This window comes from Guyparkeria sp. SCN-R1, from assembly GCF_003932495.1.
Taxonomy (GTDB): Bacteria; Pseudomonadota; Gammaproteobacteria; order Halothiobacillales; family Halothiobacillaceae; genus Guyparkeria.
Genome location: NZ_QZMT01000001.1, coordinates 115,344 through 173,014, shown reverse-complemented (window position 1 = coordinate 173,014; position 57,671 = coordinate 115,344). Strand labels below are relative to the sequence as shown.

Below are 57,671 nucleotides of genomic sequence, written 5' to 3'. Positions count from 1 at the left end.
ATAACGCGGCGAGTGGGTCAGCTTCGATTCGCTGGGCACCGGGCCATGGCCGAACATCCGGGCCAGACGCGCCTCACGCTGGGCGCTGGGCGCGAAGTCGAGTGATTTCTGTACCCGGTCGACCAGCTCGGGGTGATTGCAGACCAGCGCCATGTCCACCCCGGCGGCGAGGCACTGGGCCACGCGCTCCTCGATATCGCCCACGGCCGAGGCGGCCGCCATGGTCAGATCATCGCTGAACACCGCGCCCTCGTAGCCCCACTGCCCGCGCAGGATCTCGCGCACCCAGACCGGCGAGAACCCGGCCGGCCGAGCATCCACCTCCGGGTAGACCACGTGCGAGACCATCAGGCCGGGAATCAGCCGCTCGGCCATCGCCCGGAACGGACGCAGATCGGTCTTCTCGATGCTCGCCATAGAACGCGGGTCGACCGGGTGGGCGATGTGCGAATCGGCCGCCACCGCCCCATGCCCGGGGTAGTGCTTGCCTACGGCCGCCATGCCGGCATCCTGCATCCCGCCGGTCCAGGCGATCGCTAGCGCGATCACCGACTCGGGGCGTTCGTCGAAGGCCCGGTCACCGATTACCCCGCTGATGCCGCGGTCCAGGTCGAGGACCGGGGCGAAGCTCAGGTCCACCCCGACCTCGCGCAGCTGCACCGCCATCAACCAGCCCAGCGACCGGGCCGCCTCGAGGCCGGCCTGACGATCCTCGTCGAACAGATCACCCAGACGCCCCATTGCCGGCAAGGCAACAAAGCCATCACCCTTGAAACGCTGTACGCGCCCGCCTTCCTGGTCGACGGCAATCAGCAGGTGCGGCCGTCGCAGGGCGCGGATCTCGGCGATCAGTTCGGCAAGCGGCGCCCATCCCTCGAAATGACGGGCGAACAGGATCACCCCGCCCGTGGATGGATGTTGCAAACGACGCCGGTCTGCCGGAGTGATCTCCGGGCCGGCCAGATCGATCATCAGGGGGCCTAGTGCCGTCATACCGGTTTCCTTCCCTTGAACGGGTCAGTGTTCGTCCTGGTCGCGGACCTTGCGCAGGCGCCGGCTGCGACCATTGTTGCCCAGTAAGGCCCTCTCGGCGAGCGCGCCGAGGTAGACGTACAGACCCAGGGCGACCAGCAAGGCCGCGGCGGCGAAGACCATCAGGGTGGCGACCACCCCCTCGTCGGAATAGCCCATGGAGACCTTGAACATGGTCAACAGGCCTTCGATCAGGATCGCGACCAAGATGGCGGCGACAAAACGCGTCATCGTTCGTCTCACGGTACTGTGGCGATGGACATCCTTCTCCATCAGCACCTCTTCCTCGAACACCGTCTTGGCCAGATCGAAGATCGCCATTGCCAGTGTCAGGACAACGATCACCTCGAATGGCTTGAGTTGCAATTCGGAGGCCCAGCCGGGCTCCATCAGCGCATTAACGAGTTCACTCATGCTGCTGTAGAAGAGCACGCCGGCCACCAGCATCATCGCGGCCGCGAACAGACCGTACAGTGCCCGGAAGACGGGTTCGATGCGCCGGCGGAGGGTGTCGCCGAGCAGGAAGCTGATCATCGCCTCAAGGTCGACATCGATGACCAGATACCCCACCCGGCCCTGGTGTTCGATCTGCAGGGTCGCCGAGACGCACAGATCCCGCGAGGCCGAGGAGAGATAGGGCTCGGTCAGGTGGACATACTCCCCTTCCTCGAAGAACTTGAAGTACGGCCGCTGGCTTCGGTCGGTACCCTTGCCTCGCCCCATCGCCCGGTTGATATAGCCGGTCTCGTCAGCACCGTACTCGGCGACCTGCACCCCCTCCTCGTCCAGTAGGTAGACCAGGTCGACGAATGGATAGAGATCGATCAGCTTCTCGGTTACCGAATGCAGGGCCGCCTGGTCGGTGAGCAGACGCGGCTCGCCGATGCCGGTAATGATCGATTCGATCAGTTCGCGAATCGAGCGCGATTGCTCATGGTAGCGATCGATAGTGCTGATGTAGTTGGCCGAATGCATGATGTCCTTGGCTGGCAAAGAGAATGGGGTTGGGCGACGACCCAGGCGGGCAGTTTAACCCGAGCGGGCCGACCAAGTGAGGGACGGTCTGTCAGGAATTCGGCGCCTCTCCGCCTGCTCTGAACACGCACGGACTCCTTGGGCCGGCGTGGCATCGACTGGGTTCAGCCCTTCGTCGGCAAAAAAGAGGCGCCCGGGAGGGGCGCCCAGCAAGGAGGAGTCTAAGAGCACCAAACGGGGCACACCGGAACCGATGAAGGACGGCGTGTCGTGTTGGCAACCCACTAACAGCGAGAAGCATGCCAGCCGTTTGTGACACCCGGATGGCAGGGGGATAGCCGCATCGTGACGCGGTTTTCGGCCACCCGGCGGTCAGAGCATGGCGCAATACCAACAGCCCTACTGGCAAGCCATTGCCCCTTCGTGGTGCGACGGCCATTGCGACGCCCCAGCGTGGATCGCTGCTTAGCCGAGCTTGTTGGCGAAAAACTCGAGCGTCTTCGCCAGCGAATCGCGGTCAGCGGCCTTGTCGTAGGAAAGCGGCAGACCGAATTTCTCGGCCTTCTCGTCGGCGCCTGGGTTGGTGAAGGCATGACTGACCCCGGGGTAGCGGGTGACCTGCACCTCCGCACCGGCTTCCCGCATCGCCTGGGCGACACGCTCGACCTCCTGCGGCTCGGCCATCGGGTCGTCCTCACCGGTAAATATCCAGATGGGCGTGTCGATCGTCCCGGCGATCGGCGCCAGCCCGCTGATGCCGGCGTGGAACGTCGCCAGCGCGTCGTGATGAACTCCCTGGCGGGCCATGCTCAGGCCGACCGCGCCACCGAAGCAATAGCCGATCGCCGCGAGTCGTTGGGCATCGACGGCGTCATGGCGCTTGATCGCCTCGATCGCGAGCCGATAACGGGTTTTCAACCCCTCGAAATCCGCCAAGGCCTGATTCATCAGCTCGGTGGCCTCGCCCGCGTCTTCGGTGACGCGGCCCTCGCCGTAGAGGTCGATGGCGAAACCGACATAGCCGGCCTCGGCCATGTCACGGGTCCGCTTTTCCATGTAGGCGGTCCGCCCCCAGAACTCCGGCACCACCAAGACGACCGGCCGGGGGCCGGCGGCATTGGCATCGTAGGCGACCAGGCCCTTCATGGTCAGTTCATCCGAGCGGTACTCGAGCTCCTCGGTCTTGATTTCTGCGGCCATGAATCATCTCCTTGGGAACGTTGGTATCGGCACGATCGAGCCGACGCCTCGCCCCCGGGAGAGCCTGGGCAAGGCGTCGGCACAACAGGAAAGAGTCTTAGCAGCCGCCCGCAGCAAATGCAGGATCAGCCGACTGCCTCGGCGGCCGGCTCGGCTGGCCGGGCTGCCTTGGCGGCACGGGCGCGGCGTGCCGAGCGTTGGTCGATGGCCTGCTTGAAGGCCACCAGCAGCCCCAGGCCGATGAACGCCCCCGGGGGCATCAGCGCCAGCAGGAAGGTCATCTGCTCGGGGAGAACCCGCACGCCCCAGTCGATGGCGATCGGACCGAACAGCTGATCGGCACCATCAAGCAGGGTGCCGAAACCGATCAGTTCGCGCATCGCACCCAGCACCACCAGCACCAGGCCGAACCCCATCCCCATCATCAGGCCGTCGAACAGCGACACCCCGAAGCCGTGGCGCGAGGCAAAGCCCTCGGCCCGAGCGATGATGATGCAGTTGGTCACGATCAGCGGGATGAAGATGCCGAGCGTGTTGTAGAGCTCGTGAAAATGGGCGTTCATGGTCAACTCGATAATGGTGACCACCGAGGCAATCACCATCACGTAGACCGGCAGGCGCACCTCGGCTCGGACCCAGTCGCGGATCAGGGACACCACGCCATTCGAAACCAACAAGGTCACCAGCGTGGCGATCGCTAGCCCCAGCGCGTTGACCGTGGTGTTGGAAATCGCGAGCAACGGGCACAGGCCCAGCACCTGCACCAGCGCGGGGTTATTCTTCCACAGCCCGTCGAGGGCCAGTTCGGACAGGCGCGGGTCACTCATGCTCGTCTTCCTCGGCCGTTGTCGTCGGGGGCTGGTCGAACAGCAAATGGTGATGGCGGTCGACGTACTCCAGCACGTCCTTGACCGCCCCCACCACGGCGCGGGGCGAGACCGTCGCGCCGGTGAACTGGTCGAAAATACCGCCATCCTTCTTCACCGCCCAGTCGTCGGCCGGTGGATCACCCAGCCGACGCCCGGAAAAGCCCTGTATCCAGTCGGTCTTGTCGGCCTTGATCTTGTCACCCAGCCCCGGGGTCTCTCTCTGCTCGAGCACGCGCACGCCGGTGAGCTCGCCTTCGGCCGTGACGCCCACCAACAGCCGGATGTCACCACTGTAACCACGATGGGTAACCACCGGGATGGCCACGGCCACGACCTCGTCGTCCTGACGGGCGCGAAAACCCAGCTGGCCGGCGTTCATGGCCCGCTCGCGCGCCTCGACGGAGAGCGTCTCCAACCTCACCTCCCCCGCGTTCGCGTCGATTACCGGTGCTCCCAGCTCAAGAGCCTCGGGATCGGGCAACAGAAAGTCGTCCTCGGCCGGGTTGTTGTCGTGCACCTGCCCCTGCAACACCGCCATGATCTGGCCCAGCAGCACGGCCTGACGATTGAGCTCGATCTGGTCGGCGGTCTTCTGTTGGGTATAAGCGACAAAACCCACGCCCAGACCGAAGAACACGGCCAGCACCACCGAGGTGATCACCACGCGACGCAGTTCCAGGTTGATCACGTCAGCGACCCTCCGTGTCGACGTCGAGACGGGCCTTGCGACCGAAGACCGGCGGCTGGGTATAATAGTCGATCAGGGGCACAGCCAGATTCATCAGCAGAATGGCGAAGGCCACCCCGTCCGGGTAGTTGCCGAAACTGCGAATCAGCACGGCCAGCACGCCGATACCGAAACCGAACACCAACCGCCCGCGCGGGGTGGTCGAGGCGGTGACCGGGTCGGTGGCGACGAACAGCGCCCCGAAGATCACCCCACCGGTGACCAGGTGGAACAGCGGGTCGGCAAAACGCTCCGGATCGATCCCCCACAGCAACGAGGCGGTCAGCAGCACCCCGACCGCCATCGCGACCGGAATGTGCCAGCGGATCGCGCCGCGGTAGAGCATCCAGGCGCCGCCGGCGAGAAAGGCGAGATTCAGCCACAGCGACCAGGCACCGTCCTGCCAGATCGACGCCCCGGTGATGTCGCCGCCCTGCGTGACCACCATGCGCCACTGGTCCAGCGGGGTCGCCTGACTCAGCGCATCGAACGCGGTGGCGCCCGGCAGCACGCCGAGGAAGGTCCACTGGGCCGCCTCGGTCAGCGTCAGACTCGCCACGCCGCCCTCGACCGGCGCGCCCCAGCGCGTCATCGCCTCGGGGAAGGAAACCAGCAGCACGACGTAACCGACCATCGCCGGGTTGAACAGGTTGTAGCCGATGCCGCCGTAGAGCTGCTTGGCGACCACCACGGCAAAGACCGCGCCCACCACCGGCAACCACCAGGGGGCAAGGTTGGGCAGGCACAACGCGAGTATCCAGCCGGTGATCAACACCGAGCGGTCGGTCAGCGCCGGGCGAAATGGGCGGGCGCGCAGCCACAGCATCAGGGCCTCGGCCAGCCAGGCTGCTCCCACCGCCAGGGCCACGTTGAACAGCACGCCCCAGCCCAGCAGCCAGACCGCCGCGACCGTGCCGGGCACCAGGGCCCAGAGCACCACGGTCATCATGTCGGCCACGTTCGAGGGGGCCTCGACGTGCGGCGAGGTCTGGACCGGAAACTTCATGACGACCCTCCCGGTCGTTCGGTGGACTCATCCGACGGACATTCGGCTCCATCCGGCTCGTCCGTGGCACGCTCGCCTTGCTGCACCCGCGCCTTGCGCTCCTTGGCCCGGGCGCGGGCCGCCTCGATGCTCATCGAGGCCGCGGATTTGCCGTCGTCGGTCGAGGCCGTTGATGCCGCCCCGCTATTACCCTTGGCCTTTGCCGGGACACCACCCTCGTCGGCATCCTGTTTGGCCGCCGCCTTCTCCTGGGCGGCCTTGATCGCGGCCCGCTTTTTCGCCAGCGCGGCCTCCCGTTCGGCCTTTTGGCGCTCGATGCGCTCGTTGTGGAACTCGAAACGCCGGCGGGCATGCTCGGCCTTGGCGCGCTCGCGCTCTGCCGACCAGATCTCGGTCTTGGCGTGGCGGAAGTACTGCACCAGCGGGATGTGCGACGGGCAGACCGCCGAGCAGACACCGCATTCGATGCAATCGAACAGGTGGTAATCGTGGCTGCGCTCGAACTGCCGGGCGCGCGCATACCAGTAGAGTTGTTGGGGCAGCAGATCCGCCGGACAGGCTTCGGAACAGCGCGAGCAGCGGATGCAGGGCTGCGGCGGTGGTGTCGGGTCGCGATCGACCGGGCGCATGGCGAGCAGGCAGTTGGTTGCCTTGACCACCGGCACGGCGTCCTCGTGCAGGGCAAAGCCCATCATTGGCCCGCCCATCAGCAATCGATCGACACCCTCGGTGTAGCCGCCGGCCGCCTCGATCACCTCCGCCATCGGCGTGCCGACGCGCACCCGCAAATTGCGAGGCTCGACCACACCGCCGCCGGCGACGGTGACGACCCGCTCGGTCAGTGCGCGGCCTTCGACCACCGCATGCCAGCTGTTGGCCACGGTGCCGACGTTGAGGCACAGCAATTGGTAATCGGTGACGTGCCGATTGCGTGGCACCTCGATGCCAGTGAGCGTGCGGATCAGCTGCTTCTCGCCGCCGGCCGGGTAGATGCTCGGCACCACCTTGATCTCCAGGCGTCGCTCGTCTTCCTCGTCCGCCAGCCGGTCGATCACCGCCTGCAGGGCCTCGATCGCTTGTGGCTTGTTGTCCTCGACACCGATCAGGCAGCGCGAGGCACCAACGGCATGCAGCATCATCTGCGCGCCGCGCAGGATGGGCTCGGGCGACTCCTGCATCAATCGGTCATCGCAGGAAATGAAGGGTTCGCATTCCGCGCCGTTGAGCACGAGCGTCTCGACCCCGCCAGGGTTGGCGGTCGCCAGCTTCACTGCCGTGGGGAACACCGCTCCACCCAGCCCGACGATACCGGCCTCGCGCAGCCGTGCCCGAAGCTCCACCGGGCTCTTGTCCTGGTAATCGGGCCACGGGTCGAGCGGCTCGGCCTCGCGGTCCTCGCCGTCAGCGGCGAGCACGATGCTCTGCGCCGACAACCCGCCGGGATGCGGCAGGCCACGCGGCTCGATCGCCTGGATCACGCCCGAGGTGGGCGCATGGATGGCGGCGGAAATGAAGTCGTCCGGCCGGGCCAGCAACTGGCCGCGCCGGACGTGGTCGCCGACCGAGACGACCGGAATCGCCGGCGCGCCGATATGCATGTGCAGCGGCAGGACATACTCGTCGACCAAGGGCATCTCGCCGATCGGGCGATCGCAGGCCGGCGCCTTGTGGTACTCGAGATCCAGCCCGCCGTGAAACCCGTGCAGGCCCGGGGATATCGTGGCGCGCGCCTCAGGCATTGGCCAAGCCCTCGCTACGGGCGGCCGGGCCACGCGTGGGCACCGGGTGGGCGGATTCCGGCATCGGGAAGCGGTAGGCCTCGACGCCCTCCTCGATCGGCACCATGTCGATGCAGTCGACCGGGCAGGGCTCGACACAGAGCTCGCAGCCGGTGCACTCGTCCTCGATCACGGTGTGCATCTGCTTTGCCGCGCCAAGGATGGCATCGACCGGACAGGCCTGGATGCACTTGGTGCAGCCGATGCAGACCTCCTCGTCGATGATGGCGAGCGTCTTGACCTCCTGGACCTCGAGTTCGTCGTCGAGTGGCTTGAAATCCACCTCCAGCAGGTCGGCCAGGTTGCGGATGGTCGCCTCGCCGCCCGGCGGGCAGCGGTTGATGTCCGCCTCGCCCTTGGCCATCGCCTCGGCGTAGGGCTTGCAGCCGGGATAACCGCACTGGCCGCATTGCGTCTGCGGCAACAACTCGTCGATACGATCGGCGAGCGGGTTGCCCTCGACGCGGAAAAATTGCGCGGCCAGTCCCAGCAGGATCCCGAACAGGATCGCGATACCGACCGCCACCAGGATTGCGACCCACATCAGACGCTCACCATGCCGGCAAAACCCATGAAGCCCAGCGCCATCAGCCCGGCCGTGACCAGGGCGATCGGCACACCCTCGAAGGCCGCCGGCACGTCGGCGGCCGCCAGGCGCTCACGCAGAGCGGAGAACAGGATCAGCACCATCGAGAAGCCCACCGAGGCGCCGAAGCCGTACAGGGCCGACTCGATGAAACTGTTGGCTTCCTGGACGTTGAGCAGCGCCACGCCAAGCACCGCGCAGTTGGTGGTGATCAGCGGCAGGTAGATGCCCAGCACGTTGTGCAGCAACGGGCTGGTCTTGCGCACCATCATCTCGGTGAAGTTGACCACCACCGCGATCACCACGATGAACATGATCGTGCGCAGGTAACCGAGCCCCAGCGGCTCGAGCAGCCACGAATGCGTGACGTAGCTGGCGATCGCCGAAAGCGTGAGCACGAAGGTGGTCGCCAACGACATGCCGATGGCGGTCTCGACCTTGTTCGACACCCCAAGAAACGGGCACAGGCCGAGGAACTTAACCAGCACGAAGTTGTTGACCAGGATGGTGCTGATCAGGATGAGGATGTATTCCGTCAAGGCCACCTACCGGAGTGATGCGAAACCGCTGCGCGCGAATGGTAGCAAGGAAGTACCGGCGCCGACGAACCGGTATGTTCAATCATACCATTCGCCACATTCAACCCCGGACGCGCCAGCCGGCCGACGTGGTGACCGCAATCAGGAATCGATGACCGGCCACTCGAACGCCGCGTCGGCCTTCCTGAGCCGTTCGATCCACTCGGCGTGTGCATTGGCTGCCTCGGCCTCGGGGGCAATCACCCGCAGCCGCGGCCGATCGCGGCGGATCGTGCCAAGCGCCGCCTGTCCCCCGGTCGCCGTCTCGGCCGGGTTATCGAAAGACAGATCCCACTGCCCGCCGGTGAGGGCCAGGTAGACGTCGGCGAGGATCTCGGAGTCGAGCAAGGCGCCGTGGAGCGTGCGGTCGGAATTGTCGATCTGGTAGCGACGGCACAGGGCATCGAGGCTGTTGCGCTGCCCCGGGTGCTTGTGCCGGGCGATGGCCAGCGAGTCGGTGACCAGATCGACGTGCTCGGACAACGGCGGGAAGCCGGCGCGCTTGAGCTCGGCATCGAGGAAACCGACGTCGAACGCCGCATTGTGGATGATCAGCTCCGCGCCGCGGACGTAATCGAGGAATTCCTCGGCCACCTCGGCGAAACGCGGCTTGTTCTCCAGGAAATCGTTCGACAGACCGTGCACGGCGAAGGCACCCGCATCCACCACGCGCTCGGGGTTGAGGTACTGGTGGTAGTTGCGGTGCGTCAGGCGCCGCTCGACCAGCTCGACCGCGCCGATCTCGATCACCCGGTGGCCCTCTTCAACCGGCATGCCGGTGGTCTCGGTATCCAGAACGATCTGTCGCAGGGTCATGCCTTGTTCTCGCGTTGTGCTCGTTGGTACTGGTTCAGCCAGCGCTCGAGCGCGCTGGCGAAGGCCTGTTTGTCCCGGGCGTGCAACGGTGCCGGCCCGCCGGTGGCGATTCCGCTTTCCCGCAGCGTCTGCATGAACTCGCGCTGGACCTGACGGCCGCGGATGGACTCGTTGGAAAACACCTCGCCACGCGGCCCGATCACCGCGGCGCCCTTGGCCAGTGCCTCGGCGGCCAGTTCGATATCCGCCGAGATCACGAGATCCCCGGGCTCGGCCGCCTCGACGATGGCATTGTCCGCGACATCGAACCCCGGTGCCACCTGCATGAAGCGCACGCGTTTCGAGCGCGGCACGGCGATGGCGTGATTGGCCACCAGCACCACGTCCACGCCGACGCGATCGGCGGCGCGGAACAGCATCTGCTTGATGGGGACGGGGCAGGCGTCGGCGTCGACCCAGATGGTCATGTGGTTTTCCGTGGTGTGATGAGGTGGGAAGTTTCGCATGCGGGTGCGTGGTACCGAACCCGCAATCGACCAAACGGCGTAGAGGTGTTTCGCACGCCGGTCACGCGGAGCAGCCCGGATTGGCCGCCGGGCACGGCGCGCGATTCGATTTTCTTGCTTGTCCAAGAAAACCGACGAAAAGAAGACACCCCGGTGCCTTGGCCCTCCGGGCCTGATCGCCGCGGATGCGATCCGCGACGATCAGCCTCGCGAGCGAGTGATTGCGGACGGGTCGGTTCGACGCGACGTCCTGTCGCGGCGAACCTCTGGCCGGCGTCCATGCCGGCCAGACCCTGCAACCCCTCGCTCGCGAGGCAAGGCACAAGGGGACTCGCCCCTTCGATCAAACCAAGAACACACCTTCAGACCAGCGGTTCCCTCGCGGTTTGAGCCACGCCAACTGATAGCCGGGAGCCAGATCCCCCTTGCGTCCTGCCTCACGGCCGGTGGGTGGCTTCGAGGCCGGACTCCGTCCGGGCTCGAAGGCCCGCAGGGCCAGGACGCCGGGGTGTCCTTCTTTTAGTTCCTTTTCTTGGACAAGCAAGAAAAGGAACTCGCGCTCCCGAGCAAGGCGGCTCGGTCAGAACCACCTCCATGAAACAGGCGTGCGAAAAACATCCAGATTGGACTACCAACAGGATCAGGACGCCGACTCGTCCCTCATCTCCCGTTTCAACCACTGCCCCACATCCCCAGCCAACCCGATCCGGCGCGCGAACCGATCATACGCAACCAGAACGGCAAACAGGGTCAGCAGGGTAACCGACGCCAGGCCGGCGAGGTCATTGCTATGATGCCGCGTCATTCGAGCAAACGACGTTATCCGAGGCCCCCGATGCATGTGGACGTGGTAATAATTGGCGCGGGCGCGGCCGGACTGATGTGTGCGGCGGCGGCGGGCTATCGCGGCCGCCGGGTGCTGGTGCTCGACCACGCCCGCAAGGCAGGGCAGAAGATCCTGATGTCCGGCGGTGGACGCTGCAATTTCACCAATCTCAACAGCACCCCGAATCAGTTCCTCTCCGCCAACCCGCGCTTCTGCATTTCCGCGCTCAAGCGCTACCCGCCGCAGGCCTTCCTCGAGCTGGTCGAGCGCCATGGCATCGAGCACGTGGAAAAGGCCGCCGGGCAGTTGTTCTGCGCCGGCAAGGCGAAAGAGATCGTCGACATGCTGCTCACCGAGTGCGAATGGGCCGGCGTCGATGTGCAAATGAAGACACCCGTCGACGCGATCGAGGCAATCGACGGTGGCTACCGGGTCGCTACTGAAGGCGACACGATCACGACCGAATCGCTGGTGATCGCGACCGGCGGACTCTCCATTCCGACCATGGGCGCGACCCCGTTCGGCTACGAGATCGCCCGTCAGTTCGGCATCGAGATTCTGCCCACGCGCGCCGGGCTGGTGCCCTTCACCCTGCACCCCGACCTCAAGGAACGCCTCGCCCCGTTGGCCGGCATCAGCGTTCCCGTCGCGGCGACGGCCAACGGAATGCGCTTCGAGGAGCCGATGCTGTTCACCCACCGCGGCCTGTCCGGGCCGGCCATGTTGCAGATCTCGAGCTTCTGGCAACCCGGCGAGCCCCTGGTCATCGACCTGCTGCCCGGGCACGACGCGGCCACGGATCTCGCCGAACGCCGTGCGAATCGACCGCAGGGCACCGTGTTGCAGTACCTCGACGAGCACCTCCCAAGGCGCCTTGGACGCGTGCTCTGTGAGTGGCACGACTGGTCTCGCCCGCTGCAGGAGTATTCCCGCGGCGACCTGACAGCGGTCGCGAACCGCTTGCATCACTGGACCGTCCACCCGGCCGGCACGGAGGGCTACCGGACGGCCGAGGTCACCCTAGGTGGCGTCGACACGCGGGAATTGTCCTCGCAGACCATGGAAGCCCAGCGGCAACCGGGTCTATTCTTTATCGGCGAGGTGGTCGACGTGACCGGCCACCTCGGTGGGCACAATTTCCAGTGGGCCTGGGCCTCGGGCGTGGCCGCCGGCCAAGCAGTCTGATCCGGCGGTTTGACCCGTCCCACCCCTGATCCGGAGCCGACATGGACGGTCTAACCTCACAGTTCCTGCAGGACAACCAGACGCTGGCGCTGCTGGCCGTCGCCCTGCTGCTCGGCGCGCTGATTGGCCTGGAGCGCGGCTGGTCGACCCGTCAGCAGGAACCGGGCGAGCGCATCGCCGGCATCCGTACCCACAGCCTGGTGGGGCTGTTGGGCGGGCTGGCCGCCCTGCTCTCCGAGACGCTGACCGGCTGGGCCTTTCCCACCCTGCTGATCGCCGTGGCCGCCATTGCGCTGGTTGCCTGGCGCACCCGCGCGCAGAGCGTGCGCAACTTCAGCATCACGGGCAGCGTCGGCCTGCTGATCACCTTCTGCCTCGGGGCGATCGCCGTGGGCGTCGATGTGGTGATCGCCACCGCCGCGGCGGTGGTCACGGCGATGATCCTCGACAACAAGGACGAGATCCACGGGCTGTTGCACAAGCTCGAGGCGCGCGAACTGGACGCCGCCTTGAAGCTTTTGTTGATCAGCGTGGTGATGTTGCCGCTGCTGCCCAACGAGCCGCTGGGCCCGGGTGGCGCCCTCAATCCCTACCAGATCTGGTGGATGGTGGTGCTGATCGCCTCGATCTCGTTCGTCGGTTACTTCGCCATCCGCGTCGGCGGCGCCGAGAAGGGCATCCTGTTCACCAGCCTGTTCGCCGGGTTGAGCTCCTCGACCGCCCTGACCCTGCAGTTTGCCCGGCAATCGCAACAGACGCCGGGGCTGGGACCGATGTTGGCGGTGGGCATCCTGATCGCCTGCGGCACGATGTTTCCGCGAGTGCTGCTGGTCGCCACCGCCGTCCACCCGCCGATCTTCCGCGAACTGCTTTGGCCGCTGGTCGTCATGACGGTACTGCTCTACGGCCCCGCCATCTGGATGTGGCGCCGGGCTCGCAACGCCGATTCGGTCAAGCGCCCGGAGCTGAAGCAGAATCCGCTCGACCTGACCTCGGCCCTGCTGTTCGGCGCGCTGCTCACGGCCATCATGCTCGCCGGCGAATGGCTGCGCGAGTGGCTGGGCAGCACCGGCATCTACCTGCTGGCCGCCTCGTCGGGCGTGGCCGACGTCGATGCGATCAACCTCTCGCTGACCCGCATGGCCCGTGAATCGATCACGCTCGAGACCGCCGTGATGGGCATCATCATCGCCTCGGCAGTCAACAACCTGGTCAAGACGGGCATCGCCGGGGCCATTGGCACCCGCCAGCTCGGCCTGCACGTCGCCGGTCCGATGATCCTCTCCGTGGCCGCCGGGCTCGTGACCGCCTGGCTGATCTGATAACCGCTTCGAGCGGGACCCGCCGCGCACCAGCGGAGCGATTGCCCGCTATCTGCCGGTCTCAGTTGTGGGGGCGGTGGAAGATGCCCGCCAGTTTCTGGCCGCGCAGGTTCTGGCACACCCAGCGATAGAGCGGGTAGCCCACCACCGAAAACACGACGCCGAAGAACGCCGCAAAAACGGGAAAGAACAGGAAATTCCCCAGATAGTTGTCGAAGCGTTCCATCTGAACCAGTCCCGTCACGCCCAGCACGAACAGGATTCCCGCCCAGGACACGCCGCCAACCAGCCCCACCAGCCCGGTCAGCTTGATCAGGGAAAACAGGTTCAACTGCACCGCACAATATTGATACGTGTGATCCGTCACGACGCTCGACTCCTTTCGATCATTGATAAGCAATCGCAATATCGCGCGTCCCCGCTGACGAGGCAAGAACGGACGGGGCCGTGACGACCTCACGCCATGGCAGTCGGCTGCGCGTGTGGCAGCCTCTCAACCCACCCCGCCTGCCAGTCGACGTGCGATGGCCTTGTAGACCTCCATCAGCGCGAACGAGCCGACCCCGACCGCGAGGATCAACAGGCCATCGGCCAGCGGCACGGCCTCGGTGGCGAACACCCCCTGCATGGCCGGCAGATAGGTCACCAGCAGCTGGGCGAGCGTGACGACGATTACCGCCAGCCAGACCGGACGGGTGCCGCGGATCAGATCGAGGCTGAGCGACGAGCCGTGCAGGTTGCGGATGAAGAACAGCTGGAATATCTCGAGCACCACCAGGGTGTTCATTGCCATGGTACGGGCCAGTTCCAGCGAATACCCCTGTGCGATTGCGTAGTTGTAGACGCCGAAGACCGCCGCAAGAAAGACCAGCGCCACCAGCGCGATATAGATCAGCCAGCCGCCGGTGAGAACCGGCTCGTCGCGCGGCCGTGGCGGGCGACTCATCACGCTGGATTCGCTGGGCTCGAACGCGAGCGCAAGCCCGAGCGTGGTCGCGGTGACCAGGTTGATCCAGAGGATCTGGATGGGTGTCACCGGCAGGGTGAGGCCTGCCAGCAGGGCCACGATGATGGTCAGGGCCTCGCCGGCATTGGTCGGCAGGGTCCAGCTGATCACCTTCTTGATGTTGTCGTAGACGGTCCGTCCCTCGCGGACCGCCGCCACGATCGAGGCGAAATTGTCGTCGACCAGCACCAGGTCGGCGGCCTCCTTGGCCGCCTCGCTGCCCTTGCGCCCCATGGCAATGCCGGCATCGGCACGCTTGAGCGCCGGGGCATCGTTCACCCCGTCGCCGGTCATCGCCACGCTCTGGCCGAGTGCCTGCAGCGCCTTAACCAGACGCAGCTTGTGCTCGGGGCTGGTGCGCGCGAACACGTCGACGTCGGTTACGCATTCAGTCAGTTCGTCATCCGAGAGGTGCTCGATCTCCGCGCCGGTCAGCGAGCGATCCGGTCGCTCCAGCCCGACCCGGGCAGCGATCGCGCGGGCCGTGCCGGCGTGATCGCCGGTGATCATCTTGACGCGAATGCCGGCCCGCCGGCATTCGGCCACCGCCTCGATCGCCTCGGGGCGGGGCGGGTCGGACAACCCCACCAGCCCCAGTAGTATCAGCCCATCACCCACCTCGGACCGCTCGAGCACGGTCTGGGCCGGTTCGACCGGACGATAGGCCAGGGCGAGCACCCGCTGACCTTCGCCGGCCAGCGCCTCGGCCTGCTCGGCCCAGAACGCTTGGTCCAGTGGACCGGCCTCGTCCCCGCCGGCATCCTGCCGATCGCACATGGCCAGCACGGCCTCGGGGGCGCCTTTGACCGAGATGGCCGCATGGCCCTCGTGATCGTGGTCGAGGGTGGCCATGAAGCGATGTGCCGCGTCGAAGGGGATCGCGTCATTGCGCCGCCAACGCGCCCGTTCCTCGGCGAGATCCAGCCCGGCCCGACCGGCCATCGCCAGCAAGGCGCCTTCCATGGGGTCGCCCTCGACCCGCCAGCTGCCCTCCTCGCTGCGCAGGTGGGCGTCATTGCACAGCAACGCCGTGCGTGCGAGTCGGCCGAATGACACCGGTGTCGACGGGCCGGCCGGCTGGCCATCGAGAAACAGCTCGCCGCTGGTCGAATATCCCTCGCCGGTGATCGTCAAGGTCGCCTCGGCGAGCGCGACCTCGGAGACCGCCATTTCGTTGCGGGTCAGCGTGCCGGTCTTGTCGGTACAGATCACGGAGACCGAGCCGATCGTCTCGATGGCCGGCAGGCGCCGGACGATCGCCTGCCGACGGGCCATCGCCTGCACGCCCACGGCTAGGGTAATGCTCAGTACGGCCGGCAGGCCTTCGGGGATGGCCGCCACGAACAGCGAGACCACGACCATGAAGGTCTCCTCGAAGGCCATTCCCCGCCAGAAGACGCCCAGCGCGAGGATCACGCCGGCACCCAGGAGAATCACGGCCGTCAGCCAACGACCGAAACGGTTCATCTGCTCGAGCAGTGGCGTGGTCAGGATCTCGACGCCCGCGATCAGCCCGGAGATCCGGCCCAGTTCGCTGTGTATTCCGGTGGCCGTGACTACGCCGCGGGCCGCCCCACGGGTCACCAGGGTGCCGCTGTAGGCCATCGAGCGACGGTCGCCAAGTGGGACCTCGGTCTCGACCGCCTCGACCACCTTTTCCTCGGCGAGTGATTCGCCCGTCAATACCGCCTCGTCGACCTGCAGGTCATGGACCTCGAGCAGACGCAGGTCGGCCGGCACCCGGTCACCGGCCTCCAACAGGACGATGTCACCCGGCACCAGTTCATCGCCCGGGATCGCCTGGCGTTGACCGTCGCGCACAACGGCCGCCTTGAGGGCCAGCATGTGACGGATGGCGTCCATCGCTTGCTCGGCACGGCCTTCCTGGATGAACCCGATCAGTGCATTGGCCAGCACCACCGCCACGATGACGGCAGTATCGATACCGTGGCCCAGCAAGGCCGTCACGGTCGCCGCGCCCAGCAGGACGTAGATGAGGATGTTGTGGAACTGGCGCAGCAGGCGCCGCCAGGCAGGCGGCCGAGGGGCCTCGGGCAGGCGATTGGCGCCGAAGCGCTCGCGGCGCTCGGTCACCTCGGCGGCCGTCAAGCCGTCGGGACGAGTCTCAAGACCCGCCAATACCGAGTCGGCCGACTCCGCATGCCAGTGCCGGCTGGATGGGGACTCCTCGCTCATATCGGCCCTCCTTCGCTGGTGCGCACAACACCAATCGTCTTAGAGAGTATTACCGCGATCGTTCAAGAGCGCGACGCGGTTTTCAGCCGGCGGCCGCCTCGTCCATCGCCCGGTTGGCGAGCTGGTCGGCGCGCTCGTTCTCCGGGTGCCCGACATGACCGCGAGTCCAATGCCAATGAACATGGTGTCGACCGGCCGCGTGCTCGAGACGCTTCCAGAGATCGGCGTTCTTGACCGGCTTGCCGGCAGCCGTGCGCCAGTTGCGCCGCCGCCAGTTGTGGATCCACTCGGTGATGCCCTGGCGCACGTATTGCGAATCGGTGGTCAGGTGCACCTCGCAGGGCTCCTTGAGGGCCTCGAGTGCCTCGATCGCCGCGGTCAGTTCCATGCGGTTGTTGGTGGTCTCGGTATCCGCACCCCAGAGATCGCGCTCGTGCTCGCCGAAGCGCAGCACCGCCCCCCAGCCTCCGGGACCGGGATTGCCGCGGCAACCGCCGTCGGTCCAGGCGTGTACCACCTTGCGGCTTGTCGGGGTGTCGTTCGAGGCATGATCCATGGTGAATGATTTATCGCTGAAGGATGGAAGACTGGCGGCGCAGTCCGGCGACCTCGCCACGCACGGGTTGACCGACCAGGGATGCCAGCCGAAAGGCGGGCTTGGGCCGACTGGGACGCGCCACCCGCCGGGTGGCGTCGATGACATACAGGCCATTGAGGAACCAGGCCCATTCGGCGCTCAACCGCCGGAACCGCTCGCCGCGCCGATAGACATTTTCCCGACACCACGGCGTCACACCGCCGAGCGGCTCGATGGCGTCAATGCGATAGCCCAGCACCCGCAGCCAGTCGACCACCCGCCAGGTCGGGTGATGATGACCCAACGCCAGGGGCGCATGACAGCCCGGCCAAAAACGCGAGCGCAGGTGCAGCAGGCTCGCGGGATTCAGACCGACAATCAGCAGCCGCCCCTCGGGCCGCAGGGTTCGATCGATCTCGCGCAGGATCTCGTGCGGGTTGCGCCGATCCTCGAGCACGTGCAACGCGATCACCAGATCGGCGGCCTCGCTCTCGATCGGCAGGGCATCGAGCTCGACCGGCAAAGTCCCAGCCTGAGCACCCACCCGACCACCCGGCGGACCGGCGAGCACGCGATGATCGATGCGCAACCGCTTCTCCCAACCGAAACGCCGCTCGAACTCCAAGCCGGATTCACCCAGCACCAACGCGTGATACCCGAAGGCGGTTTGGGCCCGCCGGGCGAGCATGGCGACCAGGTCGGCGGCCACCAGTCGGCCGACCGGACCGCAGTACCAGTCGGCCACGGCCACGCTGGCGGCGAGCGCACTGTCCTTGGCTGGGTTCTGACTCACGGCGTCCTCGTGCAAGTAAGGAATCTCTGCAATCAGGCCTTGCCTCAGGCCATCTCGCGCTCGCCCGGCGACCAGCGCACCACCCGCCGGGCGGCGAGCATCAGCGCAAATGCCAGCAGGCTGGCGAGAGTCATCGCGGCGAAGGCCATATCGGGCTCCACTCTACCCCAGAGCAGGCCGGCGAGGTACAGGCCGAGCGCCGCGCCACCGCCGTAGCTGGCCGCCGACAGGATTGCCTGACCCCGGGCATGGGCACGTCCCGGAAACTGGTGGTCGATCACCCAGATACCCACCGCGTGGGTCATGCCGAAACTGGCCGCGTGCAGCAACTGGGCGAACAGCAACCAACCGAGCACGTCGGCCTGGTAGCCGATCAACAACCATCGGAGCGCCATCAGCGCGATGGCCAGCAGCATGAGAAACAGCGGCGCGAAGCGGTTGCGCAGCCCCGGCAGCAGGAAAAACAGCACGATCTCGGCCACCACGCCCAGCGCCCATAGCAACCCGATGGCCGTGGCCGAGTAGCCCAGATCGGCCAGGTGCACGGAGAAAAACGCGTAGTAGACGCCGTGGGAGAGATTGATCAGGAACGAGCCGGCGAAGAAGGCCAGCATGGCGGGTTCCTTGAGCCGGTCGCGGATCGACACGGGACGCGCGCCGGTCTCGCGCGGCACGCCCGGTTCGGGAACCCGCCACAGCACCACCGCCAGTGCGACCAGTGCCACGGCCATCAGCCAGGGCACGGCATCGAGACCGATGCGATCGATCAGTGCACCTAGCCCCACCGAGGCGACGATGAAACCGATCGACCCCCAGGCGCGCAGCGCGGGGTAGCGCTCCGGTGCCGGGCCGGTCAGGCGCAGGGCGGCCACGTCCAACTGCGAGAGCAGCGGCTGCCAAAAGAAACCGAACAGCACCAGCAGCACCATCCAGCCGACCAGCCCGGCATCGATGCCGGCCAGCAGCGCCAGCCCGACGGCCAGCACGGCGCTGATCAGGGCCGTGGCGATCAGCCAGACGATCACCCGGCCGCTGTGGTCGACCATCCAGCCGAGCAGCGGTGGGGCGACGAGCTTGGCGGCCATCACCATGGCGAGCATCGCCCCGACCGTGTCGGGCGCAAAGCCCTGCTCGATCAGGTAGGGGCTGAAATAGGGCAGGTAGATCCCCAGCCCGAGGAAGAAGGCAAAGTATCCGAGCCGGATCGGGTTGAGGCGCGCCACCCCGCCCTGTCCTGCCGGGGTCGTGCTCATCGACCGGGTGTCGAGCCGTCCCCGGCCGGGACCACCGGCGTGTCGGTGGTGAGATCACCGCATTGCCCGCGCTGGCGCAGGGCGTGATCCATCAGGGTGAGCGCCAGCATCGCCTCGGCGATCGGTGTGGCGCGGATGCCCACGCAGGGGTCGTGACGACCGGTGGTGATCACCTCGGTGGCCTCGCCCTTCATGTCGACGCTGCGACCCGGCAGGCGGATGCTGGAGGTGGGCTTCAATGCCAGGTGCGCGACGATGTCCTGACCGCTGGAAATGCCCCCGAGCACGCCACCGGCGTGATTGGAGAGAAAGCCATCCGGCGTGATTTCGTCGCGGAATTCGGTGCCGCGGGCAGCCACGCAGTCGAAGCCGTCACCGATCTCCACGCCCTTGACTGCGTTGATGCCCATCAAGGCATGGGCGATGTCGGCATCGAGACGATCGAACACCGGCTCGCCCCAGCCCGGCGGGCAGCCTTCCGCCCGTACCGTGACCTTGGCACCGACCGAGTCACCCGAGCGGCGCAGATCGTCCATGAAGGTCTCGAGCTCGGCCACCTGGTCGGTACAGGGCCAGAAGAACGGGTTCTCGCCCACCGTCGCCCAGTCGAAGCAGTCCTCCTTGAGCACGATGGGACCGAGCTGGGAGAGGTGCCCGCGCACGGTCACGCCATGCATTTCGGCCAGCCACTTCTTGGCGATCGCGCCCGCGGCGACCCGCATGGCGGTCTCGCGGGCCGAGGAACGCCCGCCGCCACGGTAGTCGCGGTGACCGTACTTCTGTCGGTAGCTGTAATCGGCGTGTCCCGGGCGGAACTGCTCGGCGATCTTGGAATAGTCCTTGGAACGCTGGTCGACATTCTCGATCAGCAGCCCGATCGGTGTACCGGTGGTCTCGCCCTCGAACACCCCCGAGAGGATGCGTACCTGGTCGGGTTCGCGGCGCTGGGTGGTGTGCCGGGAGGTGCCCGGCCGGCGCCGATCGAGATCGGCCTGCAGGTCCTCCTCGGAGAGTTTCAGGCCCGGCGGGCAACCATCGACGATCGCGCCGAGCGCCGCTCCGTGGGATTCGCCGAAGGTCGTGACCCGAAACAGGGTGCCGAAGGTGTTGCCTGCCATACGTATTTATCCCGAAAACTGGCCGTTCCAAAAATGGGTGCTCGCCGCGATCACGACGACCGATTGTGTCTCGCGCGGGCGAGTCGCGGGCCATGCTAAAATGCGCGGCCCCTCGCCGACGGCAGATGCCGGTTCGGCGAGCTTGAGCCGGCGCAGACGCCTGAGCCGAAAGACTGCAGAGTATACCTGTCCGATCCGGACACTTCCCAAGACCAGCCGTCCATGCCCATCGAGCTCATATCCACCATCGACCGGCAGGCCCGCGCCCGCCCGCACGCCCGCGCACTGGGCGACCGGCAACAGTGGCTGGATTATGCCGAACTGGCCGGCCGACTCCAGGCCGCGCGAGGCGCGCTGCGGGCGCTCGATCTCGTGGCGGGCGACCGCGTAGTGGTCTGGGCGGGCAAGTCGGTCGACACGGTCATCTGGCTGCTGGCCATGCTCGCCGAGGACATCGTGCCGGCCCCGGCCCATCCGGGACTCAAGCCCGAGCAGGTCGACCACCAGCTCGCCCGCTGCGAGGCCCGCGGCCTGCTCGCCGATCGCGCCCGGCTGAGGCAATACGGCCAACCCGCATTCGACGCCGACTGGGGCTGGTGGGCAGCCGGGGGCGATACCCCGCAGGATCTGGTCTCCCACGATGCCAACGGCACGGTCGACCTAAGACCCGGCGAGTACCGTCCATCGCCCGACCGCCTGGCCATGCTGTTCTTCACCTCCGGCAGCACCGGCCTGCCCAAGGGCGTGATGATCAGCGAGGGCAACCTCGACACCGGCACCCGCCTGGTGGCCGACTACCTCGACCTGCGGGAAAGCGACGTGGTTGCCGCCATGCTGCCGCTGGCCTTCGACTATGGCTTCTCGCAGATCACGACCGGGCTTTCCCGGGGGGCGGCGGTCTACCTCGACGACTACCTGCTGCCCGCCGATCTCAAGCGCCCGCTGCTGCGCGAGGCGGCGACGGTGTTCGCCGGCACGCCCGGTCTGCTGGTCCCGCTGTCCGGGCAATCCTGGCTCCGTGAGGCCCCGGCCCTGCGCGTGCTGACCAATTCCGGCGGCGCGCTGCCGGTCGCGGCCGTGCGCCGACTGCGCGAGGCGCGCCCGGGCGCGAAACTATTTCTGATGTACGGCCTGACCGAGGCCTTCCGCGCCACCTACCTGCCGCCCGGGGAGGTGGACGCCCACCCGGATGCCATCGGCTACCCATTGCCCGAGACGACGGTCGGTCTGGTCGATCCGGATGGCCGCCTGCTCGGCCCGGGCCAGAGCGGCGAGCTGGTGCAGGGTGGCCCGCTGGTCGCGCAGGGCTACATCAACGACCCCGAGGCCACCGCCCAACGCTTCCGTCCCCCGCCGCCCGGCTGGCCGGACGAGACGGCCGAGCGCGTGGTTTTCAGCGGCGACCGGGTGCGCCTGGACGAGGCGGGCCGACTGTATTTCGCCGGCCGGCTGGACGAGCAGATCAAGGTGGCCGGCTTTCGCATTAGCCCCGAGGAGATCGAGGCGGTGGCCCACGCCGCCCCCGGGATCGAGGAGGCGGTCGCCGTGGGCGAACCCGATCCGGAGCGCGGCAGCCAGCGATTGATCCTGCACGTCGCGCCACGCCAGGCGGATCTCGAGGCACTTCGCCACCACCTGCGCGCCCACCTGGCGCCCTATCAGCAGCCGGCGGCAATCGAGACCCATACCGCCCTGCCCCGCTCGACCAACGGCAAGTTCGACCGCCGGGCCCTGACCACGATGGAGGCAACCTGAGCATGGCCAAACACGACACACTCGATCCGGCCACCGGCGAGGCGATCCTGGAGCGCACCCTCGGACCGCTCGCTGATTGCTGGGGCCGGGAGAACGGTTACCTGTCGATCGACGGCCAACCGCTCTCGGCCCGTCTACCCCAAACCCCGGCCTATCTGTACAGCCGCCGCTGTCTCGACACGGCAGTCGCCTCACTGCGTTCGGCACTGCCCGATTCCATCGGCATCCACTACGCCATCAAGGCCAACCCGTTCCCACCGCTGGTGCGCCACCTGGCCGGCCTGGTCGATGGCTTCGACTGCGCCTCGCTCGACGAGATGAAGCTCGCCGCCGGGATAAGCGAACCGACACAGAAGATCTCCATCGCCGGACCGGCCAAGTCGCGGGCCGAGCACCGCTACGCGATCGAGGCCGGCATCACCATCAACGCCGAGTCGGTCGGTGAACTGGAACGCATCATGGTGGCGGCCCGCACCACGGGGCGACGTGCCCGCGTCGCCTTGCGGGTCAACCCGCCCTTCGCGCTCAAGGGCTCGGGCATGCACATGGGTGGTGGCGCCCGCCCCTTCGGCATCGACAGCGAGGTAATCCCGAGCCTGCTCGACCAACGCGACACGCTGGCCGAGGGCGGCATCGACCTGGTCGGGCTGCACCTGTTCGCCGGCTCGCAGAGCCTGGATGTCGAGGCGATCGTCGCCACGCTGGATGGCTGGACCGAGCTCCTGCACGAGTGGCACCAGACCACCGGCTTTACCCCGGCGGAGCTGATCATCGGACCCGGCCTGGGCGTCGCCTATCATCCCGGCGACCGACCGCTGGATCTCGACCGACTGGCGCCGGCCTTCGCCCGCCTCGACGAGCAACTGGCCGCGCTGGGTCAGCGTGGCGGCACACCGATCGACACGCGACTGGAAATGGGGCGCTTTTTGGTTGCCGGTGCCGGCATCTACCTGACACGGGTGGTCGACCGCAAGATCTCCCGCGGCACCACGTATCTCGTCTGCGACGGCGGCATGCATCACCACCTGGCACTCTCGGGCAACCTCGGTGCCGTGTTGCGACGCAACTGGCCCGTGATCGCCGTCGACCATCTCGACGACGAGGCCAATGAGACGGTCGATGTCGCCGGACCGTTGTGCACGCCGCTGGACGTCCTGGGCAAGGGCCAGCCCCTGCCGGCACTTGCCCCCGGTGACTGGCTGGGCGTGCTGCAGTCGGGGGCCTACGGGGCGTCTGCCTCCCCGGCGGGGTTTCTCTCGCGCGCCCCGGTCACCGAATACTTGATCTGACCACCGGGCTGGCCAACACTCGCCCCAATTCCCACGCTGCAGAACCCCGCATCCATGTCGCAACCCCCTCACGCCCCGGTGCCGGACACCACCCCGATCCAGTCACCGGCACGCCCCGATCCCAGCCGGCACTTTCGCCGGTTTCTGTTGGTCAATGCCGTGCTGCTGCTGATCTCGTTACTGGCCAACCTGGTCCTGGAGCGGCCGGTGTTCTCGGTGGTGCATGCCTTGATGCTGGCGGCGGTGGGGGCCAGCTGGGGAGCGGCGGCCCGCTGGGGATGGCGCATGGCCAAACGCTGGTATCTGGCGGCATTGATGCCCTATCTGATCAGCTTTGCGTTCATCGGCCAGATCGAGAGCTTCGACATCCTCTGGATGCTGCTCTTTCCGCCGATCGCCGCGTTCCTGGTCGAACGCCCGCGCAGCCTGATCCTGTGGGATGCGACCTTCCTCGCCCTCGTGACGGGCGTGTACACCCTGCACTGGACGCGGCTCTTCCCGCTGATGTACACGGACATCGCCCTCGGCGCGCAGTTGACCGCGCTATTCTTCCTGGCGGTGATCAGCTGGTTCATGCAGGGCTACAAGGCGCAATTGGCCGACGTGCAGCGGGCCTTCCGTCAGCAACTCGAGCGTCAGGTCGATGATGGCCTCCAGCAGATCCGCGGGCTGAACCGGGAACTGGAATCGACTCAGACCGACCTGGTGCGCCTCTTGGGCGAGTTGTGCGAGGCACGCTCGGAGGAGACAGGCAATCACGTCGCCCGCGTGGCCGCCTATGCCCGGCATCTGGCGACACTGGCCGGCCTGCCCGAGCATCACGTCACCTCGATCCACCAGGCCGCCCCGCTGCATGACGTCGGCAAGATCGCGATCCCCGATCGGATTCTCAACAAGCCCGGTCGCCTGACCGACGAGGAATTCCGCGAGATGCAGTCGCACACGCATCTTGGCCACGGCATCCTCAAGGCCTCGGGCCGCCCCCTGCTGCAGGCCGCGGCCACCATCGCCCACGAGCACCACGAACGCTGGGATGGCAATGGCTACCCGCGTGGCCTGTCAGGCACCGGCATCTCGATCGAGGGCCGCCTGGTGGCGATTGCCGACGTGTTCGATGCGCTGTCGTTCAAGCGCGTCTACAAGCCGGCCTGGTCAGACGAGAACATCCGCGACCTGTTCGCCAACGAGCGCGGCCGGCAGTTCGACCCCGACCTGACCGACCTGTTCCTGGGGCATTACGCGGATTTCATTGCCCTGCGTGACCGCACCGGCTGACGCCGCACGCCCACGATCCCGGTCAGGCCAGCAGGCGACGCACCGGGGCAAAGGAGCGGCGGTGGATCGGGCTGGGACCGAGTTCCACCAGGGCGGCAAGGTGTGCCGGCGTGGGATAGCCCTTGTGGCGGGCCAGGCCGTAACCGGGGTGTTCGGCGTCCAGGGCGACGATCTGACGATCCCGGGATACCTTGGCAAGGATCGAGGCCGCGGCAATGGCCGGGTCGGAGGCATCCCCGCCGACCAGGGCGCGGCCCAGCACGGGCAGCTCGGGGCAGCGATTGCCATCGATGTGCGCCCGGTCGAGCGCGTGCCCGTCGTCGAGCAACGCGAGCACGGCGCGACGCATGGCGAGCATCGAGGCATGCAGGATATTGAGCTCGTCGATCTCGGCCACACTCGCCTCGGCGATCGCCCAGCCGGCCGCCCGTTCACGGATCTCGTCGAACAGGGCCTCACGACGACGCTCGGTCAGTTTCTTGGAGTCGTCCAGCAGACGGATCGGGCGGGCGGGATCGAGGATCACGGCGGCGGCGACTACCGGGCCGGCCAGCGGCCCGCGCCCGGCCTCGTCCACGCCGCAGTAGCAACCCGCATGGTCCAGATCGTCAAACAAGTCGGCTTGCGGCATACTCGCGCCCATTCGTTGTTACCACCTATGTTTCCGGGGGCTGCTTGGATTCCGAGACCCATCGCCATCCGCAAGCGGGCCATCCTCACCCGCGCATCCTGATCGCCGCTGGCGAGGCCTCCGGCGACATGTACGCCGCCGAGCTGATGTCGCGCCTGGTCGAGCGCCTGCCCGGCCTGACCGCCTACGGTCTGGGCGGCGCGCAATCGCGCGCCGCCGGCATCGAGACGATCGTCGACATGGACCAGGTCTCGGTAATGGGCCTGGTCGAGGTGCTGCGCCACTACGGCCAGCTACGCGCGGCGATGAACACCCTCATCGAGGCGCTCGATCGCGATCGTCCCGATCTGGTCATCGTGATCGATTTCCAGGAATTCAACCAGCGCCTGGCCAAGGCGGCCAAGGCGCGCGGCATCCCGGTACTGTTCTTCGTCGCGCCGCAGGTCTGGGCCTGGCGAGCGGGCCGCGCGAAAGACTTCGATCGCTATGCCGATCACCTGGCGGTGCTGTTCGACTTCGAGGTGGCACTGTTCGCCCAACACGGCCTGCCCACCACCCACGTCGGCCACCCCTTGATCGAGCTGATCGACCGCGAGGCACCCGACCGGGCCGGAGCCCGCCATGCCCTGTCGTTGTCGGACGATACCCCGGTGGTGGGTCTCCTGCCGGGCAGTCGCCGCGGCGAGATCGAGCGCCTGTTACCGACCTTCCTCGCCGCCGCCGAGCGCCTGCTCGAGGCCGACCCGACACGACGCTTCGTGATGCCGCGGGCCGACTCCATCGATGCCGACTGGCTAAAGGCGCAAATCGCGGCCTGCGCGCCCTCGACGGCACTCCGCGATCGACTGACCGTCACCACCGGCGGTGCCCGTCGCGTCATGGCCGCCAGCGACGCGATGCTGATCGCCAGCGGCACCGCCACGCTCGAGGCCGCACTGATCGGCACGCCGATGGTCATCGCCTATCGCAGCAATCGCCTGACCTACGCCCTGGCACGACACCTGGTGCGCATCGAGCATATCGGCCTGCCCAACATCATCCTCGATCGCGAGGCCGTCCCGGAGCGTCTGCAGGAGGCAGTCACGCCCGAGCGGCTCGCCGAGGACATCGAGCAATTGCTCTCGCCGGACGGCGCGGCCCCTCAGCGTACGGCGTTGCGGGAAATCAGGGCCCGGCTGGGCCAGCAGGGCGCATTCGACCGCCTCGCCGACTTGGCCGCCGGCATGATCGCCGGGAAGGGCTAACCGGTCAGCCGGTTCGGATCGAGCAGCTCGGCGAGCGTGGCCTCGTCGAGATCGGTCATCTCCCGCGCCACGTCGATCACTGCCCGCCCCTCGGCGTAGGCCCGCTTGGCGATCGCCGCACCGGCCTCGTAGCCGATCACCGGATTCAAGGCCGTCACCAGGATCGGGTTGGCCGCCAGATCACGCTCGATGCGTTCGCGGTTGACGGCAAAGCCGGCAATGGCCTTGTCCGCCAGCAGACGCGAGGCGTTGCTACCCAGCGTCATCATCTCGTCGAGGTTGGCTGCCACCACGGGGAACATCACGTTGAGCTCGAAGTTGCCCGATTGCGCCGCCATGGCCACCGCGTGATCCAGCCCCTGGATCTGCACCGCGACCATCGCGACGGATTCGGGCACCACCGGGTTGACCTTGCCCGGCATGATCGAGCTGCCCGGCTGCAGCGCCGGCAGGCTGATCTCGCCCAGGCCGGCCAGCGGACCACTGTTCATCCAGCGCAAATCGTTGGAAAGCTTGTGCAGAAAGGCCGCCAGCCCGCGCAGCGCCGAACTCAGCACCAATGAGTCATCCTGCACGCTCATGCCGGCGGCCGGATGGGCCAGGCGAGTGAAGGGCCGATCGCGCCCGAGATCACGGTTGAGGGCATCGATGGCGGCGTCGGCAAAGCCTTCCGGTGCATTCAGGCCAGTCCCTACGGCCGTGCCGCCCAGAGGTAGGGCGAGATTGCGATCGCGCGCCTGCTCCACGGCGACCCGCCAGCCACGCAGCTGTTCGACGAAACCCTCGAGCACCTGATCGAAGCGGATCGGGGTCGCGTCCATCAGGTGCGTTCGACCCGTTTTGACCACCCCGGCCAATTCGCGCGCCCGGCCGAGCAACACGGTCTCCAGGTGGGCCAGCGCGGGCAGCAGGTCGTGCTCGACCCGCAGTACCGACATCACGCGGATCGCACTGGGGACCACGTCGTTGGAGCTCTGGCTCATGTTGACATGGTCGTTGGGGTGTATGCCGTCATCATTGCCGGCAAGATGGGCGATCACCTCGTTGACGTTCATGTTGCTCGAGGTGCCCGACCCGGTCTGGTAGACATCGACCGGGAAGGCATCGCGGAACTGTCCGTCGGCCAGTCCGGCGATCAATCGATCGGCCACGCCCACGATCGCCTCGGCGCGAGCCGCATCCAGCGTGCCAAGAGACTGATTGCCTCGCGCACAGGCCGCCTTGAGCCGGCAAAGGGCATCGATAAAGGCCACCGGCATGGGCCGACCGCTGACGGGGAAGTTGTCGACCGCCCGCTGGGTTTGCGGACCGTAGAGGGCGTCTGCCGGCAGGCGCACCTCACCCAGGCTGTCGTGTTCGATGCGTTCGGCGGAGTTGGTGGCAGTCATGGCGTCGATGGGGAGGGATCGGGTTGGGACAAGGAAGCGGGACGCCTCGTGCGCCCGCGCCACCGGGTTCGGGATCAGCGGGTAATGCCGCGCTCGCTTTCGCGGATGAAATCGAGCATCTCGCTCAGCGCCGGCTCGGACTCGGCGGCCTGCTCGAACTCGGTCCACACCAGGTCATCACCCTGGCGCTTGACCAGTTGGCGGAAACAGCGGTTGAGCAGCGTGATGGTCTCCGGCGAGAAGCCGCGACGCTTGAGGCCTTCCTTGTTCAAGCCGATGGCGCGGGCGCGGGCCCCGTCGGCCATCACGAACGGCACCACGTCCTTGGAGACCTTGGAAAAGCCGCCGATGAAGGCGTGCGCGCCGATGTGGCAGAACTGGTGCGCGACGGCGAACCCGCCGAAGATGGCGTGCTCGCCCACCTCGACGTGGCCGGCGAGCGAGGCGGCGTTCGCGAGAATGACGTGATCACCCACCAGGCAATCGTGGGCAACGTGGGCGTAGGCCATCACCAGGATGTCCGAACCCAGCCGCGTCAGGCCGCCCCCACCGGCGGTACCCCGGTGAATGGTGGAGAATTCGCGAATGCGGTTGCGATCGCCGATCTCGAGGAAGGTGCGCTCGCCGGCGAACTTGAGATCCTGGGGCACCTCGCCCACGACGGCATGGCTGAAGATATGGTTATCCGTACCGATCCGGCATGGCCCCTTGATCACCGCATGCGACTCGATGACCGTGTTGGCACCAATCTCGACCTCGCCTTCGATGACCGTAAAGGGGCCGACCTGCACGCTCTCGTGCAGACGGGCCTCGTCACTGATGATCGCGCTCGGATGAATCACTCGATCACTTCCTTGGCCACACACTTGACCGTGGCACGTGAGGCCAGCTCGTCGCCCACGTGCGCCGTGCAGTTGAAAATACCCATCCCGCGAGCCATGCGCTTGATCTCCACCCGGATGGTGAGCTGATCACCCGGCTCGACCATGCGGCGGAACGTCACGTCGTCCAGTCCGACCAGCATATAGAGCGCGTTATCCTTCGGCTTGCCACCGTTGGAGCGGAAGGCGAGCACACCGGTCGCCTGCGCCATCGCCTCGGTGATCAGCACGCCAGGCATGATCGGCCGGACCGGAAAATGTCCCTGGAAAAACGGCTCATTGAAGGTCACGTTCTTGATCGCGACCAGGTACTCATTGGGCTTCCAGTCAACCACCCGGTCGATCAGCAGGAACGGGTATCGGTGCGGCAGGAGGTTCATGATCTCCTGCACCATCATGGTGTTGTCTTCGCTCACGAGTCTTCCTCAGGCGTCGGCGAGTCACCGAGCCGTTTTTCAAGTTGTTTCACCCGGCGTGCAAGCCGGTCGAGTTGTTTGAACCGCACCGCATTGCGATGCCAGCGTTCGTTCGTGTCCAGTGGCGTACCGGCCGAGTAGACGCCCGGCCGATGGATCGAGCGCGTCACCATCGACATGCCGGTGACGTGCACGTTGTCGGTCAGGGTGAGGTGCCCGGCCAGGCCGACGCCCCCGCCCAGGGTGCAATGCCGACCGACCTCGCTCGAGCCGGCCAGGCCGGCGCAGCCGGCGATGGCCGAATGCTCGCCGATACGCACGTTGTGCGCGATCTGAATCAGGTTGTCGAGCTTGACCCCATCGGCAATTACCGTGTCGTCGAGCGCCCCCCGATCGATAGTGGTGTTCGCACCGATATCGACGTCGTTGCCGATCACGACGCGCCCCACCTGGGGCACCCGTCGCCAGACCCCGTTGTCCTGCGCCAGACCAAAGCCGTCGGAACCGATCACCACCCCGGGCTGTATCACGCAGCGCGCGCCGATCAGGCTATCGTCGAGCACGGTCACCCGCGCCAGCAGCCGGGTTGCCTCGCCGATAACGACGTTTGAGCCAATCACGCAGCCCGGCCCGATCACGACCTTGGGCCCGATACGAGCACCGGCGCCGACGGTGACCTGGGCATCGATGCGAGCACTAGGGTCGATGGTGGCGCTCTCGTCCACCACGGCGGAGGTATGCACGCCTGCAGGCCTGGCCGGCAAGGCATACAGGCGCTCGAGCACCCGGGCGAAGGCCAGCCGCGGCTGGTCGACGACCAGGCAACACACGGTCTCGGGCAATTGCTCGCGCCCGGCCTCGTTGGTCAGCACCAAGCCGGCCTGCGTCGAGGCCGCCAGATCCGCGCTGCGTCGGTCGCCGTCGTAGTAGCTGACCTGCTCGGCAGTCGCACAGGCCAACGAGGCCGCCCCCGTGATGCGGGTGGCGGCCTCGTCGGGGGCCACATCGATGGCCCCGTCCACGCCCTGGGCGCCAAGCCAGTCGGCGATCTCGCCGACGCTCGCGCTCGTGCTGGCCGAAATACTCACCGTGTGTCAGGCCCCGGCCGGATCAGCGGCCCATCTTCTCGAGACGCTCGAGAACATCCTTTGTCAGCTCGACCCGATCGGCCGAGTAGACCACGCCTTCGGAAAGCACGAGGTCATAGCCCTGCTCTCGCGCCACTTCACGGATGGCGTCGAGCACGAGGCGCTGCAATTTGCCGAGCTCCTCGTTCTTGCGCAGGTTGAGATCGTCACGGAAGTTGCTCTGCTGACGCTGCAGGTCGCGCAGTTTGCGATTGAGCTCGCGCTCGAGGTTGCCGCGATCGCCCTCGTTCATGGTGACACCGTCACGATTGAGACGGCTTTCCATCTCCTGGACTTCCTGGCGAAGGCCGCGCAATTCTTCCTCGCGGGCGGAGAACTCCTGTTCGAGCTTCTGCTTGGCCTGTTCGGCCTGGGGCGCCTGCTCGAGCAGCACCGAGGAATTGACGAAGCCGATCTTGATATCGGCCGCCTGCACGGTCAGCGGTGCAATCAGCGCAATCGTGAGTAAGGCGAATCGTTGAAGCAAGCGAATCACGCGGTCATCTCCTGAAACGTCAAGGCCCGATGTGGGCCGAACGGAAACCGCCGAACGGCGGCCCCCACTCCTGCATGGCGGCACATTATGCCACAGCCCGTCAGAACGACGCGCCGATCGAGAACTGGAAGCTCTGGGTCCGGTCTTCCGGCTCGTCGTTGAGCGGCTGGGCAAAGCTGAACATCAGCGGGCCGACCGGCGAGATCCAGCTCAAGCCCACGCCTACCGACTGGCGCAGCGTATCTGCCTCGAAGTTCTCGATGTCGCGATAGGCATTACCGATATCCCAGAACAGGGACATGCGCACCGAGTCTCGCTGCTCGGTCAGGAAGGGCAGCGGCGAATAGATAGCAAGGCCACCGTTGACCTTGAAGGTGCCACCCATCGGATCGTTGTTGTTGTCGCGCGGGCCGAGCGAGTAGTCCTCGTAACCCCGTACCGAACGAATACCACCGGTGAAGTAGTTCAGGAACGGCGGCACGCCGTCGTAGTAGTCACTCACGCCGGAGTAGTCGTTCTCGGTATCGCCGTAGGCCTTGATCTGACCGACGTTGCCGTGCGCCTGCAGAGTGAACATGTCGGTCAGCGGCAGGTAGAACTCGCCGTCGTACTCGCCCTTGACGTAGGTCAGGTCACTGCCCGGCACGGCCAGCGTCGCCGTGAGGCGGTGGTACTGACCCGCGGTCGGGAACATGTGCCGGTTGCGCGAATCGTAGCGCCAAGAGGGCTTGATGGTGTAGGTGTAGTACTGCTCACCATCAAAGCCCGGGCCCGGATTGTCGTCCACGTCATCCTGCGGACCTGTAACCCAAGTTGGCGAACGGGTCGTCGCCTTGATCTCCTGGCTCTCGACGCCAAAGGCGATCGAACCGTAGGTCAGCTCCGAGAGCGGCACACCGAAGTTGATGTTGCCACCGTAGGAGTCGACCAGGTAACGGGACAACGACAGCTCGGTCCCGTCCTGCTTCTGGTAGAACAGCCCGAAGCCCTGGCTGACCCCGTTGACGGTGAAGTAGGGGTCACGGTAGTTGAACTGGTAGTACTCGCGGTACGAGCTACGTTCGACGTTGATCCCCACTTCCTTGCCGGTGCCGAGGAAGTTCGGCTGGTTCAGGCCGGCGTTGAACAGCACGCCTTCGGCCTGGGAGAAGCCCACACCGGCGGTTAGCGAACCGGACAGTTGCTCGGTGATGTCGTACTCGATATCCACTTGATCCGGCGCGTCAGGCACCGGGCTGACCTCCTGTTCGACCCGCTCCACCGAGGGCAGTCGTTCAAGACGCTGCTTGGAACGATCGAGCTTGTCGCCGGCGTACCAGCTACCCTCCATCTGCCGCATTTCGCGACGATAGACGACCTCGTTGGTGTTGTAGTTACCCTTGAACTCGATCTCGCGCACGCTGACGCGACGCCCCGGCTCGAGATTGAAGTCGACGACAACGGTTTTCTCATCCTCATTGATATCCGGGCGCGGCTCGACCCGTGCGAAGGCATAGCCGTAATCGCCCATGCGCCGACCAATCGCATCGCTGGTGTCGACCACCTGACGGCGACTGAAATACTCGCCCACCTCGACCTGCGTCAGCTCCTCGAGGGTCTCTTCGTTGAGCAGCATGTTGCCGCTATAGGTGACGTCCTCGACCTTGTAGCGCTCACCCTCGGTGATGTTGACCACCACCTCGATGTCCTTCTTGTCCGGCGTGATGGTCACCTGGGTAGAGTCCACCGCGAACTTGAGGTAACCGCGATCGAGGTAGAACGAACGCAGGCGCTCGAGATCGGCCGACAGCTTCTGCTTGGAATACTGGTCGGCACTTGACCAGAAGCGCCACCAGGAAACCGGGCCGAGCTCGAACTGATCGAGCAGTTCATCCTCGTCGAAATCCTCGTTGCCAATGATGCGCACGCGGCGGATGGAAGCCGGCTTGCCCTCGTAGATCTCGATATTGACGAAAACGCGGTTGTCCTCGAGCTCTTCGACCTCGGTCTCGATCTGCACACCGTACTGACCCAGGCTGTAGTAGACGCGCTGCAGCTCGGTCTGCATCTTGTCCAGTGCCCGCTGGTCAAGCACGCGCCCCTGGACCAGGCCGATCGACTTCAGGGCTTCCTGCAGCTTCTCGGTCTCGACCTTCTCGTTGCCGTTGACCTCTAGCGCCGTAATGGTCGGGCGCTCCTGCAGCCGGATCAGCAGCGCATCGTCCGGCCCCCGGCCCACCTCGACATCCTTGAAAAAGCCGGTGTCGTACAACGCCTCGACCACGCGTGTACTGTCACCGGCCTGGAAATCGTCGCCGACCTCGTAGGGGATGTAGGTGAATACCGTACCCGGGGAAATGGTCCGCAGGCCCTCGACCCGGATATCGGTAATTTCGAATGCCTGTGCCAGCGTTGGCAAGAGAAGCAGCGCGGCAAGCGCCAGGGAGGTGCAGCGTTGGGTGATGGTCATGCCGAAAGGCTTTCCTGGTCAGGCGGATGGATTGGAATTCGGGAATACGGCCGAGGCACGGCCGACTCGCCGACCCGGCACTAGGGAAACGTTGCGCGATTCGATAGCGTCTCTGCGGGACCGCCAAGGGGCCAGATGCAAGGCACAGTCCGCCGTGAATGGCCTTGTCCTTCACAAGGACTGCAACGCCGCAGATGGCCCCTTGGCGGCCCGCCCGAAGGGGCTTGCGGGTTTGCCCGCACTCCAGAGATGCTATCGAATCGTGCAGAGTTTCCCTAAGGAAAATCCGGGCTATTGTGGCCCAAGGGGGGCTAGTGCATCAACCGCGCGATGTCGTTGTAGAAAACCACCACCATCAGCAGCCCGAGCAGCAGGATACCCAGCCGGGCAAAGACTTCCTCGAATGCGGCACCAACCGGCCCGCCCTTGATCGCCTCGATGGCGTAGAGGAGCAGGTGCCCACCGTCGAGCATCGGGATCGGCAGCAAGTTGAGGATGGCCAGCGACAGGCTGACCAGGGCGAGAAAACCGAGGAAGGTCGACAACCCCAGCAACAGGCTCTTGCCGGCATACTCGGCAATCGCGACCGGCCCCGAGAGGTTGGCGATGCTCGCCTCGCCCGTGAGCAAACGATGGAAGACCGAAAACGTCAACGTGGTCATCTCCCAGCTGCGCTCGACGGCCAGACCCATGGCCTCGACCGGCCCGGCCCGCTCCAGCAGGAACATCGACTCGGCCGCCTCGGTGTCGAGCGGATGAGCGCCCAGGGCCACCCCGATTCGCCCCACGATCTCGCCATCCACCTCGGTGGCACGTGGCGTAACGACCACGTCCTCACGCCCGGCGTCCGTCTCGATGGTCAATCGAGTCGCCTCGCCCGCTCGTGATCCGATCGCCTCAATCAGCGCCCAGGGGTCCCGGTATTCGCGCCCGTCAATCGCGACGATCCACGAGCCGACCTCGAGCCCGGCGGCCGTGGCGGGCGAATCGGGTTGCACCTCGGCAATCTCGGCATACGCCGGCGCGCGCCAGACGGCGAAACCCACACGCTCGAGAATATCCGTGGGCTGCCGGCCGATCTCCCCGCCCAGCGGATCGAGTTCACGCAGGTCGAGCGTCATCTCCCGGCTGCTGCCGTCACGCTCGATCGTGATCGGCAACGCTTGTTGCTCGATCGCCCCGTTGAGCAGCGACAAACGCAGATCCGACAGGGTCATCACCGGGTCGCCGTCCACGGCACGGATGACATCGCCCTCCTCCAGCCCCGCCGCGGCGAGCCGCGATTCGGCATCCAGATCGCCGACCTTGGGCAAAACGCCCTGGGTGCCCACCATGAACATCAGCCACCAGAACACCAGCGCAAGCACGACGTTGGCGGCCGGTCCGGCGGCAACCACAGCGGCCCGCACCTTCAGCGACTGGCGATTGAATGCCCGGTGGCGCTCGGCCGGATCGACCGCCCCCTCGCGCTCGTCGAGCATGCGCACGTAGCCACCCAGCGGAAACAGCCCGACGCGGTACTCGATCGACTCCCGGCCACGCCGGGTCGAGAAGATCGCCCGGCCGAAACCCAGCGAGTAGGTCAGTACCCGCACACCCAGGCGGCGCGCCACCCAGAAATGACCGTACTCGTGGAAGGCCACCAGGATGCCGATGGTCAGCAGAAAGCCGACCACGCTCAGAAGGATATCCATCAATCAATCAGCCCCTACTGCCGCGCGGCTCCCACGCGTATGACACCACGACGCGGCCCACACCCGCACTTCCCGATCAGCGGCCAACACCGCCTCGATGGTCTCCGGCGCAGCGGAGGCAGAATCGCCGGCGAAGTGCGTCATCGCGGCCTCGAGCGCGGCGGGAATGTCCATGAAGCCGATTCGACGCTCCAGGAATTCAGCGACCGCCACTTCGTTGGCGGCATTCATCACCAAGGGCATGATCCCACCGGCGGCGAGTGCCTCAAAGGCCAGACGCAGGGCGGGAAAGCGCTCGGGATCCGGCGATTCGAAATGCAGCCCGGCGAGCGCACCGAAATCCAGTGGCGCGACGCCCGATTCGATCCGCTCCGGCCAGGCCAGGGCGTGGGCGATCGGGGTCCGCATGTCGGGCTCACCCAGCTCGGCGATGACCGAGCCGTCGACGAATCGCACCATCGAATGGATCACCGACTCGGGGTGAACCAGCACCTCGATACGCTCGGCCGAGACACCGAAGAGGCGGGCCGCCTCGATCACTTCGAGACCCTTGTTCATCATGGTGGCCGAATCGACCGAGATCTTGCGCCCCATCGACCAGTTCGGGTGGGCGCAGGCCTGCTCGGGGGTGATGCCGGCGAATTCGGCCAGCGGCCGCTCGCGGAACGGCCCGCCCGAGGCGGTCAGCACCAGCCGTTCGATCTTGTTGCTGTCGCCCACCAATCCGGCACGGCCGACCACGGCGGCCTGATCGGCGGGCAGGCACTGGAAGATCGCATTGTGCTCGCTGTCGATCGGCAACAGCGTCGCCCCGGCGCGACGCGCCACGTCGAGCATCAGCTCGCCGGCCGCCACCAGGGATTCCTTGTTGGCCAGCAGCACCCGCTTGCCGGCGGCCAACGCATTCCACGTCGACCCCAGACCCGCGGTACCCACGACCGCCGCAACCACGGTGTCGAGCGCCGGATCGCCGGCCAACTCGTCCACCGCTGCCTGACCCACCACCATGGTCGGCCGCTGGGCAGCCGGCAGGCTGGCCAGCCGTTCCTCGAGTGCGGCGCGCCGGTCGGCATCGACCAGGCCGACCGTCGTCGGACGGAATCGCTTGATCTGTTCGAACAGGGGGTCGACTCGCGAGTGGGCCACGAGCACGTCGACGGAAAATCGCTCCGGGTGACGGGCGAGCACGTCCAGCGTGCTCGTGCCGATGCTGCCGGTCGAGCCGAAGATACCGATGCGGGTCTGTGCCACCTCAGCCTCCCAGCAGCTGCATCTGCCACAGCCCCAGCCACCACAGCGGCATGGCGGCGAACTGGCCGTCGAGACGATCGAGCACCCCGCCGTGCCCCGGCAGGATACGACCGCTGTCCTTGGCCCCCGCCTCGCGCTTGAGCCGCGACTCCTCGAGATCCCCGCCGACCGATGCGAGCGCCACCAGCGCGCACCACAGGGCCAGCAGCCAGCTCGGCGTGGCCGCGAACAACGGCAGAATCGCCCCGATCGCCGCGAGCACCGCCACACCGGCCAATCCCCCGACCACGCCTTCGATGGACTTGCCCGGACTAATCATCGGGGCCAGCTTGTGGCGCCCGAATGCGCGGCCGGCAAAATAGGCCAGCGAGTCAGCGACGACCACGACGAGAATGCCGAATACCAGCAACCACTCGCCATCGGGCGCGGAGTGCACCTCGACAAGGGCAAGCCAGAACAAGGGCAGGATGGTGAGCCCGATCAGACGGCGCAGCCAGAACGGCCGGTTGGCCGGGCGTTCGCGGCGATGGCGCAACTGCGCGGCGAACAGCAGCAACCAGGTTGCCGCCACCGCGCCCATGAGCCAGGCGACCTGACCGGCAGGCCAGAGCACCTGCCAGCCAACGGCCAGGGCGACGGTGCCGACCACCCAGGGCCAGATCTGGCACGGGGCCAGCCCGCAGAGACGGAACCATTCCACCGCGGCCCAGCCGACCAGGACCAGCGTGAGGCCGGCAAAGACGCGTTCGGGGGCAAGGAGGATGACGGCGAGCGAGACCAGCCCGGCAATGGTGCCGGTCAGCAGACGAAGCGGCGTGCCGGTCACGTGCCCGCCTCGCTGGAATCGACACTGCCGAACCGTCGGTCGCGCGCGGCGAACCAGGTCAGCGCCCGATCGAATTCGGTCTCGTCGAACAACGGCCAGAGCACGTCGGTGAAATACAGCTCGGCGTAGGCCGCCTGCCAGAGCAGGAAATTGCTCAACCGATGTTCACCACCGGTGCGGATGAAGAGGTCCACCGGCGGCTGGCCGGCCGTGGCCAACCCGCTCTCGAAGGCGGACTGGAGGGTGTCGAGGTCATCGAGCGCCAGCGGGGAGTCGGCATGCCGCTCGGCCAGACGACGGGCGGCCTGGAGGATGTCCCACTGCCCACCGTAACTGACGGCAATCTGTAACTGGAGGCGGTCGTTGCCCGCGGTGCGTCGCTCGGCAGACGCCATCAGCTCACGGACAGTGGAATCGAGCCGCGCACGTTCGCCGATGAAGCTCAGGCGCACGCCATTCTCGTCGAGTTCGTCGAGCTCCTTCTCGAGGGCGTTGATGAACAGTTTCATCAGCGCATCGACCTCGTCGGCCGGGCGTTTCCAGTTCTCGGAGGAGAAAGCGAACAGCGTCAGGAGGGCAACGCCGCGACGCATGGCCGCGCGGATGGTCGCGCGCACCGCACGGCGCCCGCGCTGGTGGCCGACGGTACGAGGGAGGTGACGCGCACGCGCCCAGCGGCCATTGCCATCCATGACGATGGCCACATGGCGCGGCAGGCGCGCCGGGTCGATCTCGGACACCTGTTCGTGGTCGTGGCTACGCGCCCCCACGTCGCCTCAGACTTCCATCAGCTCTTTTTCTTTATCCGCCACGAGCTGGTCCACCTCGGCAACCCGTTCGTCGGTCAGCTTCTGGATGGTGTCCTGGCCACGACGCTCCTCGTCCTCGGAGATTTCCTTCTCCTTGAGAAAGCCCTTGAGGTCGTTGTTGGCATCCCGACGGATATTGCGGATGGCGATCTTGGCGTTCTCGCCCTCGTTACGCACCACCTTGCCGAGATCGCGGCGACGCTCCTCGGTGAGCGGCGGCATCGGAATACGGATCACGGTCCCGGCAGTCGACGGGTTGAGACCCAGATCGGAGGTCATGATCGCCTTCTCGATCTTGCCCACCATGTCCTTCTCCCACGGGGTGACCGACAAGGTGCGCGCGTCCTCGGCCGACAACTTGGCGACCTGGGAGAGCGGCACGTCGCTGCCGTAGTACTCCACGTGGATATGGTCGAGCACGCTGACATGCGCCCGGCCGGTGCGGATCTTGGAAAGCTCGCTCTTCAGCGCCTCGATACTCTTGTTCATGCGCGAGCGGGCGTCTTTGACGATATCGTCAATCATTCTTCTCGTTCTCCGCTGTCACCAGGGTTCCCACGGCTTCGCCGGCGACGGCGCGTACCAGGTTCCCCGGCTCATTGATGTCAACCACCATCAGCGGCATCTGCTGATCGCGACACATCACGATCGCGGTAGCGTCCATGACGCCCAGCCGCTGGTCGAGCACGGCATTGTACGTCAAATGATCGTAGCGTTCTGCACTGGCATCCAGGGTCGGGTCGGCACTGTAGACCCCGTCCACCTTGGTCGCCTTGATCATCAGATCGGCATTGATTTCCGCCGCCCGCAGGCTCGCGCCGGAGTCGGTGGTGAAAAACGGATTGCCCGTCCCGCCGACCAGCACGACCACCCGCCCCTTTTCCAGGTGGCGGATCGCACGACGACGGATGTAGTCCTCGCACACCGCGTGGATGGATACCGCCGACATGACCCGCACCTTAAGTCCGAGTTTCTCGAGCACGTCCTGCATGGCCAGCCCGTTCATCACGGTCGCCAGCATCCCCATCTGATCACCGGTCACCCGGTCCATGCCCCCACCCGCCAGGCCTTCGCCACGGAAGATGTTGCCGCCACCGACGACCACGGCCACCTCGACGCCCTGGTCCTTGAGCGCCTGGATGTCCTCGCCGAGGCGACTGATCACGGCCGGGTCGATCCCGAATGACTGATCACCCATCAGCGCCTCACCGCTGAGTTTGAGCAGAACACGTCGATAACGGGGAGAGCCGGCAGCTTGCATATCGTTCACCTGTGGGCTGTGAGCTTGCGTGGGACGGACCACTCGCGCCGGGGCGCGGCGGCGTCGGACATTCCTGCGTAAACCCCGTCGGGTGGCGCCGGCTGGCGTGGAACCGGGCGGCGGGGCTTAGGCGGAAATTCCGCGATTCAAAAAAAAGCCGGGGCATGCCCGGCTTTTCGGCAAGGGGATCAGCCCCCTTTGACCTGCGCCATCACCTCGGCGGCGAAGTCGCCTTCCTCTTTCTCGATGCCTTCGCCGACCTCCATGCGCTCGAAGCGAACCACCTTAGCGCCCTCCTTCTTGAGGAGCTGGCCGACGGTCTGGTCGGGATCCTTGACGAACGGCTGGCCGACCAGGGTGATCTCCGCGAGGAACTTGCGGATACGGCCGTCGATCATCTTCTCGACGATTTCCGGCGGCTTGCCGGACTCAGCGGCTTGGGCGCGGAAGATCTCGCGCTCCTTCTCGACGGTGGCCTCGTCGACTTGCGACTCGTCGACGCAGTTCGGCTTGGTCGCGGCCACGTGCATGGCCAAATCGCGCGCCAGCTCCTCGCTGCCGCCCTCGAGCTCGACCAACACGCCAATGCGCTCGCCGTGACGGTAGGCGCCGATCACGCCGCTGGTCGCCATGCGCACGAAACGGCGGATCTGGATGTTCTCGCCCAGCTTGGCGACCAGCGCCTTGCGGCGATCATCGGCCTTTTCCCCGTCGACATCCAGCGCGTTGACCGCGTCCATGTCGGCCGGATCGTCGGCCAGGATCTTGTCAGCGACGCTCTGCGCGAAACCGGTGAAGTCATCACCCTTGGAAACGAAGTCGGTCTCGGAGTTGATCTCGACCATCGCGGCGCTCTTACGATCGTCGCTCATCGCGATGGCGACCTGGCCTTCGGCGGCTACGCGACCGGCCTTCTTATCGGCCTTGGCCAGGCCGCTCTTGCGCATCTGCTCGATTGCGGCCTCGATGTCGCCGTCGGTCTCGACCAGCGCCTTCTTGCACTCCATCATGCCCGAGCCGGTACGCTCGCGGAGTTCCTTGACCAGAGAGGCGGTAATTGCCATGAGCTGTCTTCTCCCGAATCTGTCTTGTACAAAAACAACGGGTCAGGCGACCCGTTGTTCAGAAATCTGCGGCGGAGCGATCGAAACGACCGCCCCACTCCGAGCGGCGATTACTTGGCCGCTTCTTCCTCGTCGGCCACCTCGACGAAGTCCGACTCGCTGACGCTGGTCGCGCCCTTGGCGTCCAGCACGGCATCGGCCACGGCGGCGGTGTACAGCTGGATGGCGCGGATGGCGTCGTCGTTACCCGGGATGACGTAGTCGACACCCTGAGCGCTGTTGTTGGTATCGACCACGGCTACAACCGGGATACCCAGCTTCTTGGCTTCCTTGATGGCGATGTCTTCGTGACCAACGTCGATGACGAACAGGGCGTCCGGGAGACGCTCCATGTCCTGGATACCGCCGATGGAACGCTCGAGCTTGGCGCGCTCGCGAGTGGTCTCGAGGGCTTCCTTCTTGACCAGCTTCGCCAGGCTACCGTCTTCTTCCATCTGCTTGAGCGCCTTGAGGCGGCGAATGGAAGCACGAACGGTGCGGAAGTTGGTCATCATGCCGCCGAGCCAGCGGTGGTTGACGTACGGCATGCCGCAGCGCTTGGCTTCCTGCTCGACCAGGTCACGGGCCGAACGCTTGGTGCCGACGAACATGATCTTGCCGCCGTTACCTGCCAGCTTACCGACGTAGTTCAAGGCATCCTCGAACATCGGCAGCGTCTTTTCCAGGTTGACGATGTGGATCCGGTTGCGCTGACCGAAGATGTAGGGCGCCATGCCCGGGTTCCAGTATCGAGTCTGGTGACCGAAGTGGACACCGGCCTCGATCATCTGACGCATCGTGATTTTAGCCATTGGTAACTACCTGATTATGTTGGGTTAGGCCTCCGCCACATCTGACAGCGCAACCCCGGCCGAACCGTTGGGCACCCCGCGCTGCCATCTTGATGGGCGTGTGGAATTTCCGGGACAGCGCGATCAAGTCACGGCCCGGCGCGCGGAGTATACGGGAGAACGCCGCGAGACGGAACCGCCGAAATCGCCACTGGCAACCGGCTCGCGAACCGGAGGCCCCACCGCGGGCAGGCGATCAGCTCGCGGCGTGCCGCCGCACCACCTCCGCCAGGCCCTCGGCGACCTCGCGCACCTGGTCTCGGGACTCTCCCTCCACCATCACACGGATCAAGGGCTCGGTGCCGGACGGACGCAACAACACGCGCCCCCGGCCGGCCAGCTCCCGCTCAGCTGCCGCCACGGCTTCGACGACAACCGGATCTTCCAGCGACACGGGCCGTTCGATGCGAACGTTGACCAGGGTCTGCGGCAGTACCGTCATCGGCTCGAGCAGCTCGGTCAACGAGCGCTCGCGACGCGCCATCTCCGCCAGCACCTGCAACGCGGCGACGATGCCGTCGCCCGTCGTGTGACGATCCAGGCACAGCAAGTGCCCCGACGACTCACCACCCAAGAGCCAGTGCTCGCGCCTGAGCGTCTCGTGGACATAGCGATCGCCCACCTTGGCACGCAAGAACGGTCGCTCCAGCGCCTCTATCGCCTGTTCGAGACCCAGGTTGCTCATCAGGGTACCGACCACCCCACCGGCATAGCCCTGCTCGATCCGGCCAGCCGCGATTACGTACAGCAGCTCGTCGCCATCGCGGATCACGCCATCGGCATCCACCATCATCACCCGGTCGCCATCGCCGTCAAAGGCGATGCCTAGATCGGCACCCGATTCGCGCACGGCGGCCTGCAGCGCCTCGGGGTGGGTCGAGCCGACCCCTTCGTTGATGTTGAACCCGTCGGGCGTCGCCCCGATCACGTCGACCTCCGCGCCCAGTTCGGAGAACACCCGCGGCGCGACCTGATAGGTTGCCCCGTGCGCGCAATCGACCACGATGCGCAGGCCGGCGAGACTCATGCCGATCGGCACGGTGCTCTTGCAGAACTCGATGTAACGGCCGGCCGCATCACCGATGCGGTCGGCCTTGCCCAACCGACGGTTGTCGATTACCTCGAGATCCTGGTCGAGCATGGCCTGGATTTCGTCTTCGACCGAGTCCGGCAGCTTTTCACCCTGTGCAGAGAAGAACTTCACGCCATTGTCGTCGAACGGATTGTGAGAGGCGCTGATCACCACGCCGGCGGACGCACGCAAGGTGCGGGTCAGGTAGGCGATTGCCGGTGTCGGCATCGGCCCAAGCAGACGCACGTCCACGCCGGCGGCAGAAAAGCCCGACTCCAGGGCCGATTCGAACATGTAGCCCGACACGCGGGTGTCCTTGCCGATCAATACCCGGCGCCGACCGTAACTACCCAGCACCTTGCCGGCGGCCCAGCCCAGCTTGAGCACGAACTCCGGGGTCATGGGGTATCGCCCCACCGCTCCCCGCACACCATCGGTTCCAAACACTCTGCTCACGATCGCGCCTCTCGTCCTTACTTCCCTGCCGGGGCGAGCCTTCGCCCCAAGCAAAAACGCCGGCTGGAAAGCCGGCGCCAATCAATTCGTTCGGGCTGCCCGACATCCCCGGGCAGCGACCCTCCATGTGAAGGGTTCTTACATTGCCGGCTGCTCGCCCTCGTCCTCGGAGCCTTCGGAAACGTCCTCACGGAGCGTCTCGATATCAGCGATGTACGCCGCGAGGTTGTTGATGTCCGCGTCGGACAGGTGGGTCGCCTGCGGGATCATTGCGTAGGAGTATTGCCCCATCTCGGTGCCCTTGCGGTACACCTTGAGCAGAGAGGCAACCTGGGAAGCCGCCATACCCTTGAGCTTGGGCGCATTCATCAGGTGACCACCCTCGCCCTGCTCGCCATGGCAGATGGCGCAGGAGGAGTACAGCGCCTGGCCACGCTCGACGTCGGCCTTGGCAATCTCGCCGCTCTCGGCAGCTTCCTCGGCTTCGGCCTGGTCACCACCTTCGTCACCGTTGCCGCCGGCGTCTCCACCGAACTCGTCGGCGATGTAGGCGGCCAGGTCATCGATGTCCTCGTCGGACAGGCCCGAGGCATTCGGCGCCATGGTGCCGAAACGATCACCAAGACCCTGCTCCTTGAGGTAGTCCTGATCACCGTCGCGGTAGGCAGCCAGCTTTTTGGCTGTCTCGTCCTGGCCCAGGCCGGTCAGCTTCGGGAAGGCCCCGCCCTGACCACCACCGTCGGCGCCGTGGCAGGCCGCGCAGGAAGCGTACTTTTCCTTGCCCGCGGCGACATCGCCGGCGGCGTGAGCCAGCATCGGGGCCGCCAGGGCACCACTGGCGGCAAGAGCAATGAGTGAACGACGCATCTGTTTCATGATTTTTCTCTCAACTGTTGCACCCCGCGGCATCCGCCGGGCTGAAAACACCTCGATGTCACCGACATCGAAAAACGGTGGTCCGGCGGATTGGCGGTGATTTCAAGTCAACCAAATTAACCCCGCCGGGCAAAATATCAGAAAATCCTAATTCGTAACAAGGCAAACGCTTTTATGGCGGGAAAGCCGTGTTTGTGCGTTTGCAGCGATCCACCTCATGCCACACACATGGCCCGCCACACCGCCAGCGCGTCGCGCGTGGCCTCGACATCGTGAACGCGCAGCACCGCGGCGCCACGCTCCGCGGCCAACAGGGCGGCCGCCGCACTGCCCACGGCACGCCGTTCGACCGACTGCCCGGTGGCCTCGCCAATCATGCGCTTGCGCGACATGCCGACCAGAATCGGCGCGCCCAGGCCCGCGAGCTCCTCGAGACGCCGCAGCAATGCGAAGTTCTGTTCGTGGGTCTTGGCAAACCCGAAGCCCGGGTCCACCAGGATGCGTTCGGACGAAATCCCTGCCGCACGCAGACACCGAAATCGTTCGGCGAGGTAGTCCGTAACGTCAGTCACCACGTCGCCGTAATTGGTGCGTGTCGCCATGTCACCGGGTTCGCCGCGCATGTGCATCACGCATACCGAGGCCCCGCTCGCAGCGGCGGCCTCGACGGCACCCGGTCGGGTCAGCGCCCGCACATCGTTGATCAGGCAGGCTCCGGCCTCGACCGCGCGACTCATCACCATCGGGGAACTGGTGTCCACCGACAAAGGGCAATCAAAGCGCGACGCCAGCGCCTCGATCACGGGGATCACGCGGGCCAACTCCTCGTCTTCGGCCACCGGCGTGGCGCCGGGACGGGTCGACTCACCGCCCACATCAATCAGGTCGGCGCCCGCCTCGAGCATTGCCTGTGCCGCATCGACCGCCCGCTCCACGGTATCGAAGCGTCCCCCGTCGGAAAACGAGTCTGGCGTGGCGTTGAGGATGCCCATGATCAATGGGCGTCCCGTCTGCCGCCAGTCCGGACAGGCGCGCGGGGCGGCTGTCATCCGCCGCGCGGGCCTCCCAGCGGATCGCCGCTGGGCGTACGATTGCCGTCATCGGACTCGGATCGGCCGTTATCGTCCGCTCCACCCTCGTCACGAGTGGGCTCGTCGTCCTCCACCTCGTCATCGGTGGTGTCGATGTGGGCGCCCGAGCTCGGCGGCTCGCTACCGGTACCGGAGCCACGCTCGCCCCAGTCCTCGGGTTCGCGCACCGGCCGACGCTCCATCAGGTCGTCGATCTGGCCGGCATCGATGGTCTCGTACTTCATCAACGCCTCGGACATCGCGTGCAGGATGTCCATGTTCTCGACCAGGATCTGGCGGCAACGCTGGTAGTTGCGGTCGATGACGTCCTTGATCTCGACGTCGATCACTTCCTTGGTCTCGTCGGAGAAGTGACCACCCGAGGCCTGACGCCCCATAAACGGGTCGCCATCGTCCTCTGAGTAGTAGAGCGTGCCGAGCTTCTCGGACATGCCCCACTTGGTGACCATGTTCCGCGCGAGCTCCGTGGCCCGCTCGATGTCGTTCGAGGCACCCGTAGTCACCGCCTCGTCACCAAAGATCAACTCCTCGGCGATCCGACCTCCGAACAGGCTGGAGATATTCGACTCGAGCTTGCGCTTGGAATAGCTGTAGCGATCCTGATCGGGCAGGAACATCGTGATGCCCAACGCCCGGCCGCGCGGGATGATCGAGACCTTGTAGACCGGGTCATGCTCGGGCACCAGGCGACCGACGATCGCGTGACCTGCCTCGTGGTAGGCGGTCAGTTTCTTCTCGTCCTCACTCATCACCATGGACTTCCTTTCGGCACCCATGATGATCTTGTCCTTGGCGCGCTCGAGATCGGACATGGTCACGTCCGGCTTGTTCGACCGCGCGGCGAACAGCGCCGCCTCGTTGACCAGGTTGGCGAGATCCGCCCCCGAGAAGCCCGGCGTACCGCGGGCGATCAATGAGGGTTCGACGTCCTTGGCCGCCGGCACCTTGCGCAAGTGAACGTTGAGAATCTGCTCACGACCGCGCACGTCCGGCAGGCCGACCACCACCTGGCGATCGAAACGGCCGGGGCGCAGCAGCGCCTTGTCGAGCACGTCGGCACGGTTGGTCGCCGCGACCACGATCACGCCTTCGTTGCCGTCGAAGCCGTCCATCTCGACCAGCAGCTGGTTGAGGGTCTGCTCGCGCTCGTCATGACCGCCCCCCATGCCCGAGCCACGATGACGGCCGACCGCGTCGATCTCGTCGATGAAGATGATGCAGGGCGCGTGCTTCTTCGCCTGCTCGAACATGTCGCGAACGCGCGAGGCGCCCACGCCGACGAACATCTCGACGAAGTCCGAACCGGAAATCGAGAAGAACGGCACCTTGGCCTCACCGGCGACGGCCTTGGCCAGCAAGGTCTTGCCGGTGCCCGGCGGGCCGACCATCAGCACACCCCGCGGGATGTTGCCGCCCAGGCGCTGGAATTTGCCCGGATCCTTGAGGAAGTCGACCAGTTCGACCACCTCTTCCTTGGCCTCGTCGGCACCGGCGACGTCGTTGAACGTGACCTTGACCTGGTCCTCGCTCATCAGCTTCGCCTTGGACTTGCCGAAGCTCATCGCGCCGCGGCCACCACCGCCCTGCATCTGGCGCATGAAGAAGATCCAGATCGCGATCAGCAGGATGAACGGGAACCACTGGATGAAGATCGTCATCAAGAGCGACGGCTTTTCCGGCGGCTTGGCGTTGATCGCCACGTTGTTGTTCAGGAGATCACCGACCAGGGCACGGTTGTCCGTCTCCGGGCTGTAGGTCTCGAAGCGAGTGCCCGAGCCGGAGGTGCCCTTGATGGTCTGACCTTCAATGGTGACCGAGTCGACGCGCCCGCTCTTCACGTCCTGAATGAACTGTGAGTACGGCACCGCACTCGTGGTGGTCGCGCGCTGATCGAAGCTGTTGAACACCGTCATCAGCACGATCGCGATTACCACCCAGATCAGGATGTTCTTGGTCAAATCGTTCAACGCAACACCTCTGCGTACAGCCGCAAACAGGCGGACATCCCCGATGCCCGCCTGCCCTGGCGAATCAATGAATCGAATATTGTTCGGACAACCTTAACCTTATCTCACGCGCTTGCCGGTTGCCACCAGATAGACCTCTCGCGAGCGTGGCCGAGATGCCTTGGGCTTACGAACCACCACGCGATCGAAGCGCTGACGCGTCTCCTTGACGTACTCGTCGAACCCCTCGCCCTGGAACAGCTTGGTGACGAAAGCGCCTTTCGGCTTGAGCATCCGATCGCAGAAATCCAGTGCAAGTTCCGCGAGATACATCGAACGGGGAATGTCGACCGAATCCACACCACTCATGTTGGGGGCCATGTCGGAAAGCACAAGGTCGACCTCGCTCTCGCCCAGGGCCGCCTCCAATTCGTGCAGCACGGCATCCTCGGTGAAGTCGCCCTGCAGCACGGTGGTGTCGGCGAATTGATCCATGGGAAGCAGATCGAGGGCGAAGACGTGCCCCTTGCTCCCGACCACCTGGGCGGCGTACTGAGTCCAGCCGCCAGGCGCGGCACCCAGGTCGACTACCGTCATGCCGGGGCGCAGGAAACGGTCACGCTCGTTGAGCTCGATCAGCTTGTAGACGGCGCGCGAACGCCAGCCCTCGCGCTGGGCCTTCTGCACGAACTCATCACGGAAATGCTCGGTGAGCCATCGTTTGCTGCTGACCGACCGCGCCATGAGGCCTCCGGGTAGGACGTTACTAGGGAGCGGGATTATCCCCCATCGCCCCCGGCGACCCAAATCGCGGCGATCTAACGCGCGACCGGGTAACCCTGGTCGCGATACCGCGGGGACACGTCGATCGCATGGTCGCCGGAAAGACCGGCCTCGGCCCGACCTCAATGATGGTGGTGATCGCCACCATGGCTATGGCCGGCAGGACGCTCCCCGCGCGGGTGCACTACCGCCTCGACCGTCTGGGTGCTGCCATCGTCGAAGCGCAACTCGATTGGGATGCGCTGACCCTCGGTGGGCGCCTGCTCGGGCCCGATCAGCATGATGTGCAGCCCGCCGGGCGCCAGCGCGACCGACTCGCCCGCCGGCACCTCGATACGATCCTGGCGCACCATCCGATGCATGCCATCCTCGTTGAACGATCGATGCAACTCCACCGTCTCGAAGCCGGGCGCGTCGGCCTCGACCACGTTTACGGGCGTCTCACCGGCGTTGTGCAGTTCCATGAACGCGGCCGTGGCGTAGGCGGCCGGCGGCGCCAGCACCACCCACGGCTCATGGACCTCCAGTTCGGCGGCGGAGGCCGGCAACGTCATCACGGCGGCAAACGTGGCGGCGATCAGGGTTGAGAGACGTTTCATTCGGGGCTTACCTCAGATAGGAATGACGGGATCATCGTGACGATCCGGTCAGGATCATGCGGGCCGGGCAACAGGGCCAGCATGCGTCCTTGCGGGTCGATCAGGCGAAAACCGGTGTCGTGGTCGACACTGTAGCGCCGTTCGCCCGGCGCGTGCTTACCGATGCGATAGCCGGCCTTCACCGCGCCAGTGACCGCGTCGATCGCCTCGCGCGATCCGGTCACCGGCACGAACTCCTCGGAGAAGAACGCGGTGTACTTTTCAAGATGGGCGGGCGTGTCACGCTCCGGGTCGACCGACAGGAACACCACCTGCCAGTCGAACGGCGACGAGCCCTCCTGCAGCGCCGGCAGGATCTGGGACAGCTGGCCCAACTCGGTCGGGCAGATGTCGGGGCAGTAGCTGTAGCCGACGTAGAGCAGGGTCCACCGGCCATCGAACAGCGCCGATGTGCCCACGGGGCCGTCGACGCCTTCGAGCATCCTGTCGGGCACGGGCATGGGCGCCTCGGGGGCACGCAGCACCAGCGGCTCGGGGCTCTCGTAGCCGGCCAGCGGATTATTGGCCCCGGCGTTCTCGGCATCCGGCTGACAGCCGGCGAGCAACAAGACGAGGACGAAGGGCAGGAGCAGAACGCGCAGCAACATGGTGTTGGTCATTGGTCCGAGGGAGTCCAGAGCGGTAAACTGCCGGGTCATCCACGGTGTTGCAATGTGTGATTTCACACAGCCGCCTACCTGATTCCCGGAGATTCCCGACGACATGAACCTTACCGCCCGACAGCGACAGTACCTTCGCGCCGAAGCACACCACTTGAAGCCCGTGGTACTCCTCGGCCAGCACGGCCTGACCGAGGCGGTACTCCTCGAGATCGAACAGGCACTCGAGATCCACGAGCTGATCAAGGTGCGGGTCCCGGGAGTCGAGCGCGAGGAGAAACGCGAGATCATTGACGCGATCACCGACGCCACCAAGGCCACCCTGGTGCAGACGGTCGGTCACATCGCCGTGCTGTTCCGCCCGCGCGCCAGCTACTCGGACTTCAACCTGCCCAAGCCGGGGAAAGCTGGCCAGCGATGATCCCGCTGCTCGGGCCGGATCCGTGGGCCTTCCCACCGGTCACCAGCGCCCTGACAGAACCCAACGGCCTATTGGCCGCCGGGGGTGATCTGTCGGTCGAGCGACTGGCGACGGCCTACCGTCGCGGCATCTTCCCTTGGTATTCCGAGGGCGACCCCATCCTCTGGTGGAACCCGGACCCTCGCACGCTGTTCACCCCCGAGCGGTTCCACGTCTCGCGCAGCCTGGCCAAGTGGCGCCGCCAGCAACGCTACCGAGTGACGGTCGACACGGCGTTCGCCGCGGTGGTAGACGGCTGCGCTGGGCCGCGCCGAGGCGACCCCGGCACGTGGATCGTGCCGGCCATGCGCCAGGCCTTCGTCGAGCTACATGCCGCGGGAATCGCCCACTCGGTGGAGGTCTGGTCGGGCGACGAACTGGTGGGCGGGCTGTTCGGCAGCCGCATCGGCCGGGCGGCCTTCGGCGAGTCCATGTTCAGCCGCGCCCCCAACGCTTCCAAGTTCGCGCTGGCCGCCATTCTGGTGGATGGCCTCTGGGGACCGATCGACTTTCTCGACGCCCAGTTCACCACCGAGCACCTGCTCGGACTGGGTGCCGAGGAATACCCGCGCTCGGTGTTCACGCGCTGGTTGGACGAGGCGGCTCGGGCGAATGGCCCGGACGAGTCGCCGACCGAGTTGGCGGACAAGTTGTGATAAAACATGGGCGCCAGTTAGTGCACTAAGCAAGCGCCGCCGCCCCGCCCGGCCCACTTCTCTAGGAACGAGACACCCCATGCCAGCCGACACCATGGGCATCCTGCTGACACTGTTGCTGATCTCGGTCGTGGCCGTGGTCGCCCTGCGACGTCTGAACCTGCCCGCAATCCTCGGCTATCTCGCCGTCGGCATGCTCGCCGGGCCGCACGCGCTCGGGCTGGTCAAGGACATCCACGACATCCACCTGATCGCCGAGTTCGGCGTGGTGTTCCTGCTGTTCATGCTGGGGCTCGAATTCTCGCTCTCGCGACTGATCGCCATGCGCCGGGCAGTCGTCGGCATGGGCGGGGCACAGGTGCTGCTCACCGCCGTGATCACCGGCGGGGCGGCACTGATGATGGGCTTTTCCCCGGCCGCGGCCTTCACGCTGGCCGGGGTGATGACCGTCTCCTCGACGGCGATCGTGATTCGCCAACTCGGCGAGCAACTGGAGGTCAATTCCCGACACGGCAACAACGCCGTCGGCATCCTGCTGTTCCAGGACCTCGCGGTCATCCCTTTCCTGATCGTCATCCCCGTGCTCGGCGTATCGGGGCCGGAGGGCGACGCGGGCAACCTGACCCTCGAGATCACGCTCACCCTGGCCGCGGGCGTGCTCGCCGCCATCATCCTGTTCTTCGGGGGACGCTGGGTGCTGCGCCCGCTGTTCCGCGAGATCGCCAAGTCCCGCTCGGCCGAACTGTTCACCCTGGCCGTCCTGCTAACCGTGCTCGGCGCCGGCTGGCTGACCAACACCGCCGGCCTGTCCTGGGAACTGGGCGCGTTCCTCGCCGGCATCGCCCTGTCCGAGACCCAGTACAAGCACCAGATCGAGGCCGACATCCGGCCATTCCGCGACGTGCTGCTGGGGCTGTTCTTCATCACCATCGGCATGATGCTTAACGTCGGCGGCCTCGCCGAGATCGGCCACTGGGTATTGATGTTCCTGGCCCTGCTGATCCTCGCCAAGATGGCGATCATCTTCCTGATCGGCCGGGCGATGGGTGAAGCACCCGGCGTGGCGCTGCGCTCGGGCCTGGTCCTGGCCCAGGGGGGCGAGTTCGGCTTTGCCATGCTCTCGATCGCCAGCCCCGATTTGATGACCGACATGGAGCACCAGATCGTACTGGGCACGGTGATCTTCTCGATGGTGCTCACGCCGATTCTGGTCAAGTACAACGGCGTCATCGCCAAGCGACTGGTGCCGGGTTATGCGAAAAGCCGGCGCGAGCACAACATCGAGGTGCGCGCCGATGCCAGCGACGTATCCCGGCACGTGCTCATCTGCGGCTTCGGCCGGGTCGGCCAGAACGTCGCCCGCCTGCTCAAGAGCGAAGGCATCGACTACACCGCGATCGAGGTCGACCCGGATATCGTCCAGCAGGCCAACGAGGCCGCGCTGCGGGTGTACTTCGGCAACTCCACCCACCTCGACATCCTGCAGTCGGCTGGCCTGGACCGCGCTCGCGCCGTGGTGATCAGTCACCTCGACGATGCCTCGACCATCAAGACCATCGAGGTGATCCGCGGGCACAACCGCGATATCCCGGTGATCGTGCGCACCCGCACCGACGAGCACCTCGACCGCATCCACGAGGCCGGGGCCACCGAGGTGGTCGCCTCGGTCTACGAGATGAGCCTGGCACTCGGCGGGCATGTGCTGCGCACGCTCGACGTGCCGCTGGCGAAGATCCTGCGCCAGATCCAGGAAATCCGTCAGGCCGATTACGCCCCATTGCGCCACACCTTCCACGGCGACCGCGCCCGGGACGAAAACGACTTCGCCCTGCTCGCCCCGCGCACCCTGAAGAACGTGGCGCTGGTGCCGGGCGCCGCGGCGATTGGCAAGCGACTCGGCGCGCTCTTGACCGACCACGACGACGTCGTGGTCGACGCCATCAATCGCCACGGCATCCGCGGCGAGAGCCCCAGCGACGAGGTCGAGCTACAGGAAGGCGACGTGCTGACCCTGTATGGCTCGCCGGAGACCCTCGACACCGCCGAACAATTGCTGCTCACCGGCCGGCCCGACTGACGGTCGGGGAAGGAAAATTGGAAATGTGCCGGTATTTCACTAGGATGGGACTATCGATGAAACACACCTGATCCCGATATCAGGGGAGGCAAGCGACATGATCGCCAATGTGGATAGCGGCTACAGCAACGTGGCGGCCGCCGACGGTATGCTCTCGACACCGTCCAATCAGCAGACGGCCAACCCGAGCGCCCAGACCCGTAACACGCCGGTCGAAAACCCCGTTGAAAACCGGGTCAACGGCGGTGAGCCAACTGCCGCGGCGCAGAACCGTGCCGGTGACGAGCAACAGGACGGCGGCCCGGGCAGCATGATCGACGTACGCGCCTGATCCAATCGGGATTGACACAAGGCAGCGACAACCGCTGCCTGGGAATGCGGGCTACGGCCCGCATTTTTTTGTCCCCGCAACACCGACGACCCGCAGCGTCGTCACCAACCCCGTCGCCCGTGCAGCCGCGCGGCAAATGGGCGACAATCGCGCCTTTCGAATCCGACCGCCTTGATACACGCCGGCCCCACGGGGCCCGCCTTGACCACGATCCGCAACCGACTCCATGAGCGACGCCAAGCAGTCCATCGCCCAGCCCGCCGATCACCGCGACCCGATCTATCTACGCGTGCACACCGAGCTCGGCCGAGCACTGGCCACGCGCCTGGCGGCCGTGGCCGCGGACCGACCGGTACTCGCCGTGCTGCCCGACAGTCGAGCGGTCAACGACACCCGTGCCGCCCTGGCGTTCCTGGGCATCGACGCCAGTATCTTCCCCGACTGGGAAGTCCTGCCCTACGACCGCTTCTCGCCGCACCAGGACCTGATCTCCGACCGGCTTTCAAGGCTATGGCGATTGCCCGGCGAATCGCGCGGGCTGACCCTGATCGCCGCGCCCACCCTGCTCCAGCGCCTGCCGCCACCGGCCTTTGTCACCGGCCAGGGCATGGTCCTCGAGGTCGGGCAGCGCCTCGATCGCGAAGCCTACCGTCACCAACTCGAGGAGGCCGGCTACAGCCTGGTCTCGACCGTCGAACAGCACGGCGAATACGCCTTGCGTGGCGGGCTGATCGATGTCTTCCCGATGGGCGCCAACGAACCGGTGCGCATCGACCTGTTCGACGACGAGATCGAGACCCTGCGTCACTTCGACCCCGAATCGCAGCGCTCCACCGAAACGGTCGAGGCCATCACCCTGCTGCCGGCCCGCGAATACCCCCTGACCGACAAGGGCATCGCCACCTTCCGCCAGAACTGGCGCAACACCTTCCCCGGTGACCCGACCAGCGCCCCCATCTACAAGCAGGTGTCGGAAGGACTGGTACCGGCTGGCATCGAGAGCTACCTGCCGCTGTTCTTCGAGTCGACCGCGACGCTGTTCGACTTCCTGCCGGACTCGGCGCGCCTGCTGTTGTTCGACGGCGTCGAGCGGTCCCTCGAAGCCTTCGTCCACGAGACCAGCGAGCGCTTTGCCCAGCGTGCCGGCGACATCGATCACCCCATCCTCGCCCCCGAGGCGCTCTACCAGACACCGGACGAGTTCGGTGAACATCTCAAGCACCTGCCGCGCTGGCAACTGGTGGCCGGCTCGGACGAGCGTTTCCCGCAGGCCGCCGACATCGGCGACCGGCCGCTGCCCGACCTGACGGCCGGCAGCGCCGCCCAGCCGGCGGTGATCGAGCGTTTGGCCGAGTTCGTGCGCGGCTTCGATGGTCATACCCTGCTGGTCGCCGAGAGCAGCGGTAGGCGCCAGGCCCTGGTCGAGCAGACCAACGCCGCTGGCCTGAAACCGCTGGGCATCAAGGGTTGGGACGAGGCCGACAAGGCACCGGTGACCATCGCGGTGGCCGAGCTAGAGCACGGCGCCATCCTGCCGACGGCCGGCCGACCGGTGGCGGTGATCAGCGAGACCAACCTGTTCGCCGAACGAGTCGCACAACGGCGAGCCAAGTCACGTCGCGGTCGTGACGCCGATGCGATCATCCAGAACCTCGACGATCTCGCCATCGGTGCGCCCGTAGTCCACGAGGATCACGGGGTCGGCCGCTTCCAGGGATTGGTCACACTTGAGATGAACGACCAGCAGCAGGAATACCTGCTGCTGACCTACGCCGACGACGACAAGCTCTACGTACCGGTCTCGAGTCTCGAGCGGATCTCGCGCTACACCGGCGGGGCCGAGGAAACCGCCCCGCTGCATCGGCTGGGCTCCGGACAATGGGAAAAGGCAAAGAAGCGCGCCGCCCAGCAGGTGCATGACGTCGCCGCCGAGCTCCTGGACGTGCATGCACGCCGGGCCGCGCGCAAGGGCACCTCGCTCAAGGTCGACGAGGCCGACTACCACCAGTTCGCCGAGGAATTCGCCTTCGAACCGACCGACGATCAGCGGCTGGCCATCGAGCAGGTGCTGGTCGACATGGCAGCCGGCCAGCCGATGGACCGCGTCGTCTGTGGCGACGTCGGCTTCGGCAAGACCGAGGTGGCGATGCGCGCGGCCTTCGTCGCGGTCGAGAACCACGCCCAGGTGGCCGTGCTGGTGCCGACCACGCTGCTGGCCGAGCAGCACTTGCGCAACTTCCGCGACCGCTTCGCCAACTGGCCGGTGACCATCGAGAGCCTCTCGCGCCTGTCGGGTGGCAAGAAGACCGCCGAGTTGCGCGAGCGGATCAAGGCCGGCAAGGTCGATATCGTCATCGGCACCCACAAGCTGCTGCGCGATTCACCCGAGTTCGCCAACCTCGGGTTGGTGATCATCGACGAGGAGCAGCGCTTCGGCGTGCGTGACAAGGAGCGGCTCAAGGCCCTGCGCGCCGAGGTCGACCTGTTGACCCTGACCGCCACGCCCATCCCGCGCACGCTCAACATGGCGCTCTCGGGCATACGGGACCTGTCGATCATCGCCACCCCGCCGCGCGAGCGACTAGCCGTCAAGACCGTGATCCTCCGCTGGGACGAAGTACAGATCCGCGAGGCAATCCAGCGGGAACTCAAGCGCGGCGGGCAGGTCTACTTCCTGCACAACGAGGTCAAGAGCATCGACCGCATGGCCCGCCTGGTCGAGGAGATCGTCCCGGAGGCACGCATCGGCGTCGCCCACGGGCAGATGGGCGAGCGCGGGCTCGAACAGGTGATGTCGGACTTCTACCACCAGCGCTTCAACGTGCTGGTCTCGACCACGATCATCGAGTCGGGGATCGACATCCCCACGGCCAATACGATCCTAATCCATCGCGCCGATAAGTTCGGCCTGGCCCAGCTCCACCAGTTACGCGGCCGAGTCGGCCGATCGCATCACCGGGCCTACGCCTACCTGATCACCCCGGAACCGGGCCAGCTCACCCCGGATGCGCAGAAGCGCCTCGAGGCGATCGCCGCGCTCGAGGATCTGGGCGTGGGCTTCACACTCTCCACGCACGATCTCGAGATCCGCGGCGCCGGCGAGCTGCTGGGCTCCGGGCAGTCCGGGCAGATGCACGAAGTCGGTTACCGTTACTACATGCAACTGCTCGACCGGGCGGTCGCCGCCATCCGCCAGGGGCGTGAGCCGGCACTGGACGCGCCGATGCAGAACATCAGCACCGAGGTTGAGCTGGGCGAGCCTGCGCTGATCCCCGAGGACTACGTCGCCGATGTGCATACCCGCCTGACACTGTACAAGCGCCTGTCGACGGCGACGGACGACGAGGCGCTCAACGAGCTCAAGGTGGAGCTGATCGACCGCTTCGGCCTGCTGCCCGAGCCGGTCGTCGCCCTTGTCGAGACCCACCGGCTGCGCATCCGTGCCCGGCGGATCGGCATTACCAAGCTCGAGCTCACGGCCCGGGGCGGCCGCCTGATCTTCGGCGAGAACGCCCGCATCGACCCGGCCAAGCTGGTCGCCGCCGTGCAGGCCGCCCCGGAGACCTATCGACTGTCGGCCGACACCCTGCGATTTAACCGGGAAATGCCGGCGCTCGACGAGCGCCTGAAGACCATCGAGGCCATCCTGCAGGACCTCGCCCTGCCCGAGCCCACGAAGTCCAACACATGACCGACTCCAGCAAAAACGACGCGCCCAAGCGCCCTGCGCGCACTGCCCCGCTGTGGCGACGTGTCGCGGCGCTTTTCTACGACATGCTGTTCGTCATCGCCGTGGTGATCCTGGCGACGTTCATCGCCCTGGTGTTCACCGGCGGCGAGCCCGTCCCACCGGAAGGGCCAATCCAGTGGTTGTTCCGCCTCTACCTACTCGCCTGGATCGCGGCCTACTTCGTGTTCTTCTGGTGCCGATTCGGCCAGACGCCCGGCATGAAGGTCTGGCGCCTGCTTCTGATCCGTGAGCGCAGCGGCGCTTGCCTGGGGCCGATGCTGGCGCGCTTCGGCTTCGGCGTGCTGAGTCTCGCGACACTTGGCCTGCTGTTCTTCGCCGCCCGCCGCGACCCACAGCGCCGCAGCTGGATCGACGATCGCCAGGCCATGCGGATAGTGCAGTTGCTGCCCGGCGGCTGAGACAATCCAGCCGACCCCACAGAGAGCGAGCCAAAAAAAGAAAGGCCCCGCGGACTCATGTCCCGGGGCCTTTGGTTTGCCTCGCGAGTTTTGCCCCGGCAATCAACCGGGGGCCGTCGTTCAGTCCGCCTGGTGGCGCAGGAACGACGGAATGTCGATGGTGTCGAGGTTGATCGCGGTGTTGCCGCGATGGGCGGTGCCGGCGTAGGCCTGCTGGACCTCGGCGTGCGACGGCTCGCTCGACTCGTTCGACTCCTCGCGGCGAGCATTGTCGATCACCACGCGCGGCTTGCTCGACTCGGCGTTGACGTTCTTGATCCGAGACAGCCCGGTGGCCACCAGCGTGACGCGCAGCTGACCGTCGAGCTCGTCGTCGACTGCGGTGCCCACCTTGACCACCGCCTCGTCGCCGGCCAACTCCTGGACCATCTCGCCGATCTCCATGAACTCGCCGATCGACAGGTCGCCGTTGGAGGTGACGTTGACCAGGATGCCCTCGGCGCCGGTGAGGTTGATGTCGTCGAGCAGCGGGCTGTGAATGGCCGCTTCTGCTGCCTCGGCGGCGCGATTGTCGCCGGTGCCGATGCCGGTGCCCATCATGGCCGTGCCCTTCTCGGTCATGATCGCCCGCACGTCGGCAAAATCGAGGTTGATCTCACCCGGACGGGTGATCAGCTCGGAGATACCGGCCACGGCGGTGAACAGCACCTCGTTGGCGGCGGCAAAGGCATCACGCAGGGCGGCCTGCTTGCCCATCACTGCGGTGAGCTGGTCGTTCGGGATGACGATCAGCGAGTCGACGTTGTCCTCGAGTTCCTGGATGCCTTCCATGGCCACGCTAGTGCGCTTCTTGCCCTCGAAGGAGAACGGCCGGGTTACTACCGCGACGGTGAGGATGTTCATGTCACGGGCGATCTGGGCGATTACCGGCGCCGCACCGGTGCCGGTGCCACCACCCATGCCGGTGGTGATGAACAGCATGTTGGCGTCGGAGATTGCCTCCTGGATCTGCTCGCGATCCTCGAGGGCGGCCTGGCGGCCCAGTTCCGGGTCGGCGCCTGCGCCGAGACCCTTGGTGATGTTCGCGCCGATCTGCAGTTGCGACGGCGCGTTGCTCTTCACCAGCGCCTGGGCATCGGTGTTGGCACTGATGTACTCGATGCCCTCGATGTGTTGCGTGACCATGTGGGCCACGGCGTTGCCGCCGCCCCCACCAACACCGATAACCTTGATCTTGGCGCTTTCGGTCTGCATTTCGGCCATAGTCCAGTTGCTCATGGTGTCATCTCCTTCTCTCGCGTGGCATTCAGATAAGTGGTGTGAATCAGAAGTGATCGCGGAACCAGCCCTTCAGGCGTTCCAGAACATTTCCATGGACCGTTGCCGGTCCATGGGCCGTTTGTTCGCGGGCCTGTTGCAGC

53 protein-coding genes (2 of these 53 cut by a window edge) are annotated in these 57,671 nt (G+C 66.1%); 12 read left to right on the top strand and 41 right to left on the bottom strand.

Going from position 1 to position 57,671, the window contains the following annotated elements:
- The 11 genes from nagZ to D5687_RS00745 form a co-directional block, all read right to left on the bottom strand.
- A protein-coding gene (gene nagZ, locus D5687_RS00795; RefSeq protein ID WP_125197847.1) for a beta-N-acetylhexosaminidase crosses the window boundary here: on the bottom strand, positions 1-993 show its 5' portion. The gene continues 69 nt to the left of window position 1, outside the view; only the first 993 of its 1,062 coding nucleotides appear in the window; it begins with the start codon at positions 991-993; its stop codon lies off the left edge, out of view.
- Positions 994-1,017: 24 nt separating this feature from the next.
- Positions 1,018-2,007 (bottom strand): PDC sensor domain-containing protein, encoded by a 990-nt coding sequence (locus tag D5687_RS00790; RefSeq protein WP_125197846.1) that lies wholly within the window; start codon positions 2,005-2,007, stop codon positions 1,018-1,020.
- 465 nt (positions 2,008-2,472) lie between these two features.
- Entirely contained in the window at positions 2,473-3,207 is a 735-nt protein-coding gene (locus tag D5687_RS00785; protein ID WP_125197845.1) for a dienelactone hydrolase family protein, read from the bottom strand.
- 125 nt (positions 3,208-3,332) lie between these two features.
- Positions 3,333-4,034, bottom strand: a complete 702-nt coding sequence (locus tag D5687_RS00780; RefSeq protein ID WP_125197844.1) for an electron transport complex subunit E — start codon at positions 4,032-4,034, stop codon at positions 3,333-3,335.
- A complete protein-coding gene (locus D5687_RS00775) occupies positions 4,027-4,764 on the bottom strand; it encodes an RnfABCDGE type electron transport complex subunit G (protein WP_158611701.1) in 738 nt (245 codons plus the stop codon). The genes D5687_RS00780 and D5687_RS00775 overlap by 8 nt, the downstream gene beginning before the upstream one ends.
- Position 4,765: 1 nt before the next feature.
- Positions 4,766-5,809 (bottom strand): RnfABCDGE type electron transport complex subunit D, encoded by a 1,044-nt coding sequence (locus D5687_RS00770; protein ID WP_125197842.1) that lies wholly within the window; start codon positions 5,807-5,809, stop codon positions 4,766-4,768.
- The gene (gene rsxC, locus D5687_RS00765) at positions 5,806-7,548 is read right to left on the bottom strand and encodes an electron transport complex subunit RsxC (RefSeq protein WP_125197841.1); all 1,743 of its coding nucleotides are present in this window, start codon (positions 7,546-7,548) and stop codon (positions 5,806-5,808) included. Before rsxC ends, D5687_RS00770 begins: the two co-directional genes overlap by 4 nt.
- Positions 7,541-8,131 carry an electron transport complex subunit RsxB gene (rsxB, locus tag D5687_RS00760; RefSeq protein WP_125197840.1) on the bottom strand — a complete coding sequence of 197 codons (591 nt, stop codon included), beginning with the start codon at positions 8,129-8,131 and terminating at the stop codon, positions 7,541-7,543. The genes rsxC and rsxB overlap by 8 nt, the downstream gene beginning before the upstream one ends.
- Positions 8,131-8,712, bottom strand: a complete 582-nt coding sequence (gene rsxA / locus D5687_RS00755; RefSeq protein WP_125197839.1) for an electron transport complex subunit RsxA — start codon at positions 8,710-8,712, stop codon at positions 8,131-8,133. Before rsxA ends, rsxB begins: the two co-directional genes overlap by 1 nt.
- A 141-nt stretch (positions 8,713-8,853) precedes the next feature.
- On the bottom strand, positions 8,854-9,561 hold the full coding sequence (dnaQ, locus tag D5687_RS00750) for a DNA polymerase III subunit epsilon (protein WP_204742101.1): 708 nt from the start codon (positions 9,559-9,561) through the stop codon (positions 8,854-8,856).
- A 2-nt stretch (positions 9,562-9,563) separates the two neighbouring features.
- A complete protein-coding gene (locus tag D5687_RS00745) occupies positions 9,564-10,034 on the bottom strand; it encodes a YaiI/YqxD family protein (protein ID WP_125197837.1) in 471 nt (156 codons plus the stop codon).
- An 874-nt stretch (positions 10,035-10,908) separates the two neighbouring features.
- Between D5687_RS00745 and D5687_RS00740 the strand changes: the two genes are divergently transcribed.
- Together D5687_RS00740 and D5687_RS00735 are read left to right on the top strand one after the other, a co-directional pair.
- A complete protein-coding gene (locus D5687_RS00740; protein WP_125197836.1) occupies positions 10,909-12,084 on the top strand; it encodes an NAD(P)/FAD-dependent oxidoreductase in 1,176 nt (391 codons plus the stop codon).
- Between the two features lie 41 nt (positions 12,085-12,125).
- Positions 12,126-13,406 (top strand): DUF4010 domain-containing protein, encoded by a 1,281-nt coding sequence (locus D5687_RS00735; protein ID WP_125197835.1) that lies wholly within the window; start codon positions 12,126-12,128, stop codon positions 13,404-13,406.
- A gap of 61 nt (positions 13,407-13,467) precedes the next feature.
- On the opposite strand, the gene D5687_RS00730 is transcribed toward D5687_RS00735, so the two are convergent.
- The 6 genes from D5687_RS00730 to aroC all read right to left on the bottom strand — a co-directional run bounded on the left by D5687_RS00730 (position 13,468) and on the right by aroC (position 20,349).
- Positions 13,468-13,773 (bottom strand): hypothetical protein, encoded by a 306-nt coding sequence (locus D5687_RS00730; protein ID WP_125197834.1) that lies wholly within the window; start codon positions 13,771-13,773, stop codon positions 13,468-13,470.
- Between the two features lie 126 nt (positions 13,774-13,899).
- A complete protein-coding gene (locus tag D5687_RS00725; protein ID WP_125197833.1) occupies positions 13,900-16,608 on the bottom strand; it encodes a cation-transporting P-type ATPase in 2,709 nt (902 codons plus the stop codon).
- Between the two features lie 82 nt (positions 16,609-16,690).
- Positions 16,691-17,164, bottom strand: a complete 474-nt coding sequence (rnhA, locus tag D5687_RS00720) for a ribonuclease HI (protein WP_125197832.1) — start codon at positions 17,162-17,164, stop codon at positions 16,691-16,693.
- Between the two features lie 10 nt (positions 17,165-17,174).
- A complete protein-coding gene (locus tag D5687_RS00715) occupies positions 17,175-17,978 on the bottom strand; it encodes a methyltransferase domain-containing protein (RefSeq protein WP_125197831.1) in 804 nt (267 codons plus the stop codon).
- A gap of 44 nt (positions 17,979-18,022) precedes the next feature.
- Positions 18,023-19,231 (bottom strand): MFS transporter, encoded by a 1,209-nt coding sequence (locus tag D5687_RS00710; RefSeq protein WP_125197830.1) that lies wholly within the window; start codon positions 19,229-19,231, stop codon positions 18,023-18,025.
- A complete protein-coding gene (aroC, locus tag D5687_RS00705) occupies positions 19,228-20,349 on the bottom strand; it encodes a chorismate synthase (protein ID WP_125197829.1) in 1,122 nt (373 codons plus the stop codon). Before aroC ends, D5687_RS00710 begins: the two co-directional genes overlap by 4 nt.
- Positions 20,350-20,571: 222 nt before the next feature.
- Between aroC and D5687_RS00700 the strand changes: the two genes are divergently transcribed.
- Genes D5687_RS00700 through D5687_RS00690 form a run of 3 tightly spaced genes read left to right on the top strand, consistent with a single transcriptional unit; the run spans position 20,572 to position 24,668 of the window.
- Positions 20,572-22,104, top strand: coding sequence for an AMP-binding protein (locus D5687_RS00700; protein WP_125197828.1), 1,533 nt, complete (start codon positions 20,572-20,574; stop codon positions 22,102-22,104).
- A 2-nt stretch (positions 22,105-22,106) separates the two neighbouring features.
- Positions 22,107-23,393 (top strand): pyridoxal-dependent decarboxylase, exosortase A system-associated, encoded by a 1,287-nt coding sequence (locus tag D5687_RS00695; RefSeq protein WP_125197827.1) that lies wholly within the window; start codon positions 22,107-22,109, stop codon positions 23,391-23,393.
- 54 nt (positions 23,394-23,447) lie between these two features.
- The gene (locus D5687_RS00690) at positions 23,448-24,668 is read left to right on the top strand and encodes an HD-GYP domain-containing protein (RefSeq protein WP_125197826.1); all 1,221 of its coding nucleotides are present in this window, start codon (positions 23,448-23,450) and stop codon (positions 24,666-24,668) included.
- A 22-nt stretch (positions 24,669-24,690) separates the two neighbouring features.
- Here D5687_RS00690 and rnhB read toward each other — a convergent pair whose 3' ends face one another.
- The gene (gene rnhB, locus D5687_RS00685; protein WP_125197825.1) at positions 24,691-25,299 is read right to left on the bottom strand and encodes a ribonuclease HII; all 609 of its coding nucleotides are present in this window, start codon (positions 25,297-25,299) and stop codon (positions 24,691-24,693) included.
- A gap of 44 nt (positions 25,300-25,343) precedes the next feature.
- Between rnhB and lpxB the strand changes: the two genes are divergently transcribed.
- Positions 25,344-26,543 carry a lipid-A-disaccharide synthase gene (lpxB, locus tag D5687_RS00680; RefSeq protein WP_125197824.1) on the top strand — a complete coding sequence of 400 codons (1,200 nt, stop codon included), beginning with the start codon at positions 25,344-25,346 and terminating at the stop codon, positions 26,541-26,543.
- Here the strand turns inward: lpxB and D5687_RS00675 are convergent.
- From D5687_RS00675 to D5687_RS00575, 21 genes are all read right to left on the bottom strand, one after another.
- Positions 26,540-27,931: a lyase family protein gene (locus D5687_RS00675; RefSeq protein WP_125197823.1), complete on the bottom strand. Its 1,392-nt coding sequence runs from the start codon at positions 27,929-27,931 to the stop codon at positions 26,540-26,542. The genes lpxB and D5687_RS00675 overlap by 4 nt on opposite strands.
- Positions 27,932-28,005: 74 nt before the next feature.
- Positions 28,006-28,773: an acyl-ACP--UDP-N-acetylglucosamine O-acyltransferase gene (gene lpxA / locus D5687_RS00670; protein WP_125197822.1), complete on the bottom strand. Its 768-nt coding sequence runs from the start codon at positions 28,771-28,773 to the stop codon at positions 28,006-28,008.
- Complete coding sequence (gene fabZ, locus D5687_RS00665) at positions 28,770-29,210, bottom strand: 3-hydroxyacyl-ACP dehydratase FabZ (protein ID WP_125197974.1); 441 nt, start codon at positions 29,208-29,210, stop codon at positions 28,770-28,772. The genes lpxA and fabZ overlap by 4 nt, the downstream gene beginning before the upstream one ends.
- 14 nt (positions 29,211-29,224) lie before the next feature.
- Positions 29,225-30,316, bottom strand: coding sequence for a UDP-3-O-(3-hydroxymyristoyl)glucosamine N-acyltransferase (gene lpxD, locus D5687_RS00660; protein WP_204742096.1), 1,092 nt, complete (start codon positions 30,314-30,316; stop codon positions 29,225-29,227).
- A 22-nt stretch (positions 30,317-30,338) separates the two neighbouring features.
- Positions 30,339-30,851 carry an OmpH family outer membrane protein gene (locus D5687_RS00655; protein WP_240031374.1) on the bottom strand — a complete coding sequence of 171 codons (513 nt, stop codon included), beginning with the start codon at positions 30,849-30,851 and terminating at the stop codon, positions 30,339-30,341.
- 100 nt (positions 30,852-30,951) lie between these two features.
- The gene (gene bamA, locus D5687_RS00650) at positions 30,952-33,300 is read right to left on the bottom strand and encodes an outer membrane protein assembly factor BamA (RefSeq protein ID WP_125197821.1); all 2,349 of its coding nucleotides are present in this window, start codon (positions 33,298-33,300) and stop codon (positions 30,952-30,954) included.
- Positions 33,301-33,611: 311 nt separating this feature from the next.
- Positions 33,612-34,994 (bottom strand): RIP metalloprotease RseP, encoded by a 1,383-nt coding sequence (gene rseP, locus D5687_RS00645; RefSeq protein ID WP_125197820.1) that lies wholly within the window; start codon positions 34,992-34,994, stop codon positions 33,612-33,614.
- Positions 34,995-34,997: 3 nt separating this feature from the next.
- Positions 34,998-36,245, bottom strand: coding sequence for a 1-deoxy-D-xylulose-5-phosphate reductoisomerase (gene dxr / locus D5687_RS00640; RefSeq protein WP_125197819.1), 1,248 nt, complete (start codon positions 36,243-36,245; stop codon positions 34,998-35,000).
- 1 nt (position 36,246) lies between these two features.
- Positions 36,247-37,071 (bottom strand): phosphatidate cytidylyltransferase, encoded by an 825-nt coding sequence (locus D5687_RS00635; RefSeq protein WP_158611700.1) that lies wholly within the window; start codon positions 37,069-37,071, stop codon positions 36,247-36,249.
- Positions 37,068-37,841, bottom strand: coding sequence for a polyprenyl diphosphate synthase (gene uppS, locus D5687_RS00630; RefSeq protein ID WP_255410288.1), 774 nt, complete (start codon positions 37,839-37,841; stop codon positions 37,068-37,070). Before uppS ends, D5687_RS00635 begins: the two co-directional genes overlap by 4 nt.
- 6 nt (positions 37,842-37,847) lie before the next feature.
- Positions 37,848-38,405 (bottom strand): ribosome recycling factor, encoded by a 558-nt coding sequence (gene frr, locus D5687_RS00625; protein WP_125197817.1) that lies wholly within the window; start codon positions 38,403-38,405, stop codon positions 37,848-37,850.
- Complete coding sequence (gene pyrH / locus D5687_RS00620) at positions 38,398-39,141, bottom strand: UMP kinase (RefSeq protein ID WP_125197816.1); 744 nt, start codon at positions 39,139-39,141, stop codon at positions 38,398-38,400. The genes frr and pyrH overlap by 8 nt, the downstream gene beginning before the upstream one ends.
- 188 nt (positions 39,142-39,329) lie before the next feature.
- Positions 39,330-40,205 (bottom strand): translation elongation factor Ts, encoded by an 876-nt coding sequence (gene tsf / locus D5687_RS00615; RefSeq protein ID WP_125197815.1) that lies wholly within the window; start codon positions 40,203-40,205, stop codon positions 39,330-39,332.
- A gap of 110 nt (positions 40,206-40,315) precedes the next feature.
- Positions 40,316-41,056 carry a 30S ribosomal protein S2 gene (rpsB, locus tag D5687_RS00610; protein ID WP_125197814.1) on the bottom strand — a complete coding sequence of 247 codons (741 nt, stop codon included), beginning with the start codon at positions 41,054-41,056 and terminating at the stop codon, positions 40,316-40,318.
- A 235-nt stretch (positions 41,057-41,291) separates the two neighbouring features.
- Positions 41,292-42,623, bottom strand: coding sequence for a phosphoglucosamine mutase (gene glmM, locus D5687_RS00605; RefSeq protein WP_192894137.1), 1,332 nt, complete (start codon positions 42,621-42,623; stop codon positions 41,292-41,294).
- 138 nt (positions 42,624-42,761) lie between these two features.
- Positions 42,762-43,499 (bottom strand): c-type cytochrome, encoded by a 738-nt coding sequence (locus D5687_RS00600; RefSeq protein ID WP_158611699.1) that lies wholly within the window; start codon positions 43,497-43,499, stop codon positions 42,762-42,764.
- Between the two features lie 215 nt (positions 43,500-43,714).
- Positions 43,715-44,548, bottom strand: coding sequence for a dihydropteroate synthase (folP, locus tag D5687_RS00595; protein WP_125197812.1), 834 nt, complete (start codon positions 44,546-44,548; stop codon positions 43,715-43,717).
- The gene (gene ftsH, locus D5687_RS00590) at positions 44,545-46,557 is read right to left on the bottom strand and encodes an ATP-dependent zinc metalloprotease FtsH (protein ID WP_125197811.1); all 2,013 of its coding nucleotides are present in this window, start codon (positions 46,555-46,557) and stop codon (positions 44,545-44,547) included. The genes folP and ftsH overlap by 4 nt, the downstream gene beginning before the upstream one ends.
- A gap of 99 nt (positions 46,558-46,656) precedes the next feature.
- A complete protein-coding gene (rlmE, locus tag D5687_RS00585) occupies positions 46,657-47,280 on the bottom strand; it encodes a 23S rRNA (uridine(2552)-2'-O)-methyltransferase RlmE (protein ID WP_125197810.1) in 624 nt (207 codons plus the stop codon).
- Positions 47,281-47,441: 161 nt separating this feature from the next.
- Positions 47,442-47,918 carry a copper chaperone PCu(A)C gene (locus tag D5687_RS00580; protein ID WP_125197809.1) on the bottom strand — a complete coding sequence of 159 codons (477 nt, stop codon included), beginning with the start codon at positions 47,916-47,918 and terminating at the stop codon, positions 47,442-47,444.
- On the bottom strand, positions 47,915-48,577 hold the full coding sequence (locus tag D5687_RS00575; RefSeq protein ID WP_158611698.1) for an SCO family protein: 663 nt from the start codon (positions 48,575-48,577) through the stop codon (positions 47,915-47,917). Before D5687_RS00575 ends, D5687_RS00580 begins: the two co-directional genes overlap by 4 nt.
- A gap of 103 nt (positions 48,578-48,680) precedes the next feature.
- On the opposite strand from D5687_RS00575, the gene yhbY reads away from it, so the two are divergent.
- The 6 genes from yhbY (at position 48,681) to D5687_RS00545 (ending at position 56,250) form a co-directional block, all read left to right on the top strand.
- The gene (gene yhbY, locus D5687_RS00570) at positions 48,681-48,998 is read left to right on the top strand and encodes a ribosome assembly RNA-binding protein YhbY (protein ID WP_125197807.1); all 318 of its coding nucleotides are present in this window, start codon (positions 48,681-48,683) and stop codon (positions 48,996-48,998) included.
- Positions 48,995-49,693 carry a leucyl/phenylalanyl-tRNA--protein transferase gene (gene aat, locus D5687_RS00565; protein ID WP_125197806.1) on the top strand — a complete coding sequence of 233 codons (699 nt, stop codon included), beginning with the start codon at positions 48,995-48,997 and terminating at the stop codon, positions 49,691-49,693. Before yhbY ends, aat begins: the two co-directional genes overlap by 4 nt.
- Before the next feature lie 79 nt (positions 49,694-49,772).
- The gene (locus D5687_RS00560; protein WP_158611697.1) at positions 49,773-51,770 is read left to right on the top strand and encodes a monovalent cation:proton antiporter family protein; all 1,998 of its coding nucleotides are present in this window, start codon (positions 49,773-49,775) and stop codon (positions 51,768-51,770) included.
- Between the two features lie 97 nt (positions 51,771-51,867).
- Positions 51,868-52,101, top strand: coding sequence for a hypothetical protein (locus D5687_RS00555; protein WP_125197804.1), 234 nt, complete (start codon positions 51,868-51,870; stop codon positions 52,099-52,101).
- Positions 52,102-52,327: 226 nt separating this feature from the next.
- Positions 52,328-55,792, top strand: coding sequence for a transcription-repair coupling factor (gene mfd, locus D5687_RS00550; protein WP_125197803.1), 3,465 nt, complete (start codon positions 52,328-52,330; stop codon positions 55,790-55,792).
- Positions 55,789-56,250, top strand: coding sequence for an RDD family protein (locus tag D5687_RS00545; protein WP_125197802.1), 462 nt, complete (start codon positions 55,789-55,791; stop codon positions 56,248-56,250). Before mfd ends, D5687_RS00545 begins: the two co-directional genes overlap by 4 nt.
- 120 nt (positions 56,251-56,370) lie before the next feature.
- Here D5687_RS00545 and ftsZ read toward each other — a convergent pair whose 3' ends face one another.
- Both ftsZ and ftsA read right to left on the bottom strand, forming a co-directional pair.
- Complete coding sequence (gene ftsZ, locus D5687_RS00540; RefSeq protein ID WP_240031373.1) at positions 56,371-57,528, bottom strand: cell division protein FtsZ; 1,158 nt, start codon at positions 57,526-57,528, stop codon at positions 56,371-56,373.
- A 46-nt stretch (positions 57,529-57,574) separates the two neighbouring features.
- Positions 57,575-57,671, bottom strand: the 3' portion of a protein-coding gene (gene ftsA, locus D5687_RS00535; protein ID WP_125197801.1) for a cell division protein FtsA. Its footprint extends 1,148 nt past the window's final position; only the last 97 of its 1,245 coding nucleotides appear in the window; its start codon lies beyond the right edge, outside the window; it ends in the stop codon at positions 57,575-57,577.

What these genes read in the sequence shown, in the direction of transcription:
- D5687_RS00790 (WP_125197846.1), bottom strand. Translation starts at nt 2,007, where the DNA reads ATGCATTCGGCCAACTACATCAGCACTATCGATCGCTACCATGAGCAA.
- D5687_RS00785 (WP_125197845.1), bottom strand. Translation starts at nt 3,207, where the DNA reads ATGGCCGCAGAAATCAAGACCGAGGAGCTCGAGTACCGCTCGGATGAA.
- D5687_RS00780 (WP_125197844.1), bottom strand. Translation starts at nt 4,034, where the DNA reads ATGAGTGACCCGCGCCTGTCCGAACTGGCCCTCGACGGGCTGTGGAAG.
- D5687_RS00770 (WP_125197842.1), bottom strand. Translation starts at nt 5,809, where the DNA reads ATGAAGTTTCCGGTCCAGACCTCGCCGCACGTCGAGGCCCCCTCGAAC.
- rsxC (WP_125197841.1), bottom strand. Translation starts at nt 7,548, where the DNA reads ATGCCTGAGGCGCGCGCCACGATATCCCCGGGCCTGCACGGGTTTCAC.
- rsxB (WP_125197840.1), bottom strand. Translation starts at nt 8,131, where the DNA reads ATGTGGGTCGCAATCCTGGTGGCGGTCGGTATCGCGATCCTGTTCGGG.
- D5687_RS00745 (WP_125197837.1), bottom strand. Translation starts at nt 10,034, where the DNA reads ATGACCATCTGGGTCGACGCCGACGCCTGCCCCGTCCCCATCAAGCAG.
- D5687_RS00740 (WP_125197836.1), top strand. Translation starts at nt 10,909, where the DNA reads ATGCATGTGGACGTGGTAATAATTGGCGCGGGCGCGGCCGGACTGATG.
- D5687_RS00735 (WP_125197835.1), top strand. Translation starts at nt 12,126, where the DNA reads ATGGACGGTCTAACCTCACAGTTCCTGCAGGACAACCAGACGCTGGCG.
- D5687_RS00725 (WP_125197833.1), bottom strand. Translation starts at nt 16,608, where the DNA reads ATGAGCGAGGAGTCCCCATCCAGCCGGCACTGGCATGCGGAGTCGGCC.
- rnhA (WP_125197832.1), bottom strand. Translation starts at nt 17,164, where the DNA reads ATGGATCATGCCTCGAACGACACCCCGACAAGCCGCAAGGTGGTACAC.
- D5687_RS00710 (WP_125197830.1), bottom strand. Translation starts at nt 19,231, where the DNA reads ATGAGCACGACCCCGGCAGGACAGGGCGGGGTGGCGCGCCTCAACCCG.
- aroC (WP_125197829.1), bottom strand. Translation starts at nt 20,349, where the DNA reads ATGGCAGGCAACACCTTCGGCACCCTGTTTCGGGTCACGACCTTCGGC.
- D5687_RS00700 (WP_125197828.1), top strand. Translation starts at nt 20,572, where the DNA reads ATGCCCATCGAGCTCATATCCACCATCGACCGGCAGGCCCGCGCCCGC.
- D5687_RS00695 (WP_125197827.1), top strand. Translation starts at nt 22,107, where the DNA reads ATGGCCAAACACGACACACTCGATCCGGCCACCGGCGAGGCGATCCTG.
- D5687_RS00690 (WP_125197826.1), top strand. Translation starts at nt 23,448, where the DNA reads ATGTCGCAACCCCCTCACGCCCCGGTGCCGGACACCACCCCGATCCAG.
- rnhB (WP_125197825.1), bottom strand. Translation starts at nt 25,299, where the DNA reads ATGCCGCAAGCCGACTTGTTTGACGATCTGGACCATGCGGGTTGCTAC.
- D5687_RS00675 (WP_125197823.1), bottom strand. Translation starts at nt 27,931, where the DNA reads ATGACTGCCACCAACTCCGCCGAACGCATCGAACACGACAGCCTGGGT.
- fabZ (WP_125197974.1), bottom strand. Translation starts at nt 29,210, where the DNA reads ATGATGGTGCAGGAGATCATGAACCTCCTGCCGCACCGATACCCGTTC.
- bamA (WP_125197821.1), bottom strand. Translation starts at nt 33,300, where the DNA reads ATGACCATCACCCAACGCTGCACCTCCCTGGCGCTTGCCGCGCTGCTT.
- rseP (WP_125197820.1), bottom strand. Translation starts at nt 34,994, where the DNA reads ATGGATATCCTTCTGAGCGTGGTCGGCTTTCTGCTGACCATCGGCATC.
- frr (WP_125197817.1), bottom strand. Translation starts at nt 38,405, where the DNA reads ATGATTGACGATATCGTCAAAGACGCCCGCTCGCGCATGAACAAGAGT.
- pyrH (WP_125197816.1), bottom strand. Translation starts at nt 39,141, where the DNA reads ATGCAAGCTGCCGGCTCTCCCCGTTATCGACGTGTTCTGCTCAAACTC.
- tsf (WP_125197815.1), bottom strand. Translation starts at nt 40,205, where the DNA reads ATGGCAATTACCGCCTCTCTGGTCAAGGAACTCCGCGAGCGTACCGGC.
- rpsB (WP_125197814.1), bottom strand. Translation starts at nt 41,056, where the DNA reads ATGGCTAAAATCACGATGCGTCAGATGATCGAGGCCGGTGTCCACTTC.
- D5687_RS00600 (WP_158611699.1), bottom strand. Translation starts at nt 43,499, where the DNA reads ATGAAACAGATGCGTCGTTCACTCATTGCTCTTGCCGCCAGTGGTGCC.
- folP (WP_125197812.1), bottom strand. Translation starts at nt 44,548, where the DNA reads ATGACAGCCGCCCCGCGCGCCTGTCCGGACTGGCGGCAGACGGGACGC.
- rlmE (WP_125197810.1), bottom strand. Translation starts at nt 47,280, where the DNA reads ATGGCGCGGTCGGTCAGCAGCAAACGATGGCTCACCGAGCATTTCCGT.
- D5687_RS00580 (WP_125197809.1), bottom strand. Translation starts at nt 47,918, where the DNA reads ATGAAACGTCTCTCAACCCTGATCGCCGCCACGTTTGCCGCCGTGATG.
- D5687_RS00575 (WP_158611698.1), bottom strand. Translation starts at nt 48,577, where the DNA reads ATGACCAACACCATGTTGCTGCGCGTTCTGCTCCTGCCCTTCGTCCTC.
- yhbY (WP_125197807.1), top strand. Translation starts at nt 48,681, where the DNA reads ATGAACCTTACCGCCCGACAGCGACAGTACCTTCGCGCCGAAGCACAC.
- aat (WP_125197806.1), top strand. Translation starts at nt 48,995, where the DNA reads ATGATCCCGCTGCTCGGGCCGGATCCGTGGGCCTTCCCACCGGTCACC.
- D5687_RS00560 (WP_158611697.1), top strand. Translation starts at nt 49,773, where the DNA reads ATGCCAGCCGACACCATGGGCATCCTGCTGACACTGTTGCTGATCTCG.
- D5687_RS00555 (WP_125197804.1), top strand. Translation starts at nt 51,868, where the DNA reads ATGATCGCCAATGTGGATAGCGGCTACAGCAACGTGGCGGCCGCCGAC.
- mfd (WP_125197803.1), top strand. Translation starts at nt 52,328, where the DNA reads ATGAGCGACGCCAAGCAGTCCATCGCCCAGCCCGCCGATCACCGCGAC.
- D5687_RS00545 (WP_125197802.1), top strand. Translation starts at nt 55,789, where the DNA reads ATGACCGACTCCAGCAAAAACGACGCGCCCAAGCGCCCTGCGCGCACT.
- ftsZ (WP_240031373.1), bottom strand. Translation starts at nt 57,528, where the DNA reads ATGAGCAACTGGACTATGGCCGAAATGCAGACCGAAAGCGCCAAGATC.